Genomic DNA, 56679 nt, shown 5'->3' on the forward strand with positions numbered 1-56679 from the left:
CGAGGACAGCGACTGCGACTGGTTCGCGTCCGTCATGATGTGCAGCGCGGTGCCGACCGCCTCGCGGACGGCACCGAGGCGCTCCGCGTCCTCGGCGACGTGCGGCTTGCCGACCTTGATCTTGACGCCGGAGAACTGCGCCTTCTTCGCCGCGAGCGCGGACGTGACCAGGTCCTCGGTGCCGAGGTGGAGCCATCCGCCCTCGGTGTCGTAGACGGGGATCTCTTGGCGGTGGCCGCCGGCCAGCCGCCACAGCGGCTCGCCCGCGCGCCTGCAGCGCAGGTCCCACAGGGCCGTGTCGACGGCGGCGAGCGCCAGCGAGGTGATGGCTCCGGTGGTCGTGGCGCGCGTGTGGGCGAACAGGGACTTCCAGAGCCCCTCCACGTTGCGCGCGTCCTGGCCGGTGAGGAGCGGGAGCAGGTGGTCCCGCAGCAACGCCAGTACCGAACTCCCGCCGGTGCCGATCGTGTAGGCGTAGCCGGTTCCCACGAGCCCGTCGGCCGTGGTGAGCGTGACGAGAACGGTCTCCTGCTTGACGAACGACTGCACCGCGTCGGTGCGGTCGGTCTCCACATCGATGTCAGCGAGCAGGGCCGTTGCGTTGGTGATGATGGTCATGCGCGTGTGCCGCCTTCCGTGGTCCGTGCGGGGCGGTCAGCCGCAGGCGAGGAACTCGTCGGCGAACTGCTTCTTCAGCTCGACGGTCTTGGCCTTGCGTGCACTGTCGTAGTCGGTGACGTTCTCCTTCGTGACCACGAAAGAGCCCGAGTCGATGATCTGGCCGGGGCGCTTCATCGTGCACTGCTCGGTCTGCAGCAGGGACAGCGCCCAGATGCCGATCTCCGCCTGGCCGACCGGGTTCTGTACGACGGTCGCGGTCACGGAGCCGTTCTTGATCGAGGAGAGGATCTTGGCGTCGTCGTCGATGGCAACGACCTTGGCCTTCGAGCCGGACTCCTGCACGGCCTCGGCGGCGGCGACCGCCGGGTTGTAGGCGGTGGAGACGATGCCCTGGATCTGGTCGCCCTTGGCGGCGAGCAGGTCGGAGACGGCCTTCTGCGCGGTCTGGAGGTCCGTGTCGATGTCGGTGATCGTCTGCAGCAGCGTGACCTTGCCGCCGGTCTCCGCCACCGCCTTCTCCACCCCCTTCTTGCGCAACTGGGTGTTGGCGTCGACGTTGTTGCCTGTCAGGTGGACGAGCGTGCCCTTGCCGCCCATTGCCTTGATGGCGGCCTGCGCGGCCTTGTATGCGGCGAGTTCGACGTCGGTGGAGAGGCAGAAGTCCGCTTCGTTCGTGCCGCCTGCCGGACAGGAGGCCAGCGACGCGACGGCGAAGCCCTGGGACTTGAGGTCGGCGAAGGTGGTGTTGATGTCGGTCGGGGAGACTCCGAAGATGCCGAAGGCGTTGTAGCCACGGGCGGCGAGCGTCGAGAGCAGGTTGTTCTGCTTCTGCTGGTCCCACTCGGCGGTCTCGTCGAAGGTGACGCCCCCCAGCCCGAGCGTCTTCTTCGCGTTCGCGCCGGCCTGCTTCCAGGGCTGGAAGTAGGGGTGGGCGCCGCCCGGGACCAGCGCGACCTTCGTCCCGGATCCATCGGCCAGCTCGGCCGTCCCGCTGCCGGCCCGCGCGGTGGCGGCACCCGCGGCGCCCGGCTCATCCGAGTTCTTGATGGTGCAGGCCGTTGCGGCGGTGGCCAGAAGTACCAGCGTGACGGCGGCTGACGCGGCGGTTCTGCGACGACTCATGGCAGGTGCCCCACTCAAAATCAGATAGGATTTCGCTGCCGCGAGCCTGAGGGAGCCGTGCTCGTCACGTCAAGGTCTGCGCCGGGATTGAGCGGGCCGGATTTTGTGCTGCGAGTCGGTTTCGCCACGTCAGGCGCCAAGCAACACCCGGTACAAGCAGGATCGTTACCGGAATGCGTGGCGAGCTGACGGAGTGTGCACGGGCTCGGGATCATCAGCTTCGGCCATCCGGAACCCGAGCGCCTCCCGTCAGTGAACCCTTCAAAATCCTATAGATAAAGCTGCCCCGATCCGCGTCGATGCCGGTATGGACGGGGAGAGCGATGCGATGTCGGTGGACGCTGATGAGTTCCGGGGGTCCGATGCCTCGGCCGCCCGGCCGAAGGTCCCGGCGGACCGTGCCCACGAGGCCATCAAGGTCATGTCCATGGACCGTGCGACCCCGCTCGCCGCCCAGGTCTCCATCGAGTCGGCCTCACGATCCCTCGCGGTGCCGGGCGAATCCGGTCCGCGAGGCCCTGGCACGGCTCGAATCGGACGGACTCGTGGTCAAGCGCTCACTTTCGGGATACCGCGCCACCGAGTTGCTTACCCGCCAGGGCGTGGAGGAACTGTTCGAGATGCGGCTGCTGTTGGAGCCGCCGGCGGCCGCCCCGGCCGGCGAGTGCGCCGGTGATGCCGAGCTGGACAGGACCCACTTCCGACCACGGCGGCAGAGCACCCGCACGCCCGCCTGCACCACTTCCGGCCCAACGCCGCCACCGGCGACTCCGTCACCAGTTCGGCCAGCAACTGGGCATGCATATCCCCGCGCGGGAGTGCGGCCTGACCGGAAGCCACAACTGGCTTCCCTCACCGCTTACTTCACCTCTTGACGAAAGTGGTCCATACCTTTAGGTTCACGGGTCAGCCACGCACCGTGGGACGCACTCACCGTTCATGAGGTGAACGCAGCCTCGGTTGTCCATCCCCCCACGAAGGACCCGCTGCGCTCATGCCCAGAACTCTCCCCGCGGCTGCCTCCCTCCCCGCGCTCTCCCTCGCCACCGGCCTGCCCACCACCTCGCCCGCGCAGGCCGCCACCGACACCATCACGGGCCTCGCCGGCAAGTGTCTCGACGTCGCCGGCTCCGACTCCGACTCCGACTCCGACTCCGACTCCGACTCCGACTCCGACTCCGACTCCGACTCCGACTCCGACTCCGACTCCGACTCCGACGACGGTACGGCCGTCCAGCTCGGACTGGTTCCAGGGCGATGCCACCCAGAACTTCTGGCGCGGCGCCGAGAACCTCTCGGTCAATCCGTGGAGCGGCAGCGACCGTTGAGCGGCCTCACAGGCGGCGCCCTACCCTCGGATGCACCTACGCGGCGACCTCGCCCTGGACGACGGCGGCTGGCCCAGCGGCGGCTACCTCGCCGACAGAAAGGTCGACGGGCCGGTCAACTCCGACAGCCAGCAGCAGTGGCTGTCCAACTCCACGGCGACCAGCCGGGCGGGCGGCCCCTCCTGCAGCTCACTGTCGCTGGACACCTTCTAGGTCGTGAAGCCGGGCGAGACCGCGTCCCGGATCAATGCCCCGCTCGCCGTCGGCCGAACCTCCTGGTCACCCCGGGCGTCTACCACCTGGATCAGACCCCGCAATTCAACCGCGCCGACACCATCGTTCTCGGTCTGGGTCTCGCCCCCTTCGTCCCGGACAACGGCATCACCGCGATGCAGGTGGCCGACGTCGACGACGTGAAGGCCACGGGCCTGCTGTTCGGCGCGGGCACCACCAACTCGCCGAGCCTGATGGAGGTCGGGCCGCCCCACGCGTCCGCCTCGCACACGGCCGACCCGACCTCCCTGCACGACCTGTACTTCCCCGTCGGCGGCGCCGACGTCGACAAAGCGGCCACGGGCCTCGTCGTCAACAGCGACAACGTCACCATGTACGGCCTGTTCGTCGAGCACTTCCAGAAGTACCAGACCGTCTGGAACAGCAACGGCGGCCGCACGTACTTCTTCCAGAACGAGATGCCCTACGCCCCACCGAACCAGGCCGCCTGGATGAACGGCTCCACGCAGGGCTACACCGCCTACAAGGTCGCCGACGCCGTCATCGCCAACACCGGAGGCCCCTCCGACTCCTTCACCAGCGTCCCCAATCTGACGACCTATCCGTAGGGCGTCCGCCTCCCCCGAAGACGCAAGCTCCGTCGTCGGCCGTCCCGCCACGCCGCCTCGCGGTGGGTGACGGGACGCCCGTCCACCCCAACACACCAAGGAGCGTCCTCAGCCATGCCCCTCCTCTCCCACCACAGACGGTCCGCTACCGGACGCGGCCTCGTCGGCCGGTTCGCGGTTTTCGCCGTTCTCTCCGCGGTCCTCACCGCGCTGTTCACCGTGGCGCCGGCCCAGGCCGCCGACGGCTCGATCTCCGGGCTCGCCGGCAAGTGCGTCGACGTGGCGGGTGCCAACAGCGCCAACGGCACCGCCGTACAGCTCTACGACTGCAACGGAACCAACGCCCAGACCTGGTCCAACTCCGGTGACGGAACGCTGCGTGCGCTGGGCAAGTGTCTGGACGTCGTCGACCGCGGCACCGGCGACGGGGCCGCCGTACAACTGTGGGACTGCTCGGGCGGCGCCAACCAGCAATGGGTGGTCACCGCGGCGCACGACATCGTCAATCCGGCCGCGAACAAGTGCCTGGACGTCACCGGCAACAACTCCGCCAACGGCACCCGGCTGCAGATCTGGACCTGCACCGGCGCGGCGAACCAGAAGTGGAACGCGCCCGCGAGCGGAGGTGGCGGCGCGCCGTCCGGATTCGTCGTCAGCGAGGCGCAGTTCAACCAGATGTTCCCGAACCGGAATTCGTTCTACACCTACAGCGGCCTGACCGCCGCGCTGAGCGCCTACCCGGGCTTCGCGAACACCGGCAGCGACACGGTGAAGAAGCAGGAGGCTGCCGCCTTCCTCGCCAACGTCAGCCACGAGACCGGCGGCCTGGTCTACGTGGTCGAGCAGAACACCGCCAACTACCCCACGTACTGCGACTGGAGCCAGTCCTACGGCTGCCCGGCGGGCCAGGCCGCCTACTACGGGCGCGGCCCGATCCAGCTCAGCTGGAACTTCAACTACAAGGCCGCGGGCGACGCGCTCGGCATCGACCTCCTCAACAACCCCTGGCTGGTGCAGAACGATGCCGCCGTGGCCTGGAAGACCGGCCTGTGGTACTGGAACACCCAGTCCGGCCCCGGCACCATGACCCCGCACAACGCCATGGTCAACGGCGCCGGCTTCGGCCAGACCATCCGCTCCATCAACGGCTCCCTCGAGTGCGACGGCAAGAATCCGGCCCAGGTACAGAGCCGCGTCGACGCCTACAACCGGTTCACCTCGATCCTCGGCGTCAGCCCCGGCAGCAACCTCTATTGCTGACGCCCGCCACTCAACAAGGAGTCACCATGCGCAAGTTGAGATCCCTCACCAAGGTCCTCCTCGGCACATTCGGCGCGATGACGCTCGTCGTGGCGGTCCCGGCGAGTGCCCACGCAAACGTCCTGACCCTGCTGCCCCAGAACGCCGACGGCCTGGAGCAGACCTTCTCCCCCGCCTACGACTACGACGGCGACGGCTGCTACGCCACGGCCGCCATCGGAGCCGACGGCACCCTCAATCCCGGCCTGGCGCTCGGCGGCGACGTCAACGGTCACTGCCACGACTACGCCCAACTCGCCAATTCCAACACCTACTCGCGCGAGAAGTGCAACAACGACTGGTGCGCCGTGATGTACGCCAGCTACTTCGAGAAGGACCAGGCCACCCTGGGGCCCGCTGCGATCGGCCACAGGCACGACTGGGAACACGTCGTGGTGTGGATCAACAACAACCAGGTGCAGTACGTCTCGGTGTCCCAGCACTCCAGCTACCAGGTGGCAGCCGCCTCTGCCATCCGCTTCGACGGCACCCACCCGAAGATCGTCTATCACAAGGACGGCATCTCGACCCACGACTTCCGCTTCGCCAACACCAATGACGAGCCTCCGGAGAACGCCACGGGCGGCTGGTTCTACCCGCGCCTCGTCGGTTGGAACGGCTACCCGGCCGGTTACCGCGACAAGCTCATGAGCGCCGACTTCGGATCCGCCACGATCAAGATCGATGACGGCGACTTCCAGTACGCCCTCACCCAATCGAGGCCGTCTGGCATCCCGTTCGACCCCAACGCCTGACGAAGCGAACGAAGGGGCCCTCGCAGGCTCTCGCCTGCGGGGGCCCTCCACGCCCTCGGAACCACGGCGCTTCGACGCGTCTCGGCGTCACTCCTGGGCGCTGGAGGCGTGGAGGAACCTGCCGGGCTCGGCCACGCTCACCCGGACGCGCTTCTGCGCATTTGGTGCTTGTCACCAGGTACCGGCGACCCGTCGTCGACGACGAGATGCCGACGCGCCGCGAAGAGATCATGCGGAAGGTCTGCGAGGACTTCGAGGCCGACCTGATCGAGTTCAACGGCGAGGACCCCGGCTCAGGCGGGAGTTCCCTCCGAAGAAGAGGGACGGAATTCATGGCCGCCAAGCACGGCATGGTCGACGTACTCCGTGTGGTTCTGACCGACGACGGCGAGCGGCTGCGGACCCGCGCCGGCGTCGCCGAGACCATCGACCACCTCCTCGCCGCCGGTGCGGGGCAGGGGTCACCCGCGCGCAAGTAGGCGCCCACGACGTACTGATGACGCTCGGCGGCTTCAGCCTCATCGTCGACACCGAGCGCCGGCCCGATCTCGCGGCGGAACTCATCGACCCGCTGCTGCACGGCAACCTGACGGACTGACCGGTGACGCCGCCCCGGAGCCCACACAGAAGGCGACAGCGACGCCGCCTGGTTGCCATCGGAGCGGCGGCCTCCGACTCCCCCGTGGGATCAGCGCTCCGTACGCACCGGGTGCTTGCTCATGATCGAGACCCGGTTGAACGCGTTGATGGTGATCGCCACCCAGATCACCGCGGAGATCTGGTCGTCGGTGAGGACGTCACGGGCTCCCGCCCAGGCGGTTTCCTGCGCGTCGGCGTCGGTCGGCTCGGTCGTCGCCTCCGCCAGCGCGAGAGCCGCGCGTTCCGCGGGAGTGAACAGCTCGGTGTCCCGCCAGGCGGCCAGCACTCCGAGCCGCTGCACCGTCTCGCCCGCACGCAGGGCGGCCCGGGTGTGCACGTTGAGGCAGTAGGCGCAGCCGTTGATCTGCGACACGCGGAGGTTGATCAGCTCCACCACGGTCCGGTCGAGCCCGGCGTCGGCGGCAGTCGCGCGCACCGCTTCCGACGTCTGGACCAGTGCGTGGTAGGCCTTCGGGCTCTGCTTGTCGATGAAGATCCGCTGCGTCGCGGTTCCTGTCGCCTGGATGCTCAACCCCGGACTCCGTCCTACTATGCTGCGAGTATCATTGTTGAATCTGAAACTATCATGGTGACGGAAGGCGGTCCCCGGTGAGCGATGTCGAAGTCCTCTCCCCACGTGACGTACCCCTGGGCGGACCGCGCGCGATGACCGTGCGGCGCACGCTGCCGCAGCGCGCGCGGACCCTGATCGGAGCATGGTGCTTCGCCGACCACTACGGTCCCGACGACATCGCCGAGACGGGTGGCATGGACGTCGCCCCGCATCCGCACACCGGACTGCAGACGGTGAGCTGGCTGTTCAGCGGGGAGATCGAGCACCGCGACAGCCTCGGCAGCCACGCGTACGTACGGCCCGGCGAGCTGAACCTCATGACGGGCGGGCACGGCATCAGCCACTCGGAGGTGTCCACCCCAGGTACCACGGTCCTGCACGGCGTCCAGCTGTGGGTGGCGCTGCCCGAGGAACACCGGCACACCGAGCGGGATTTCCAGCACTACGTCCCCGAGCCCCTGCGGATCGACGGGGCCGAGATCAGGGTCTTCCTGGGTTCCCTCGCCGGTCAGGAGTCCCCGGTGCGCACCTTCACACCCCTGCTCGGCGCCGAGGTCGTCCTCGACCCGCGCGCGACCATCACGTTCGCCGTGGACCCCGGCTTCGAGCACGGGCTGCTCGTCGACCACGGAGACGTCCGCATGGCCGGCACCTTGCTGCGTCCGGCGGAGCTGGGCTATGCCCAGGCCGGAAGCACAGCTCTGACGTTGGTGAACGAGTCGGACGACCCGGCTCGCACCGTACTGCTCGGCGGAACCCCGTTCGAGGAGGAGATCGTCATGTGGTGGAACTTCATCGGCCGTAGCCACGAGGACATCGTCCGCGCCCGGGAGGACTGGGCGAACGCCTCCGATCGCTTCGGCGCCGTCGAGGGATATCCGGGGGACCGACTTCCCGCTCCCGTTCTTCCGCATGCCACCATCTCGCCGCGCGGCAACCCGCCGCGTCGCCGACCCGCATCCGAAAGGCACCTCATGACCGAGTCTCCCGCCGCTCCGACCGTCGAGCGGAACGACGCCAGGCATCGCTACGAAATCCTGGTCGACGGCAAGCGCGCCGGCCTCACCGCCTACCGCGACCGCGGTGAACAGCGCGTCTTCTTCCACACGGAAATCGACGACGCCTTCGCCGGGCAGGGCCTGGCCGCGCGGTTGGTCGAGTACGCGCTCAACGACGTGCGCGACGTCGGTATGCGGATCGTGCCCGTGTGCCCCTACGTCGCGAAGTTCCTGAAGAAGCACGACGAGTTCGCCGACATCACCGACCCCGTGACCCCCGAGGTCCTGGCGTGGCTGGACACGGAACTGGGCTGACCCACGCCCCCTGTGGTGCCCCGGCGGACAACGTCAACAGCACCGCTTCGACGAGCCACCGCTCCCCGGCCAAGCCACCGCCGCGCAGGCGTCGGCACGAGGCCGGGGCGGAAGCCGGCACGACCGGGGCGCAGCCGGTATCCGACGCGGCCACATCCAGCTCGTCTTCCAGAACCCGTACGCCTCCCTCGACCCGCGCCAGACGGTCGGCGACGGTGTCGTCCTGACCTCGCCGGAGCACCCGTACACCCACCGTCTGCTCGCGGCCGCCCCGCGAGGGCCGACGACCGAGCCGTTTACGGGTAGCCCACATGGGCTTGTCCGCCATTCCGGCAGCGCACTACCTTGCCGGTGTGGATCTCTTCTCACTCTCGTGGGCAGCATTGCGCACCGTCCGCGGGCGGTCCCGTCATGTCCGGGAGGTACGCGACCAGGTCGACGCCGCAACGCCTCCGGCCGGTGACGACCCGCTCGACGCACTGACCGTCCGCCTGGCCGCCACGTACGAGGAGCCGCGGCTGCTCCGGTTCCACTAACGTCCCAGTACGTCACCGCGTCGCGCGTGGGTGCCGTTTCCGCGGGGGTCACAAGGGTGATCAGGACGTCCTGTGCGTCGATGATCAGGTGGCACACCAGGTCTCGTACGAGCCAGCCGATACGGCCGCAGGACTGGGTGAAATCCTCGTCCGGGAGCTCGGCCACCGCCGTGCCCGGTCACGCGAAATGCTGGAGAAGATCGCCCGGGCCACGTTCCCCGCGTCGTTGTCCGACAAGGACGCGCTACTCGTCGGCACCGGACGGCGCACCCCGACGGACGCGGAGAAGGCCGAACTGGGCGACTTGGCCGCGAAACTCCCGCTCGTCATCGGATGATCGTCCGGCTGAACGGACCCGTTCCTGACCAAGGGTGATCGGTTTCGGCTTGGGACGCCTTCGAGCGGATCGGTTTCAGCTTGGGACGCCCTCGAGCGACGGTCGCCGCATCCCGAGAAGATGTCTCCGTGGCCTCCCTGGGTGGGGACTTCGTCCTGCTCGGGTCGGTCGGCGCTCCTCGACCGTGACGGCCCGCAGGCCCCGCCTGCCGCAGGACCGCTGGAGCGGCTGAAGTTCACCCGACGTGCTCGTGGTAGGTGAAGAGGCCGATGAGGCTGTGTGGGGCGTTGTCGTCGAAGCACAGTTCGTGGTTCTGGGCAGCCTCGGTGGCGGCAGCGGCGCTCCGTGGGAAGAGGGCTTCCTCGTACGCGGTGAGCGCGGTCTCGATGTTGTCCGGGTGCGCGGCGAGGGCCTTGCCGAGTTCGGCGCCGTCGTACATGGCGAGGTTCGCGCCCTCCCCGGCGAACGGTGACATCAGGTGGGCGGCGTCGCCGAGCAGGGTCACGCCGGGCACGCGGTCCCACCGGTGCCCGATCGGCAGGGCGTTGATGGTCCGCGGAACCGGTGCGGTCTCGCCGTCGGTGATCAACGCGGTGAGTTCCGGGGCCCAGCCGTCGAACTCCTCGGCGACCCGGGACGTAGCCGCGCCCGCGTGGGTGAAGTCGATGGCGGCGATCCACTCCTGCGGCTTGTTGAGCGCCACGTAGGTGTGCAGGACGCCGCCGGGCTCCCGGTGGGCGAGGATTCCCTTCCCGGGTGCGAGTGCGAAGAGCGCGCCGCCGCCGACCGCCTGTGCGCCGGCCGGGTGGCGGGTGTCGGCGTCGAACAGGTACGTCTCGATGAAGGATATGCCGACGTACTCGGGGGTGGCGTCGGACAGCAGCGGCCGGATCCGCGACCACGCGCCGTCCGCGCCGACCAGGAGACCGGTCTCCACGGTCGCCCCGTCCGCGAACGTCACTTCGTGCCGACCGCCCCCGAGAGACCGGACCGCAGTGACCTTGTGCCCCCACTTGATCGTGTCGGCCGGCAGCGAGTCGAGCAGCATCTGCCGTAGGGCGCCGCGGTGGACCTCCGGACGCCCGCCGGTGCCGTCGTCGGGTTCGTCGAGGAGCACGGTTCCATCCCGGTCGAGGACCCGCGACGCCTCACCGCCCTTGTGGATGAGGCCGCGGAACTCCTCGAGGAGGTCGGCCGCTTCGAGGGCGAGCTGCCCGTTGTAGTCGTGGATGTCGAGCATGCCGCCCTGTGTGCGGGCGGTCGGGGAGATCTCCGCCTCGTAGACCGTCGCGGGAATGCCGTGGACGTGGAGGACGCGGGCGAGGGTCAGTCCTCCGAGCCCGGCGCCGATGATCGTGACGTCAGTGGTCATGGTGGTTCCTTGCCTGTCGCGGCCCCCCGGGCGGGCACCCGGCAGACCATCTCTGGAACATTGTTCCAACGCAGCCTGGAACGGCGTTCCAGGCATGTGCCAGGATGTGCACATGGCAACCAGGACACGCCGCCCGGAACGACGCGAGGAACCACTCTCCCGTCGGCGCATCGTCGAGGCCGCGATCGAACTTCTCGACACCGCCGGCGAGGGCGCACTCACCTTCCGCGCACTGGCCGAACGCCTCGTTACCGGACCCGGCGCGATCTACTGGCACGTCACGGGCAAGGACGAACTCCTCAACGCCGCCACCGACGCCGTCATCGCCACCACCATGACCACCGAAACCACCAACATCACCGGTACCGCCGACGCAACGCCGCAGGAAGCGATCCGCACCCTCGCACTCGGCGTGTTCGACGCGATCGACGCCCACCCCTGGGTCGGCACACAACTCGCCCACGCCCCGTCCCAGTCACCCATGCTGCGCGTCTTCGAACACCTCGGACGCCACATCCAAACGCTCGGCGTGCCCCACCCCACCCAGTTCACCGCCGCCTCCGCCCTGCTGAACTACATCCTCGGAGTCGGCGGACAGAACGCGGCCAACGCCCGCGGACACCACCGGCACACCAGCCGGACCGAGTTCCTCAGCACCACCGCGACCGCATGGGCCGACCTCGACCCCGACGAGTACCCCTTCACCCGCACCGTCGCAGACCAACTACGCGACCACGACGACCGAACAGAGTTCCTCGCCGGTCTCGACCTCATCCTCACCGGAATCACCACACACCAGAACCCGACCGACCCGACACCGCCGTAACCCCCCCCGTCCAGCCCGGGTTCAGCCCCTCGGCGCGTGCTCGGGTGAGGGGGACGGCGCGCCGGTCCATCCGTGCAGGGCGGCTTCGAGGCCGGTGACGGCGGCGATGTCGGTGGCGTCGGAGGCCCAGGCGACCACCCCGTCCGGGCGTACCAACACCCCGGTCGGCGTCGTATGGTCGTCGGTCACGCTCCTCACTCGCCCGGCCCAGGCGGCGGCGAGGCGGGCGAGCGAGCCGTCCGGAGTGCGGTCGAGCAGCAGGAACCCGCCGCCGTGACCGTGGTCGGACAGACGGGAACCGTCCGTCAGCCACAGGTCGGGGACATGGCGACCGACCAGCGGATGGTCGCCGGGCAGGTCGATGCGCTGTGTGACGCCGGAGATCTTCTTGACCGCGTAGGTCGCACCGTCCCGCGTGCCCAGCAGATCGGCAACAACCTCCCGGAGCGCCGCCGACTTGGCGTCGCCGCGCAGCACACCGATCTGGGCCCGAGTCCAGTCCAGCACCCAGGCGCCCAGCGGACGGCGCTCGGCGTCGTAGGTGTCGAGCAGCCCTTCAGGTGCCCACCCGGCAACCACGGCACCGAGCTTCCAACCGAGGTTCATCGCGTCGCCGACCCCCAGATTGAGCCCCTGACCGCCGAACGGCGAGTGCACGTGCGCGGCGTCGCCGGCCAGAAACACCCGTCCCGACCGGTAGGTAGCGGCCTGGCGGGCGTTGTCCGTCCAGCGGGTCGCGGCGCCGCGCAGCGCGGTCAGCGTCACGTCGGTGCCCGAGACCCGGCGCAGGCCGGCCTGCAACTCCTCAAGCGTGACCGGCGCCATGAGGGTCCCCCCGCGCGAGCGAAGCCGAGCATGGAGGTCGGCGGGAGCGCCGAACTCCACGGTGACCACCCGCCCGGGTTGTGGCCCGTAGCGGTACGCCCCCCGAGTCGACCACACCCATCCATTCGCGAGCTTCTCCGGGTCGGCGATGTCGACGACCGCCAGGTGTCCGGTGAGTTCGGGGTCGGTGCCGGGGAAGTCGATGCCCGCGAGGCGGCGTACGGTGCTGCGCCCGCCGTCGCACCCGACCAGCCACCCGGTGCGCACCATGCCGGCCGTGGTGCCGACGAGCACGCCGTCGCCGGTGTGTTCGAGTGCGGTGACCTCCACTCCGCGACGCACCGGTACGCCGAGTCGCGCGACATGGTCGGCCAGCAGCTTCTCCAGCTCACGCTGCGGCACCATCCTCGCCCCGTCGACCGCGGCGTGCGCGGCGAGGTCGGCATCGGACCAGTCCACGAGGCCGGCATCGAGGACCATCCCCGCGAAATGCCCGGTGAACCGCGACTCGTGCGCCCGCCCGCCACCCCCGGGCCGCTGGTTGTGGGTCATGCGAGCGAACGACCCCACCCGCTCGAGCGTCTCTCGCTGCACGCTTTCGGCGGCAGACAGCAGGCCTCGGCGGTCGAGCGCCTCGGCCGTCGGCACGTTGATCGACCCCGCCTTCATCGCCTCGGACGGCTCGGCCAGTCGCTCGAGCACCTGCACCGTCGCCCCGGAGAGCGCCAGTTCGGCGGCGAGCACGAGGCCCACCGGCCCGGCTCCGACCACGGTTACGTCCACATCCTGGTTCACATCGATATTCACGAACGGTGTTCTATATACGAACGCTGTTCGTGTCAAGTTATAGTGGTCGGGTGAACCCGAGAGAACGACGCGCGGCGCGCCACCAACTGCCGAATCCCGAGCTCGAAGCCGCCCCCAGGCAGCGGCGCCGCAAGGCCCCGATCACCGTGCAGCAGGTCATCGACACCGCGCTGGGCGTCATCGCCACAGAGGGCTACGAGGCACTGACCATGCGCCGACTGGCGGGCGCCCTCGACACCGGACCTGCCTCGCTCTACGCCCATGTGGTCAACAAGGCCGACCTCGACGAACTGCTCATCGCGCGGCTGTGCGCCGAGCTCGTGCCACCCGAGCCCGACCCCGCAGCCTGGCGGGAGCAGATCCGCGGCGTGTGCACCCAGATGCGCGACCAGTACCTGAAATACCCCGGAATCTCCCGCGCCGCGCTCGCCATCGCCCCCACCGACCTCGAGACCCTGCGCGTCAGCGAAGCCATGCTGGCGATCCTGATCGCCGGCGGCGTCGCCCCGCAGACCGCCGCCTGGGCCATCGACGCCCTCTTGTTGTACGTAGCCGCCTACTGTCTGGAGATCTCCATCCTGAATCAGCGCAAGGTCCACAACGAGGCAGACTGGGTCGTCGACACCGACGAGCTCCAGCGCCGACTGACCGCGCTGCCTGCCGAGGCCTTCCCGCACACCACCCGCTACGCGGCCGAGCTCACCGCAGGCGGGGGCCACGACCGGTTCGACTTCACCCTCGCGCTGATGATCGACGGCCTCGCCCACCGCTAGCCAGACATCGCCGTAACGGGCCGGTCGCTGGTGCGTCTGGGCGTCCACCAGCTGGCGGGCCAGGACCCGCGGCAGCCGCTGCTGAGCCCCGCGGCGCACGCCGACCTCACCGGGCTGCCGCCGCTGCTATTGCAGGCCGGGTCGAACGAGGTGCTGCTCGACGACTCGACCCGGCCGGCGACCCGCGCGGCCGGAGTCGGTGTCGACGTGATCCTCGACATCACCGCCGACGTGCCTCACGCCTTCCAGTCGTTCACCGACTCACTCGACGAGACGGACGCGGCACTGGAACGGGCCGGCCGCTTCATCCTCGACCGGCTGGCGACCGCCCCAGCCGCGCCCTGACGGCCGCGCTCTCGGAGGCCTACTCGGGCAGTGGGCGGTCGTCGACGACGTGCTTCATGACAAGGGTGGAGGTCAGGCGCTGCACCCCCGGCAGGGTGGCCAGCCGCTGGTCGTACAGCTGCTGGAAGGCGGACAGGTCGGCGGTGGCGACCCGCAGAAGGTAGTCGGGCTCACCGAACAGGCGCTGGGCCTGGATCACATGCGGGACGGCGGCCACGGCCTCCTCGAACGCGGAGACGGTGTCACGGTCCTCCCAGCCCAGGGTGACGAAGACCAGGGCTTCGAAGTCGAGACCGACGGCGGCCGGGTCAACGACCGCGCGGTAGCCGCGAATCGCGCCCTCGCGTTCGAGGTCACGCAGGCGGCGATGGCAGGGCGAGATGCTCAGCTTCACGCGGGCGGCCAACTCGGTCACCGTCAGACGGCCATCCAGCTGCAGCTCGGTAAGAATCTTCCGGTCCAGGGCATCCATGAGAAAGATTCTCCCCCACTGGACGCGATCATGGAGCAAAGACAGAAACATTTGCGGGCATTATGCGCCTAATCTTCCCTCCCAGGGCAAGGAACGTGAGAGGGAAAGATCGATGGACACGACGACGGTGGCGGCTTTTCTGGCGGTGGATCTGCTGCTGGTGTTCACGCCGGGCGCGGACTGGGCCTACGCGATCACCGCGGGGCTGCGCGACCGGTCGGTCGTCCCGGCGGTCGCCGGACTGATAGCCGGATACGTGGGATACACGGTGCTCGCCGTGGCCGGCCTGGTGGTGATCGTGGCGAACTCGGCCACCGTTCTCACCACGCTGACCGTCGCGGGGGCCGCCTACCTGATGTGGCTGGGCTGGGGTGTCCTGTCGCGCCCGGCGGTACCGGGCGCGTCCACGGAGGCCATGCCCTCCTCGCGTCGGCAGATCATGCTCAAGGGAGCCGGGATCAGCGGCCTGAACCCGAAGGCGCTGCTTCTGTACTTCTCGCTGTTCCCCCAGTTCATCGACCCCGGGGCGGGCTGGCCGGTCGCCGCGCAGACCGGGCTGCTCGGCACGCTCCACATGACCGCCTGCGCCGTCGTCTACCTCGCCGTCGGCGTGCTGGCCCGCACCGTGCTGAAGACCCGGCCTTCGGCGGCCCGGGCAGTCACCCGCGCCTCCGGTGCCATGATGATCGTCATCGGAGGAGTCCTGTTGGTGGAACGCCTGGCCGGCTGACGGACCCGACCGACCCCGATCAACACCGTGATGTCCGCCGAAGGAGAGCACATGGAAGAGCAGGCGCAGCGGGAACAGGCGAGCCCCGAGATACAGGCGCGCGTCCGGACGAGTTTCGACCGGCAGGGGCTGATGGGCCTCCTCGGTGCACGGATCACGCGGATCGCGCCGGGCCGTGTGCACATCGTCCTCCCGAGCCGGCCCGAAGTGACGCAGCAGCATGGCTACTTCCACGCCGGCGCCACCAGCGCGATCGCGGACACCTCGGGCGGCTACGCGGCATTCACGCTCTTCCCGGAGAACACCGACGTACTCACGGTCGAGTACAAGATCAATCTCCTGGCGCCCGCCGTCGGCGACCACATCGAGGCGGTCGGAACGGTCCTGAAGTCCGGACGCACCCTGACCGTGTGTCAGCTGGAGGTGTTCGGTGTCCAGGACGGCCGGCGGTCGCTCGTCGCCAACGGCCAGCAGACGCTGATCCGCGTGAACAGGCCCGAAGGGTGACCCCGCAGCCGCTGCCGTCCTGGGTGACCTGGCAGCAAAGGCCGTTTCCCGACGCCAACCTGCTTCTGCTCCACGGAAGCCAACCGGCCCTGGTCGACAGCGGATTCGTCGGCCACGCCGAGGACACGGCCGCCTGGGCCCGCGCCCACGCCGGAGACGTCGGCCTGGTCGTAAACACCCACTGGCACTCCGACCACGTCGGTGGCAACGCCCTCCTGCAGGCGGGCGGCGCCGGCATCGCGGCCGGTGCCCCGGAGGCGGACGCCGTCGCCCGCCGGGACCCGGGCTGCTGCGCCGCGGAATACCTCGACCAGCCCGTAAGCCCGTACACCATCGACATGGCGCTCGACGACGGTCAGGTCCTCCGCCTCGGTGAAGCCGACTGGGAAGTGGTCCGCACCCCCGGACACACGCCCGGACACCTCGCGCTGTGGCAGCCGGAAGAGCGGCTCCTCGTGGTCGGGGACGCGCTGTCGGACTACGACGTCGGCTGGGTGAACCTGGCCCTCGACGGGCCCGACGCGGCCGCCACCGCTCTCGCCTCCCTGAAGCGGATGGCCGACCTCGCCCCGCGCGTGCTGCTCCCCTCGCACGGGCCGATCCCCGCCGACCCCGGTGCGGCCCTCGTCACCGCGCTGCGCCGCGCGCGGCGTCTCGTCGACGACCCCGACGGAGCCATCTGGTACGGAGCCCGGCGGATCTTCGCGTTCGCCCTCATGATCCGCGGCGGGATCCCCACCGACGAGGTCGAGCCGTACCTGCACGCGCGGGCCTGGCTGACCGACGCCGCGCACCTTCTGGGCCTCACCCCGGAAGCACTCGCCGCCGAGCTCATCGCCATCATGCTCCGCAGCGGCGCCGTCACCCTTCGGGACGGGCGCCTGCACGCCGCCGCCGAGCACACCCCGGTCGAGGCGGAGACGCTGCGCGTGCCCTACCCGCGCGCGTGGCCGACGCCGCAGCCACGGTGACTCCCGGGCGACCGCGTCACGTCGACCGGGTCGACCGGGTCGACCGCTGTATGAACCGGGCCTCTCGACAGTCGCCGCCCCAGCCCGGAAGCGCCGTCAGTGGAGGGCGTCGGAAAGGCGGGTGAAGCTGTGGCCGGTGGCCAGCAGTTGGGGGACGGCGGCGGTGATGCCTCGGGCAGTGCCGCCCTGGGGGTGGTTCATGTGGCAGATGACGATGGATCCGCCGGGGGCGGCGGCGACCGTCGTACGGACCTGTTCGGGGGTGAAGGTGGCGCCGCCGTCGCCGTTGACCGAGAAGCTGACGAAGCGTTCTCCCAGGGCGGTGACGATCCGTGCCGCGACGTCGTCGCAGTAGGCGGTGCCGGAGCGGAAGAAGCGTGGCGGCGTGCCCAGCAGTCGGGTGAGCTTGGTTTGGTTGCCGGAGATCTCGTCGTACACCTCGGCGGCACTGCGGGTGCCGGGGATGCCGTAGGCGGAGCGGCCGGTGACCGAAAGCGGGCGGTGGCGGGTGCCGTGGTTGGCGATCTCGAACAGCGGCTCGGCGGCCAGCCGACGGAAGACGGCGGGGTTGGCGTCGATCCAGCGGGAGTTGATGAACAAGGTCGCCGGTATCTCCCGTCGACGCAGGAAGTCGATCAACGCACGGTCGTAGCCGCTGCCGCCCGGGCCGCCGCAGGCGTCGAAGGTCAGCGCGATCACGCGTCGGGCGGTCGGCAGCGCGTGGACCACGGCGGGTGCGTCGAAGCCCCAGGTATGCGGCACCGCGTGCCCGTAGCGGGCCACGATGTCCGCGCGGGTGACGGCGCGGGACGCGGTGGGCGCGGTGGCCGACGGGCTGGCGCCCGGGGTGCTTGTGCCGCTTGCGATCGCCGCGGTTGTGGAGGGGGAACCGGTGGCGGAAGCGCTGCGGTCGACCGTGCTCTGGGGGCCCGCGCAGCCGGCGAGCACGCCTCCCGCCATGGCCGCCAGCAACGCCCGGCGACTGGGTGTCATCCGTTCCCCTTGTTCGAAGATCCTCGACGGGACACCCCGCTACGGGAACCGTACGCGGCGGAAGGGGCATGATCAGTAAGAGGGCGGCAAGGGTTCGCCAACAATCCCTTGTGGATCATTTGCCGCGCCGACCACGGGACCCGGCGTACTCACGCGGCGGCGGGACTGCGCCGGCCAAACTCTCAGGTGGTCCTCTCGGCCTTGGCCGCCGCCGCGTTCGTCTCGGCGCGGCGCAACTCCTGGTAGCGATTCCACAGGTCGGGCCGGGAATCGTCCATGTACCAGGCACGCAGGAAGAGTTCGAGGAAGGCGCTCTCCGTCTCGTCGCCGCCGCGGCGGTACAGCTCCGGGTCCGACTCGACCAGCGCGGCGACCGGCCGCCGGCCGGCCGGGCCCTCGGCCACGGTCACCCGGAAGATGGCACGACCGGTCCCACTGCGATGCAGCGTCAGCTGGTCGCCCTCCAGGTACGCGTCCCACTTCTCGTCCATGCTCAGCGCCCGCACACCGTGCCGGACACGCTGCCACTGCCCCGGAGTCCACACCAGCTCCGGCACAGGAACCGCCTCGGGACGGCGCAGCGGCGTCACGTCGCGACCCAGCCCGGCGCGGTTGAGGTCCTCGCCCGGTTCGCCCTCGCGCACCCACTCCGGTAGCGCCTCCGACGCAGCCCGCCACGCGGCAGGTATCCCCGCCGTGCCCACCCGAGCGGCGACGATTCCGCCGACGATCGCGCAGGTGGTGTCGACGTCCCCGCCCACCGACGCGCACGCCCACAACGCCTCCGCGAAGTCCTCCAGGTGCCGGGCCGCGCACCACAGGGCGAAGGGCACCGTGTCCGCCGCGCTCACCCGCCGGCCGTTGCCCAACCGGTGCGCCGCGTACTCGGCATGCGGCTGGCCCAGCAACTCCCGCGCCTCGGCCACCCCCGAACGGACCCGTCCCTCCGGTGTCAGCTCCTCCACCGCCGCCAGCAACTGGGCTCCGGACACCGGCCGAACGCGCCCGCGGGCAGCGCACGCGGCTCCCACCGCCACGGCGACCGCCCCGGCCACCGCCTCCGGATGGGTGTGCGTCACCCGCGCCGACCGCCCGGCCTGCGCGGCTGCCTCGGCCAGATCCACGGCGAACCAGGCGCCCAAAGGCGCCACCCGCATCGCGGCCCCATTGCCCCACGACCCCTGGCCGTCGAACAGTTCCGCGGCCAGTTCCTGCCACCTGCCGCCCTCGCGTACCAGGCGCAGCAGCCGGTTCATCGCCGGACCGTAGCCTCGGTCGAAGTCGTGCCTGTGGGCGAAGCCGTGCGCCAGTTCATGCTGGTCCACGCTGCCGCGTCGGCGCAGCACGTCGAAGACCGAGCAGGCCATCTCCGTGTCGTCCGTCCACGGCCATTCCGCGGGAGGCAATCGCCGCTCCCGCAGGCGGGGGAGATTGTCCGGTACGAAGAACTGGGCGCCGAAGGCGTCACCCACCGTCAAGCCGCGCAGGGCGTCGCGGGCGGCGGAGCGGTGATCGAAGGAAGGGCAGGCGGAAGGATCGAGGAAGGGGATTTCAGCGGGCATCTCTCCCATCCTGCCAAGCCGACCTGCCGCAGCGCCACGGCAATTGCCGGGCGTTGGCTGCTTCGCGGGCCTGGTGCTGAGTCATCCCATGTGAGGCGTCCAGGCTGTCCTGCCGGCCGGGCACCCGGTCGGCGAGCAGCCGGGAGTGGCGGATGGGACTTCTGGGCATGGTGCGTTGGGGGAACAGACCCGGTGCGCGGAGAGTCAGACGTGCCTCGATCTCTGGTCCTAGGCTGGGTTTCCCACTCCGCCCAGGAGAGTTCCTCCGGTCCGGACAACCGTGTTCCCGTCAGATCCCTGGCAGGGAGCACCCAACAATGGAGCGCGCATGGCCTACGAGGCGATGGGTGATGACGTCTACCAGCCGGACGGGTCGGAGGTACAGGACGACGCCGGACTGCTGGACGTCTCGGACACCCTCGACGACCGCGGTGTCGACGAGGCTCTCGACGAGGGCTACTCGCCCCCGGAGAAGCCCTGGGGCGTGGAGCACACCGGTGTCACGGCGGCGGAGCGGCAACGAGGGGAGAGCTTGGACGAGCGGCTTGCCGAGGAGGTCCCCGATATCGCCGACCAGGACGGCGACGGTATCGGGGACCTTTGGGACGGCGACGGGGAAGTCATCGACGACGAGGTGGGGGACCTGCGGGCGGGCCGCCTCATCGCGCCGGACGAGGGCGCTCACGAGGACACCGAAAAGGACCTGATTGCTTACGACGTCGGCGTCGACGGGGCGGGCGCATCGGCCGAGGAGGCCGCGATGCACGTGATCCCCGACTCCGAGTCCTTCTAACCTGCCCGGTCCGTCGACCTCCTGGCCCGCCTGATGTGTCTCCACCGACAGAGACAGGCGCGCGGACGTCGGTACGCCGCGAAGCGGCCGTCAGCGGTGGAAGGCGGCACCGAAGTGCGCGCCGGACACGGGCGCGGCCAGGGTGCGCGGTCCGAAGCTCACCGACCTGGTCGCGGTGACACCGGAGGCGGTGCCGGGGAAGACCCACACGGCTCCCGAGCCGCTGTTCTCCTCGGGTGCCGAGACGGCGACGTGCCCGCCGACGACGGCGGTGCGGCTGCCGAATCGGTCGCCCTTCTCAGCCGTACCGGGCACCCCGGCCGTGTTCTGGCTGAAGACCTGGACCCTGGTGCCGGAAAGACCCGTCGGACCGCCCCTGAGAACGGCGAAGGTGCCGGCGTCGGTCCGGCCGGCGAGGTCCTCACCGGGGACACCGGTGACGACGTCGGCGTAACCGTCGCCGGTGACGTCGCCGACGGAGACGTCGGTGCCGAAGCGGTCGCCGCTCTCCCCCGCCCCGGGAACTCCGGAGGTGTTCTGGCCGATCAGCGTGGCGCGCGCCGCGAACCCGTTCGCCGTGCCGCGCACCACGCCCACGAGACCGCCCCCTGCCGCCGTGCTGCGGCCGAAGACGACGTCCGTCCGGCCGTCGGCGTCGATGTCACCGAGGGCGATGCTGTCCGCGGACACGGTGTCGGGGTAGGCGATGAACGGCCCTGCCACCAGACCGTTCTCAGTCCCCTTCAGCAGTCGCAGACGGGGCGGCGCGATCGCCCCTCCGTCGTCCGAGTCCCACGGACCGCTGCTGACCACCAGGTCGGTGGTGCCGTCGCCGTCCACATCGCCCGCTTCCATGGCGTAGACACGGACGTCGAGGTCGACGAGGGGGCCGGTGCGGGCCGCTGAACCGCTTCGGCTGAAGGGCCCGTACCGCATCTGATAGGCCGTCGCCAGGTCCAGGTGTCCATCGCCGTCGAAGTCACCGGCCCGGGTCTCCGCCCGGCCGTGGCCGACCGTGGTGGCGGTAGCGAGCCCGCCCACCCCTCCCCACACGACGGTCTGCAGCCCGACGTCACGCGCACTGCCGATGTCCTCGCCCGGGGCTCCGACCACCAGGTCGGTGAAACCGTCGCCGTCCAGGTCGGCGGCCGTGAGCGGGCCGCCGAAGTGGTCACCCGCCTCCGCCGTGCCGGGTATCCCGTAACGGTCCTGGCTGATCACCTGGCGCTTGACACCGTTCGGGCCCTCGGCCATGCCGTAGACGACAGCGACGTATCCGGCGCCCGCCTTGCCGTTGACAGTGCCGCCAGGGGCGGCGATCGCGACGTCGGTGTATCCGTCACCGTCGAAGTCGGCACGCACGGACGCCGCGGCATCGGCGGCGAGGGCGCCCGCGGGGGCGTCCTCGGCGTAGGACACCGCTGTCGCCGTCCCCGTCACGGTCATGACGGCGGCGGCGACAGCGACGGCGGACACGTGGAATCTTCGGGAGGACATGGCAAACCCCTAGGAATGGAGGGCAGTGGGCCGCACTTCTCACGCGCACGGCAACCACCAAGACCCGCACGGGGCGCCAACGGTTGTACGCCGCCCCTTCACCTGGGATTCATCCCGAACAGTCCGCGCGTATCCCGGGCCGTTCCATCTCCACGATCTCCAGCGGAAATAGACTCGAGAGGACTGTCAGGAGATCCTCATGGACTACTTCGACCTCGGGACTTTGACCCGGCCCGTGTCGACCCGTGCGCCGGAAGCACAGTGCTGGTTCGACCGCGGTCTGGTGTGGAGCTACGCGTTCAACCACGAAGAGGCGGTCACCTGCTTCGAATCGGCGGCCGCCGCGGATCCCGACTGCGCCATGGCGTACTGGGGTGTCGCATACGCGCTGGGCCCCAACTACAACAAGCCCTGGGAGTTCTTCGACGACGTCGATCTGCGGCACACGGTGGAACGGACGCACACCGCCGTCGAACGGGCGCACGCGCTGTGCGGCACGGCCACACCGACCGAGCGCGCGCTCATCGAGGCACTGCGCGAGCGCTATCCCGCCTCGCGCGCCGTCGAGGACTGCTCCGTCTGGAACGAGCCGTACGCCGAGGCCATGCGTGCCGTGTACGAACTCGCGCCCGACGACCCTGATGTCGCCACGCTCTACGCGGACGCGCTGATGAACCTCACCCCGTGGCAGCTGTGGAACCCGCGCACCGGCGAGCCCGCCCCCGGTGCGCGCACGCTGGAGGCGAAGGCCGTCCTCGACCGCGCGTTGCTGACCGAGACGGGCGCCGGTCACCCGGGCATCCTGCACATGTACATCCATCTGATGGAGATGTCGCCGACGCCGGAGGAGGCCCTCACTGTCGCCGACCGGCTGCCGGGACTGGTACCGGACGCGGGGCACCTGCAGCACATGCCCTCCCACCTCGACGTGCTGTGCGGCGACTACCGGCGGGTCGTGTCGGCCAACAGTGCCGCGATCAAGGCCGACGAGAAGTACCTGCGACGGGCCGGCGCGATGAATTTCTACACGCTGTACCGCTCGCACGACTATCACTTCAAGATCTACGGCGCGATGTTCCTCGGCCGGTCCAGGACGGCACTGGAGACGGTCGCGCAGCTGGAGGCGTCCATCCCCGAGGATCTGCTCCGTGTGGAGAGCCCGCCCATGGCCGACTGGCTGGAGGGGTTCCTCGCCATGCGGGTGCACGTACTGATCCGGTTCGGCCGGTGGGAGGAGATCCTCGCGCTGCCGATGCCCTCCGACCCACTGTTGTACTGCGTCACCACGGCGATGCTGCACTACGCGCGCACAGTGGCGTACTCCGCCACCGGGGCGACCGCCGAGGCCGAGGCCGAACGCGAGCTGTTCCGCCGCGCGGTCGCACGGGTTCCCGAGACGCGGACGCTGTTCAACAACACCTGCCGGGACATCCTGGCCATCGCCGCCGCCATGCTCGACGGCGAACTCGAGTACCGCAGGGGCGAGTACGACCTCGCGTTCGCCTCCCTGCGGCGCTCCATCGAACTCGACGACCACCTGCCCTATGACGAACCATGGGGCTGGATGCAGCCGACCCGTCACGCCTACGGGGCGCTCCTGCTCGAACAGGGCCGAGTCGAGGAGGCCGAGGCCGTCTACCGGGCCGACCTCGGACTCGACGACACGCTGCCCAGGTCCTCACAACATCCGGGAAACGTCTGGGCACTCCACGGCTTCCACGAATGCCTAGTGCGGCTCGGCAAGACGGGGGAAGCCGGCATCATCGCCCAGCAACTCACCCTGGCCACCGCACTCGCGGACGTCCCCATCGAGGCGTCGTGCTTCTGCCGACTCGACACCGCGGGCCCTACGAGTCTTTGCTGCTCCGAACAGCCGACTGAGATTGGCTCAGTGACCAGCCACGGGAACCAGACTCTTCGATTCCGTTCCCCGCGCTGAGGAAACAGCGCGGTGGTCGGTTCAGCACCCGCCACGAAGGCCCGCGTGTCCCGGAGATCCATGATTCCCAGCTGACCGGCGCCGGGGACCGCCGGGTGACGCAGCGCCTGGTCGACCTGGAGATGCCGTTCGTCACCGCCGTCATCGGCCCGGCCTTCGTACGCAGCGAGTACGCGCTGCTCGCCGACCTCGTCGTGGCCGCGGACACCACCGTCTTCTCCGACTTTCCCCCTGACCATCGGCATCGTGCCCGGCGACGGCATCCAGATCGCCTGGGCGGAGGCCATCGGCGTCAACCGCACCCGCTACCTCACCCTCACCCAGGGCTCGTTCACCGCCGAACGGGCCGAACGGTGGGACACCGTCGCCGAGGTGCTGCCGCCGGAACGGGTGCCGCCCGTGCCCAGGACCTCGGGGAGCGGCGCGCCGCCGACCTCGCGTACGGAAGCGTCGACGAAGCGTGACCGTCGCCCACCGCTGGATCGGTGCACTGCACGAGTCGTCCCAGCGGCTGGGGCACGCTGTCGTCCCGTACTTCGCCGGCCTGGTCGATCTGGCGTCCTACGTCGGCTACCGACTTTCCGAACCGACCCCCGCCAAACGCTGCTCCTCGACACCGACACCGAACTCCACCTCTACCCGCCCCCTCCCTCCTGCCCCGCCTCCGCGGAGTCGGCACTGCGGCTCGTCCACGGCCGCCATCGCTCCCAGGAACCCTGACCGCCACCGGCTCGATCTCCCTCGAGCCGTCACCGCCCACAGGGGAGCTTGCGATCCGCCACGCCCCGCCGGCCGTGAGCCGAGCGGATCACCGCGTCCCGAGGAACGATGGAATCATGAACACTTCACCCGAAACCATTCCAGAAGCCGCCGTGAGCGACACCGCGGAAGACACCTATGACGTGATCGTGCTCGGGGCGGGCCCAGTCGGCCAGAACGTCGCCGACCGGGCCCGCGCGGCCGGGCTGACCGTCGCCGTGGTCGAGCGTGAACTGGTCGGCGGTGAGTGCTCGTACTGGGCCTGCGTGCCCAGCAAGGCACTGCTGCGGCCGGTCATCGCCATCTCGGACGCACGCCGGGTCGACGGTGCCCGCCAGGCGGTCACCGGACGGCTCGACACCGCCAGGGCCTTCGCGCGGCGCGATCACCACGTCACCGACTGGGACGATTCCGGGCAGGCCGGCTGGGTCAAGTCCATCGGCGCCGATCTGTTCCGCGGGCAGGGCCGGATCGACGGACCGCGCCGGGTGACCGTCACCGCCTCCGACGGCGGGCGCCGCACCCTCGACGCCCGCCACGCGGTCGCCATCGCCACCGGCAGCCGCCCTGTACTGCCCGAGGTACCAGGCATCGAGGAAGCCCGTCCGTGGACCAACCGCGAGGGCACCGACTCCAGCCACGTGCCGGGCCGGCTCGCCATCGTCGGCGGTGGAGGGGTGGGCGTGGAGATGGCCACCCTGTGGCAGGGCCTCGGCGCCCAGGTCAGCCTGCTGGCCCGCCGCCCGCTGCTGCCCCGGATGGAGCCCTTCGTCGGCGACGTGGTCACCCAGGGGCTCACCGAGGCGGGCGCGGACGTACGCATCGGCGTCTCGGTGACCGGGCTGAGCCGCCCCGATCCGGCGGGCCCGGTCACCCTGAGCCTCGACGACGGGAGCCGGCTGGAGGCCGATGAGGTCATGTTCGCCACCGGTCGGGCGCCGGGCACCGACGACATTGGCCTGGAGACCGTGGGCCTGGCCCCCGGATCCTGGCTCGACGTCGACGAGACCTGTCTGGTCAGAGGAATGGAGGGCACCTGGCTCTACGCCCTCGGCGACGTCAACCACCGCGCCCTGCTCACCCATCAGGGCAAGTACCAGGCACGGACGGCGGGCGACGCGATCGGCGCCCGCGCCAAGGGGCTGCCGCTCGACAACGGCCCCTGGGGCGACCATGCCACCACCGCCGACCAGCACGCCGTGCCGCAGGTCTTCTTCTCCGACCCCGAGGCCGCTGCCGTGGGCCTGTCCGCCGAACAGGCCACCGCAGCCGGCCACCGCGTCTCCGTGGTCGACGTGGACTTCGCCCAGGCCAAGGGGGCGGTCCTGTACGCCGACGGCTACCCGGGCCAAGCCCGCATGGTCGTCGACCTCGACCGTGAGGTCCTCCTCGGGGTGACCTTCGTCGGCCCCGGCGTCAGTGAACTCCTGCACTCCGCAACCGTCGCCGTCGCCGGCGAGATCCCCCTCAAGCGACTGCGGCACGCCGTCGCCTGCTTCCCCACCATCAGCGAAATCTGGCTGCTCATGCTCAAGGCCTACGAGAGCTGACGCGCACCACCAACGGCCTGTCGGCGGTGGCGCGCACGACCACGAGCGTGTGAGCCACCTGCGCCGAAGCAGGAAGTCATCCGGGCATAGAGGTCAGGCAGAACATGCGCGGCGCGAACCAGGCGCCGGACATCTTCTTCAACCGGGGCCGCGGCGCGCTGGACGACTGTCCGACGGCCACCAAGGCCAACCCGTGTCGGCAGGGGCCCGGCACGCCGCCGCTCAGCGCCCCGCGCTCTGGCCCCCGTCGACGTGCAGGATCTCTCCCGTGACGAACGAGGCGCTCTCGAGGTACAGGATCGCGTCGACCACGTCGTCGATCTCGCCCACCCGGCCGATCGGCTGCAACGCGGCGAGAGCCTCGTACTCCGCGGTCGGGTGCATCGGGGTGCGGATGGTGCCGAGCGCGACGGTGTTGACCCGGATACCGCGGGACGCGTACTCGATCGCCAGTGCCTTGGCGACCGCGTTCAGCCCGCCTTTGGTCAGCGACGCGAGCGCCGCGGGTACCCGCGAGTCGGCGTGGTCGACCAGAGTGGTCGAGATGTTCACCAGGTGGCCCCCGCCGGCCCGGGAGAGCATGGCGGCGACGGCGCTGCGGGAGACCTCGAAGAAGCCGCGCAGATTCACCCCGGCCACGGCGTCGTAGTCCTCGTCGGTGTATTCGGTGAACGGCTTGGCGATGAAGACTCCGGCGTTGTTGATCAGCGTGTCGATCCGGCCGAACCGCCCGAGAGCCGCGTCGACGATGCGAGCGCCGACACCCGGCTCGGCCACATCGGCCCGCACGGCCAGTGCCTCGGGGTCGCTGAAATCGCCGATGGAGCGGGAGATCGCCACGACCCCGTAGCCGAGCTCGCGGTAGGCGGTGACAAGGGCGGCGCCGATGCCTTGCGAAGCGCCGGTGATGAGGGCGACCTTCTGCACGGTGTTCACGATGCGAGGAGCACTTTCTTCATCGCGTTCTTCATCGCGCGGACGTAGCCGGCGAGGCCGAGAGCTGGGTGGCGACGGAAGGAAGGCACGACGTCATAGCTGCTCACCTTCGGAGGACGGCGGGATGTACGTCAGCCTGCCCCGGCTGCGCCGCACGCGCGCTCGAGGAAAAGCAGACGAGTGATGCGCCTGGCCCACTCGGGCGCCGTCGACGTGCAGGACACGGCGTCCAGGTCCTCGGCGCCCTGGTCCACAACGGACACCATCCCGTCCACGCCTCCGATACAAATCCTGCGGTCACGGCGCCGACGAGTCCGCATAAACCATGGCCGATATCACCAATAACCACATTCTCGGTATTCTCTTGCATAGCAGGTGATTTTCGGCGAATGGACTGTCGAAGGCGCGAGTGAGGCGAAGCGTGGTTCTGGCCGGCAGAGAACCGATGCCGACGGGGCACGCGACAGGCGGCACAGGGCCTGCCCGTTCCCGTGAGCGGTTTCTTCAGGGTGAGCCCGTCGAGGCGGGCGTGCGCACATCGATCCTGAGTTCGTGGCAGCGCAGCCGCTCCCTCGGCCTCTCGCCGGACCAGGCCGACCTGCCCTTCCGCGATGATTTCGAACGGGACGCCCGGATCGTCCGCGCGGCCGTCCCCGTGCTCGACCGGCTGCAGGCCAGGTTCGCCGGCAGCAAGATGAACATCTCCGTAGCCGATGCGAGCGGCACGGTCCTGCTGCGCCGTTTCGGAGAGGTGTCACTGGCCAGGAGCCTTCCGGCGTTTCAGCGCGTTCCGGGATTCGTGTTCGCCGAGCGGGTCGCGGGTACCAACGGCATCGGTCTCGCACTGGCGGAGCGGCAACTCATCCGGGTTCACGGTGCCGAGCACTTCGCCGAGCGCTCCCAGCGAAGCGCCTGCCGCGCGCTTCCCGTCCGCGATCCGCTCAGCGGTCGTATCGAGGGCGTCCTGTGCTTCGGCTATCCGAGCAGCGCCGAAGACCCCACGCTGGCGATCACGATACGCAGGGCGGCCCAGGCCATCGAGCGGCGGCTGCTGGGGCAGAGTTCCGCGCGTGAGCGCGCTCTGTTGCGGGCATACCTGGACACCGGAGCCACGGCCTCCACCGGCCTTCACCACACCATCGGCGTGGACGAACTGGCCCTCGAACTGCATCCCCGCGACCGAGCGGTCCTCACGGAGAAGGCCGCCGAGCTGATCTCTCGCGGGCAGCGGGCCGCCGCCGTCGTGTCCCTGTCCGACGGTCGGCGGGTCACTCTCGTGAGCCGTCCGATGAGAAGCGGCTCAGGGGTGGAAGGCGTTGCCATCGAGGCCGTCCTGCCCGGCCCCGTACTGCGCGAGCCCCTCGCCGTCCCGGCTCAGGTCGACGTACCGCCTGACTTCTCCGGCCGGCTCGCCGTGGTCACCGCCGTCCGGCCGCCCCGGCTCGTTCCGGCTGCGGCGGCCCCCGGGCGTCTGCCCGTCGCCGCGCTGTCCAGGCATCTTCCCGACATCGCCTACGGCCCGTTCGGCACCGTCGGCATGGGTGACGTGGCGGACGATCGTCTTGGCGCCCCGCCCCGGACACGAGGGCTCGTGATGGTGGGGGAACCGGGCGTGGGGACGTACGCCCTGGCCGCGCGCCGCCGTCTGGAGCTGCTGTCCGAGGCCAGCGCCCGCATAGGTACCACCCTGGACGTGCGTCGCACCGCCCAGGAACTCGCCGAGACGGCGGTGCCACGACTGGCCGACTTCGTCACCATCGACCTGCCCGAGGCCGTACTGCGTGGCGAGGAGTCCGCCGACCCCCGCACCGACCTGCACCGCACGGTGGTGCACGGGATCCGCGACGACCTTCCCTTCAGCCCGGTCGGCAAGCAGGTCGACTTCGGCCCGACCACACCGCAGATACGCTGTCTGACCAGCGGGGAGGCAGTGCTGGAACCGGACCTGAAGGCCGCTGCGGGCTGGCTCGCCCAGGACCCCGAGCACACCGAACGGCTGCTCACCGAGGTCCACTCCCTCATCGCGGTCCCCCTGGTGGCCCGCGGCGTGATCCTGGGCATCGCCAGCTTCTACCGTGCGCGGGACCCCGCCCCCTTCGGTGACGACGACCGCTCGCTGGGCCTGGAACTCGCCAGCCGTGCCGCCCTGTCCATCGACAACGCTCGGCGCTACACGCGCGAACGCACCATGGTCCTGACCCTCCAGCGCAGCCTGCTGCCGCACGATCTGCCCGACCAGGACGCCGTGGAGATCGCTCATCGCTATCTGCCCGCCGAATCCGACGTGGGCGGAGACTGGTACGACGTCATCCCTCTCTCCGGCACCCGTATCGGCCTCTTCGTCGGGGACGTCGTCGGACACGGGATGCTCTCCGCCGCCACCATGGGCCAGCTGCGCACCGCCGCGCGCAGCTTCGCCGAACTCGACTTCCCCCCGGACGAAGTCCTCACCCACCTCGACAACCTCGTGGGACGCCTGGACCGTGAGGAACCCGCCGCCGGTGCCGGTGTCGTCGGCGCGACCTGCCTGTACGCCATCTACGACCCGACCTCGCAGCAGTGCACCATGGCCCGGGCCGGCCACCCTCCGCCCGCGCTGGTGCGGCCCGACGGCACGGTGTCGTTCCCCGACCTGCCCGCCGGGCCCCCTCTCGGCCTGGGCGGCCTGCCCTTCGAATCCGCCGAGATCCACCTCCCCGTGGGCAGTCGGCTGCTCCTCTACACGGACGGACTCATCGAGGACCGGCACCGCGACGTCGACGTGGTCCTCGATCAGCTGCGCGGCGCCCTGGCCCACCCCGGGCACACACCGGAGCAGACCTGTCAGGCGGTCCTGGAGACCGTCGCGCCCGCCCACCCCTGCGACGACATCGCCCTGCTCGTCGCCCGTACCCACGCGCTGGATCCTCACCGGATCGCCGCCTGGGACCTGCCCGCCGATCCGGCCCGGGTCAGTGACGTCCGCGCCGCCGCCCTGCGGCAACTGGCCGACTGGGGACTCGACGAGGCCGCGTTCGCCGCCGAGCTGATGCTCAGCGAGCTGGTGACCAACGCCATCCGCCACGGTGCCGGGCCCATCCGGGTACGGCTGCTCCACGGCCGCACCCTGATCTGCGAGGTTTCCGACGCCAGCAACACCGCCCCGCACCTGCGCCGGGCGGCCAGCACCGACGAGGGCGGCCGCGGCCTGTTTCTCGTGGCGCAGCTGTCACAGAGCTGGGGAACGCGCTATCTGCCCGAGGGCAAGGTCATCTGGGCCGAATGCGGCCTCGACGGCGTCTGAAGAACCGCGTGCGCGGTCCAGCGGACGCGACCGTCGGACAGGGGAGAGGCGAGCGCGGGACACGCGGATCGCCCGGGCGGCCCACTGACCCGCTGGAGTCACAGCAGCGCGCAGGATGTCTGAAATACTCAGATTCGCCCCACTGATGACGACGATGAAGGTCGGGAAGAACTCGCCAGACGACCCTCGGAGATGTCCGTGCATGACGCTCCCGACACTTCCCCGAAGGACGTCCCGCCCTTGGGGGCGACGCCTCTGGTCCGCATCCGCGGGCTCGGCAAGCGGTTCGGCGGGACCCTCGCACTGGCCGGGGTCGACCTCGATGTCCACGCCGGCAGCATCCTCGCCCTTCTGGGGCCCAACGGTGCGGGAAAGTCCACGCTCATCAAGGTGCTCGCCGGCGTCCACCAGGCCGATGCGGGACAGATCACGGTGGACGGGCACCCACTCGGAAGTCATGGCGCGTCCCACAGCATGTCCTTCATCCACCAGGACCTCGGACTCGTGGAGTGGATGACGGTCTCCGAGAGCATCGCTCTGAGCATCGGGTATCCCCGACGCGGCGGCCTGATTTCCTGGCGGCGGACCCGGGAGCGCTGTGCCGACGCCCTGAACATCGTCGCCGGACATCTCGACCCCGACGCGCCGATCGCCCGGCTCTCCCCCGCCGAGCGCTCGCTGGTCGCCATCGCCCGTGCCCTGGCGGCACACGCGAAGCTCATCGTCCTGGACGAGCCCACCGCCCGACTCCCCGCCACGGACTGCGCCCGGCTCTTCCGCGTGCTCCACGCCCTGCGCGACCAGGGGCACGGCATTCTCTACGTCAGCCACCGGCTGGACGAGGTGTACAAGGTCGCCGACACCTTCGCCGTACTGCGCGACGGCCGCCTCGTCAGCCACGGCCCGCTGGCGGGCCGGGGCCCCGCCCGTCTGGTGCACGACATCGTCGGCGAGGAACAGGCCGGCTACCGGCCCGCCACGGTTCCGGCCGACGGCCCGGCCGTCCTGAGCCTCGACGGCGTACGGACCGCCGGCGCGGGACCCGTCAGCCTGGACCTCGGGCCCGGAGAAGTCCTGGGCCTGGTCGGACTCTCGGGCGCGGGGCACATGGACCTGGGCCGAGCCCTCGCCGGTTCCCGGGCCGTCCTCGACGGGCGCGTCCTGCTCGGCGGTCAGCCGTACAGCCCGCGCACGGTCGCCGACGCCGTCCGCCTCGGGGTGGGCTTCGTGAGCGGCGACAGGCAGCGGGAGGGCTGCGCCGCCGAGCTGACGGTACGCGAGAACCTCCTGGCCAACCCCGCCGCGGGCGGCCTGTCGGCGCTGAGCTGGATCAGCCCCCGCCGCGAACGTGCCGAGGCAGCCGACTTGATCGAACGGCTCTCAGTGCGGCCCCAAAACAGCGAGGCCCCCCTCGCCACCCTGTCCGGCGGAAACCAGCAGAAGGTCGTGATCGGCCGGTGGCTGCGGGTCGGCCTGCGCCTGCTGATCCTCGAGGAGCCGACCGCGAGCGTGGACATCGGCGCCAAGGCCGCGGTCTACCGCCTGCTCGACGACGGGCTGGCCGCCGGCCTCACGGTCCTGCTGATCTCCACCGACTTCGAGGAGGTCGCGGGCGTGTGCCGACGCGCCCTGGTCTTCGTCCGCGGGTCCGTGACGGCCGAGCTGAGCGGTCCGGACCTCACCGTCGCCGGGCTCACCCGGGCGGCGTCGGCCATGCCCTGCTCCGGAACCGCGACCCACCCATGACGGACTCCTTCCCACCCCGACCCCGGCCGCAGCGACCGAGGCCGCCGCGCCACCTCGGCCGACCGGGCGGGCCACGGCGACCGCGCGGACCGGGCGGGCACCTCATCGGCAGGTACGGGCTCCTGGCGCTCACCGCCTTGCTCTTCCTGGTCTTCTCCCTCGCCCTGCCGCGCACGTTCCCCACGCTGGGCACCGTCGACTCGATCCTGTCCACCCAGTCGATCCCGGCCGTCCTCGCGCTCGCCGCCATGGTCCCCATCGTGACGGGCAGCTTCGACCTCTCCCTCGGCTACGGCCTCGGCCTGGCGCACGTCATGGTGATGCAGCTCGTCGTCAACAACGGCTGGCCCTGGCCACTCGCCTGCCTCGCGGTGATCTTGGGTGGAGCGGTCGTGGGCGTCCTCAACGGTGTCATCGTCGAGTTCGGCCGGATCAGCTCCTTCATCGCCACGCTCGGGACCGGCAGCATGCTGTACGCCGTGACCGGCTGGGTCACCGACGGTGGCCGGATCGTCCCAGGCCCGCAGGGCCTCCCCCTCGCCTTCACCGACCTCTACGACTCGATGTTCCTCGGCCTTCCCGTCCCCGCCTTCTACGTGCTCGGTCTCGCCGTCGCGCTCTGGCTGGTGCTGGAACGGCTGCCGCTCGGCCGCTACCTGTACGTCATCGGTGCGAACCGGCGCGCCGCGGACCTCATCGGCATCCCGACGCGCAGGTACTCCGTCTACGCGTTCACCGCGTCGGGACTGATCGTCGGCCTCGCCGGCGTCCTGCTCGCGGCCCAGCAGCAGATCGGCAACCCCAGCGTCGGCCTCGACTACCTGCTGCCCGCCTTCGCCGCCGCCCTCCTCGGCTCCACCGCGATCAGACCCGGCCGCCCCAACGCCATGGGCACCGTCGTCGCCGTCGCCGTCCTGGCCGTCGGCCTCACGGGCATCGGTCAGATGGGCGCGGGCTTCTGGACGATTCCGCTGTTCTACGGCGGCACCCTGCTCGTGGCTGTCGGTCTGTCCGGCTACTCCGCCCGCCGCCTTCGCACCGGCGCGGCGGCGGCCCGCGACTCGCCCGGCGCGCCGCCGCCCCCACCCTCCTCCCCAACGCGGAACGGTGGTGCGGCGGGCACCGCTCCATGACCCGCGCCACGGGGACCACCTGTGTGTTCTCGGCCGCATCGTCCCGCCCCTTCCTCCGCGAGGAGCTCTCGTGCACGGCAACCGCAAGGCCACTCCCGCCGTCATGAGGGTGCGGTCCGTCGCCACCACAGTGGTCATCGCGGCCATGGCCCTCGCGGGCTGCGAACGCGGCTCGTCGCACGGCCCAGGAGACTCCCCCACGGGCCCTGGTGGCTGCCCCGCGATCCAGGACCGTGCCGAGACCGCCGTCAGGCAGGCGGAAAAGACCGACATCCCCTGGAGCGGGCCGACCAGCGGCCCCACGGCAGTCCCCGGCAAGACCCTCGTCTACGTCGCCCAGAGCATGACCAATCCCGGCGTCGCGGGCGCCGCGAACGGGGTGCGGGACGCCGCACGGGTCATCGGCTGGAACGTCAGGGTGATCGACGGCGGGGGCACACCCGTAGGCGTCCAGGCGGCGATGAGCGCGGCCTTGGCGCTCAGACCCTCGGGCATCGTCATCGGCGGCTTCGACCCCAACTCGACGTCACGGCAGGTCTCCCAGGCCGACAAGGCAGGCATCCCGCTCATCGGCTGGCACGCGGTCGCCGCCCCCGGACCCAGCCGAAGGCCCCGGCTCTTCACCAACGTCACCACCCGGGTCGAGGACGTGGCCGGAATCAGCGCCCAGTGGATCATCGCGCACTCCGACGGCCACGCCGGGGTCGTGCTCATCACCGATGCCTCGATCCCCTTCGCCAGGAACAAGTCCGAGCTGATCAGGAGAGACCTCTCCACCTGCTCGGGCGTGCGGCTCCTGTCGTACGAGAACATCCCGATCTCGGACGCGAGCAGCCGCATCCCCCGGGAGATCTCCTCTCTCCTCTCCCGCTTCGGGAGTACGTGGACCCACTCCGTCGCCATCAACGATCTGTACTTCGCCGACGCCGCCCCGGCCTTCCGTGCCGCCGGCAAGAACGGCGCCGGCCCGCCCTTCAACATCGGCGCGGGTGACGGCGACCCCTCCGCCTTCCAGCGCATCAACAGCGAGCAGTACCAGGCCGCCACCGTCCCCGAGCCGCTGTCCCTGCAGGGCTGGCAGATCGTCGACGAGTTCAACCGCGCCTTCTCCGGCCGGCCCGCCGGCGGATATGTGCCCCCCGTCCACATCACCACGGCCGACAACAGCCACGGGGCCACGACCTGGGATCCGTCGGGCTATCGGGAGGCGTACCGGAAGATCTGGGGCAAGTAGCCCCGCGTCCGCGTCACGGGGAACGTACCGCGCGGGCGATCAGCAGAGCGACGTCGTCGCGGTCGCGCGGATGTCGAAGCCCCTCGATAAGGCGGTCGCACGTCTCCTCCAACGGGCAGTCGGCCACCTCCAGGGCGTGGACCAGGACGGCGAGGCGTTCGTCGATGGAGTCATGGCGGGTCTCGACCAGACCGTCCGTGTACAGGACCAGCTTGTCGCCCAGGCCGAATTCGACGGCGGTCGCTTCGAACGGGACACCGCCGACTCCGAGCGGGATACCCGCGGGCAGGTCGAGCAGCCGGGGGCGCTCGCCACTGCGCACCAGGACAGGAGGAAGGTGGCCGGCGTTGGCGATGAGGCACTCGCCGCGGTGCGGATCGTAGGCCGCGTAGAGGCAGGTGGCGATGTACTGCTCCAGCCCGGATGTGATCGAGTCGAGCTGCTCGAGGACCCGGGCCGGCTCCAGGTCGAGGCTGGCGAAGGCGGCCGTGGCGGTGCGAAGGCGCCCCATGGCCGCGGCGGCGTCGATGCCGCTGCCCATGACGTCGCCCACGACGAGGGCCGTCTTGTCGCCGCCGAGCGGGAGGACGTCGTACCAGTCGCCGCCGATCTCGTAGGCAGCCTGTGCCGGGACATAGCGGGAAGAGACCTGGAGGCCGGGAAGGCGGGACGGGTGGTCGGGGAGCAGACTGCGCTGGAGGGTCTCGGCGGCGGTGCGCACGCTTTGGTGCGTGCGGGCGTTGTCGATGCACACCGCGGCGCGGAATGCGAGCTCCGTGGCGATGGCGAGGTCGTCCTCGTCGAAGGGCCGCGAATCCCGGGCGCGGGAAAGCCCCAGGAAGCCGAGGACGGCACCCCGTGCGGTCAACGGGATGGCCATATAGGAGTGCACCCCGGCCCGGGCCAGCAACGTGGCGGCGCGGTCGTCGCGGGCGATGCGGCTCAGGTCGTTCCCGTCGGCGTGTGCGATCAGGATTGGCCGGCCGGTGCGCACACATCGGGTGGCCACGCGATCGGCCTCGTAGGTGGTGAGGTGGCCCGGCGGATCGGCGGCCAGGACGGCATCGGTGGGGTAGGCGGCCTTCACGGCGAGGGCGCGGAACACCGCGGGGCCGTTGTCGGAGGCGGAGCGGTGCTCGTCGAGGACGGAGTCGAGCACGTCGACGGCGACCATGTCGGCGAAATCGGGAACGGTCACCTCGGCCAGCTCCCGGGCTGTCTCCTCGACGTCCAGAGTGGTGCCGATACGAGCGGAGCCATCCGCGATCAGGGCCAGGCGCCGCCGGGTCTCGGTGGCCTCCATGGCCGACCGGTACCGCTCACTGACGTCCACCACGAGTTCGGCCACCCCGAGAACACGCCCCTGGGTGTCCTCCAGCCGGTACACCGAGATCGACCACGCGTGCCGTTGTTCCGGGTCGGCCGGGGTGAAGCCGACGACGGTGGACTCGTCGACCAGGGGGACTCCGCTCTCGAGGACCCTCCTCATCGCGACCTCGATCACCTCGAACTTGTCGGGACTCATGATCTCGCGGTAGGAGCGGCCGAGGTGCTCTTTCGCCGGGAGGCCGTGCATCCGCTCCAGCGCCGGGTTGACGGCCAGGTATCTGAGGTCGGTGTCGAGGATCGCCAGCCCGAAGGGCGACTGGGAGATCAACCGGGTGGACAGGGCGACATCCCGCTCCACCTCGCGAAGCGTGGGTGAGTCGGTGCCGAGCCCAAGGGCGTAGAAGTCGCCGTGGTCGTCCAGAAGCCGGGTGTTGCGCAGCTCCACCAGCCGGGTGCTCCCGTCCTTGCAGCGGATGGGAAACGTGCCGCCCCAGCCCTGGCCGGTCTCCATGACCTCGGCGAACTTCTTGATCACCCAGTCCCAGTCCTCTTCACGGACGAGCAGCACCGCGGCGTACTGCCCGAGCGCCTCCTCCGCGGTGTACCCGTACAGCTCCTCCGCCTGGGGACTCCACAGGACGATCCGTCCTTCCGCGTCCAGCAGTATCGCCGCGACGCCGAGGAGGTCCATCAGCCCGCTCGGCTGCGCCGGCTCGCTGTCCCGGCGGGGGCGAGCCCAGTCGATGCCCGACTGACGCCATTCGGCTTCGCTCATCACAGGCACTCCTTCCGCGGTCGGCGGCACGCGAGGCCATCCGCCGGCCTGGAGCACGGCCTGCCCGTCTCCACAGGCGCGTCGCCTTCCATGGTCCCCCACGACCCCCGGACTACACACCCCGACGGCACGACACGGCCCGCCAGGGATGATCGGGACAGCGGGTCGGCACCTGCTTCAGGCTGCCAGGTCGGACATGTCGAGGACGAAGCGGTAGCGCACGTCGTTGCGGCCGAGGCGTTCGAGGGCCTGGTTCACGCGCGCCGAGGGGAGGATCTCGATGTCGGCGGTGATGCCGTGCTCGGCGCAGAAAACGAGCATGGCGGTGGTCGCGGGCCTCCCACCGCTGCCTGCGGAGCTGAGCTTCTTGCGTCCCACGAGGAGGTCGATGGTCTCCACGGTGACGGGTCCGAGGTGCCCGAGGTGGCTGAGCGTCCCGTCCATGGCGACCAGGCGCAGGTAGGGGCCCAGGTCGTGCGGGGCGGAGACGGTGTCGATGACGGCGTCGAACCTGTCACGGGCGTCGGCCATCCGTTCCTGGTCCGTCGAGACGATGAGAGCGTGGGCGCCGAGACGACGAGCGTCGTCGGCCTTGTCGGGTGAGCGGCTGATGACCGAGGTGTCGGCCCCGAGCGCCACGGCGATCTTGACCGCGAGATGGCCCAGGCCACCCAGTCCCGCCACGGCGACGCGACTGTGCGGCCCCACGCCCAAGGTGTGCAGCGGTTTCCAGACGGTGATCCCGGCGCAGAGCAGAGGAGCGGCAGCGGCCGGATCCAGACCGGCGGGAAGAGGGTGGTCGATCCGTCGTGACGGTCGACGCCGCCGTAGGTCAGGGTCGGGAAGGCGTGGCAGAAGTTCTCCTGGCCGGCCCGGCACATCGCGCACTCCCCGCAGGAATCGACGATGTTGCCGACCGCGACAGGGTCACCGACGGAGAAGCGGGTGACGGCGGGCCCGGTTCCGGCCACCACGCCCGTGAACTCGTGTCCCGGTACCAGGGGGCGGCCACCTGCGCCGTCGTGGCTGCGGACGGCGTGCAGATCGGTGTGGCAGACACCGCAGTAGTCCACTCGGATCGCGAGGTCGTCCGGGCGCAGGTCGCGCCGCTTCAGCGACGTCCGTCGCAGCGTCGCCGTCGGCCCGTCCGCCTGCCAGCCGGTTGTTGTGCGCATCGCGCGCATCCTCGATGTGGCGACCCAGGAGTTCGCCGAGCACGGGATCGCCGGCGCACGCATCGAGCGGATCGTGGCCGCCGCGCGCACGAACAAGGCACAGCTCTATGCCTACTTCGGCAACAAGGAGGGGCTCTTCGACGCCATCTTCTTCGGCTCGCTGGAGCGGATCGTGAATGTCGTCCCGATCGACGCCACCGACCTCGCGGACTGGGCCGTACGGCTCTACGACGAGTACCTCCGCCGTCCCGACCTGATCCGGCTGGCCACCTGGGCTCGCCTGGAGCGCCGCCCGACCGGGCACCTGGTGGACGACCCCGACCGCCTCGACGACCGCAAGTTGCGGGCCATCGCCGAAGCCCAGGCCGCCGGATCGGAGCGCCAGGGAGACCCGTTCGACGTGATGGCGATGGTCATCGCGATGTCCATGGCCTGGTCACCGGCCAGCAACGTCTACGCGGCAACCGCCCAGGAGCCCCCCGAAGTTCACGAGCAGCGTCGCTCCCTGCTCCGCGAGAGCGTCCACCGCGCCGTGGCAGCCGACCGCAAGGAGGGCTAAGCGCTCCGCTGGAAGTGCCGGGATGTGCCGTCGATCGTCTGCGGCGCCCTCGTGGCTGGTCGCGCAGTTCCCCGCGCCCCTTCAGGGCGCTGCCGAACCGCAGCGGACTTCACCCGACCCGCTGAGAACACCGGCGCGGCCATGCGACCGCAGCCCGTCGACAACTGCTCGGCCAGGAACGGCAGCAGCACCACATCGGCCGCCTGTCCAGCTTCTTCTGATACCGGAAGTTCGAGGGACCGGTCGGGAACCCCTCGCGCTCGCCCGCGCGTTGGGCACTGCGCAGGTACATCGCGCGAGAGCCCTACGGGTGCCAGGGGATACGACATGACGGAGATCATTGTCATCGGAGGCGGTATCGCCGGTACGGCGACGGCCCTGGCCCTGCACAAGGCAGGGTTCGACGTCACCGTGTACGAGGCGCACCCCGAGTCGGCCGAGGACATCGGTGCCTTCCTCACCCTCGCGAGCAACGGCATGCGTGCCCTCGCCCAGATCGACGCCTCCGCCGCGGTCACCGAGGTCGGCTTCCCGCTTCATGCCATGAGCGTGCTCGACGCAGCGGGCACCGACGTGGCACAGGTGCCGCTGGGAGAGGCCCACGACCCGCTTCTCGCTTACCGCTGCCTCCGCCGTGGCGAGTTCAACGCCGCCTTGCAGGCGGAGACGGCACGCCGGGGCATCGGCCTCCGGCGCGGCACCCGGCTCACCTCCGTCGAGAACGGTCGGGACGGCGTCACCGCCCGTTTCGCCGACGGCTCCACCGCGACCGGTGACCTGCTGATCGGCGCCGACGGGCTGAACTCGACCGTCCGGGAGTCGATCGCCCCTCGGACGCGGCCCTGCTTCGCGGGTGAGAGCGTCTTCTACGGCTATGCCGGTGAGGCGCCCCTGGTCGCGGAGACCGGGCGTATCACCATGGTGAGGGGTGGCGCGGCCGCCTTCGGCTGTGCGGTCTCGCCCGGCGGAGAGACGTACTGGTTCGCGCGTGTGGCCGGTGAGCCGCTGTCCACCGACGACATCGCGCACGGCACGCCCGGCCACTGGCGTGAGCTGCTCCTGCCGTTGCTGCGCGGGGACGCCACCCCCGCCGCGGACGTGGTCGCGGCCACCACCGACCGCATCATGGTCACCAACGCGACCGAGATCCCGACCGGCACACCCTGGCGCCACGGACGGACCCTGATCATTGGCGACGCCGCCCACGCGGCCTCCCCCGCGACCGGGCAAGGAGCGTCGATGGCGCTCGAGGACGCCGTCGTCCTCGCGAAGGCACTGCGGGACGCGCCCGACACCGAGTCCGCGCTCATCCTTTACGAGGCCCTCCGCCGCCCGCGCGTGGAGCACAACATCACGACCAGCGGCAAGATCTCCCGCGGCTTCCACACACCGTCACGCACCGGTCGAGGAGCGCCCGCTCCCCGCCCCGGAGACAGCGACCTCCTCCAGCACCTGGAGTGGGACACCGACCTCTCGACCGTGACCGAGGGCAGCAGTTCGGGCGCAGCAGCAGGTGATGGCGGTAGGGACTCCGGTTGACGGACTGCAAGGACCCTCGCGAACAAGAGTCCTCGCAGGCAGAGGTTGCGGGCAAGGGCCGTTGCGGCAACAGCCCTTGTCCGGATCCGCTCGGATCACGCACGTGGCGTCAGGCGCTCAATGCCGCCGAGACCACGCCCTTCGCCTCCTCCTGCACCTGGCGCAGGTGATCGGCTCCGAGGAACGACTCGGCGTAGATCTTGTAGACGTCCTCGGTGCCCGACGGACGGGCCGCGAACCAGGCGTTGGCGGTGGTCACCTTGATGCCGCCGATGGGCGCGTCGTTGCCCGGAGCATGGGTGAGCACCGCGGTGACCGCTTCCCCGGCGAGGGTGTCCGTGCTGACCTGTGCGGGCGAGAGCTTCGCGAGGAGGGCCTTCTCCTCGCGGGAGGCCGGGGCGTCGATGCGCTCGTACGCGGGGGCGCCGAAGCGTGCGGTCAGCGCGGTGTAGTGCTCCGAGGGGGTCTTCCCTGTCACCGCCGTGATCTCGGAGGCGAGGAGGGCCATGATGATGCCGTCCTTGTCGGTGGTCCACACCGAACCGTCGCGGCGCAGGAAGGACGCGCCGGCCGACTCCTCCCCGCCGAAGCCGAGCGAGCCGCCGACGAGCCCGTCCACGAACCACTTGAATCCCACGGGCACTTCGACGAGTTGACGGCCCAGGTCGGCGGCGACCCGGTCGATCATGCCGGACGACACCAGCGTCTTGCCGATCCCCGTGTCCGCGGGCCACTGGTCCCGGTGGGAGTACAGGTAGGAGATGGCGGCGCTGAGGTAGTGGTTGGGGTTCATGAGCCCGGCGTCCGGTGTGACGATCCCGTGGCGGTCGGCGTCGGCGTCGTTGCCCGTGGCGATCCGGAAACGGTCGCGCTGCTCGATGAGCGAGGCCATGGCGTAGGGCGACGAACAGTCCATCCGAATCTTGCCGTCCCAGTCCAGCGTCATGAATCGCCAGGTCGGGTCGGTGAGGGGGTTGACCACCGTCAGGTCGAGCGCGTGCTGTTCGGCGATGCGTCCCCAGTAGGCGACGGATGCCCCGCCCAGGGGGTCCGCGCCGATGTGCACGCCGGCCGTGCGGATCGCGTCCAGGTCCAGCACGTGCGGCAGGTCGGCCACGTAGGTGCCGAGGAAGTCGTAGCGGCCGGTGCCGGGGGCGGCCAGCGCCCTCGTACAGGGGATGCGCCGTACGCCCTTGAGCCCGCCCTCGATGAGTTCGTTGGCCCGGTCCTGGATCCAGGATGTCGCCTCGGAGCCGGCGGGTCCGCCGTTCGGCGGGTTGTACTTGAAGCCGCCGTCTGCGGGCGGGTTGTGGGAGGGGGTGACGACGACCCCGTCCGCGAGACCCGAGGACCGTCCGCGGTTGTGGGTCAGAATGGCGTGCGAGACCGCCGGAGTGGGCGTGTAGCCGTCCGCACTGTCAAGGAGCACCGACACTCCGTTGGCCGCGAACACCTCCAGCGCGGTGACCTTCGCGGGCTCCGACAGGGCGTGGGTGTCGGCGCCCAGGAAGAGGGGACCGTCGATGCCCTGGCCCTCGCGGTACTCGCAGATGGCCTGGCTCGTCGCGGCGATGTGGTCCTCGTTGAACGCGGTCGCCAGTGACGACCCGCGATGTCCGGACGTACCGAAGGCCACGCGCTGGCCGGGTTCCGCCGGGTCGGGGTGCAGCGCGAAATACGCCGTGACCAGCCGGGCTACGTCGACGAGGTCCTCGGGACCGGCCGGAGTGCCCGCTCGTTCGTGCTGCATGTACCCGCACCTCCACCTCGGTTTTTCATCGCTTGCGGTCCCATGTTTCCTCACCGGGCGGCACGGCCGCACGGTGCCACGGCGAGGACTGGACACGCGCCGAGCCAGAGGGTCTCGCGGGTGCCGTCCCGGAGATCCTCGGTCAACGGGCTGGTGTCCCCAATTGCCCACTGCCTAGGATGTATTGTCTGTCAAGCCAAGCCACTAGAAGCAGCTTGGAGCTGGGGGAACGATGCAGGCTGGAAAGCAGTTGTCCACGAAGATCGACGCCACCGTACCCACGGCCGCTCGCATGTACGACCACTACCTGGGCGGCAAGGACAACTACGCAGCCGATCGGGCAGCCTGCGCCGAGCTGGACAAGGTCGTACCCAGCACGCGCGCCTTGGCGCTGAACAACCGGCGCTTCCTGCAGCGGGTCGTCGGGACGCTCGCAGCCGAGTACGGCATCCGGCAGTTCCTCGACCACGGGTCAGGCCTGCCCACCCAGGAGAACGTCCACCAGGTCGCGCAACGCGTCGACCCCTCGTCGCGCGTGGTGTACGTCGACAACGATCCGATGGTGCTGGTGCACGGACGGGCGCTGTTGGACCAGAATGACCGCACCACGGTCATCCACGCCGATCTGCGTGACACGGAGAAGATCTTCTCCCACCCGGACACCCAGCGTCTGCTCGACTTCTCGCAGCCGGTGGCCGTGCTGTTCAACTCGGTCTTCCACTGCATTCCGGACGGGGAGACCGACGGTCCGCTCGCCGTGGCCCACCGGGTGGCCGCACGGCTCGTGCCCGGCAGCTTCATGGTGATGTGCCAGCTGGTCAGCGAGGACGAGAAGGTCCGGGAGTTCGTCACCGACTTCATGAATCAGGCGACCCAGGGGCATTGGGGCAGGGTCCGCCAGGAGAAGGACGTGGCGGAGTGGTTCGAGGATCTCGACGCCCTGGAGCCCGGTCTGGTGGAGGTGTCCACCTGGCGGCCCGACAGCGAGGTCGCACCCCGTCAGCTCACCCAGGAATGGGTCGAGTTCGGCGGCGTAGGCCGAATCCGGTAAGGCCGGAAGACCACGGGACTGCTCTCGTCGGCTCCACCGGGATACGGCCGGTGGAGCCGGAGGCAGTCACGAGGCCGGATAGCGCCCCGCGTTCGTGTCCCGCAACAGCGTCAGGGAATCGCGCGGGGTGAGTGCTTCGTCTCCCAGACGGTCCAGGGCCAGTCGGTACTCTTCGGTCTCGTCCCGGTCCTCCAGGAAGTTCGCGCTCCTGATGTGCTCCAGGTAGACGATGTCCGGTAGATCGAGGCCGCCGAAGCGCAGGTAGGTGATGGGGATGGCGGGCGCGGAGGCGTGCGTCACGTCCAGGGGCACGATCTGCAACGTCACCTGGGGACGCTGGGCCATTTCCACGAGGTACTCGAGCTGCTCGCGCATCACCTCACGGCTGCCGAGTACGCGCAACAGGACCGACTCATCGATGATCGCCCACAGTTGAGGGCCGTCCTCACGGTGCAGCAGTTCCCGTCGGCGCATGCGCAGTTCGACACGGCGCTGCACCTCACCCGCCGGTGCCGTGGGCAGGCCGCGCTCCACGACCGCCCTGGTGTAGGCCGGAGTCTGCAGCAGACCGGGAACGTACTGGATCTCGAAGGTGCGGATGGCGGCAGCGGCCTCCTGAAGCCCTACCAGCCGATCGAACCACTCGGGCATCAGCCGCTTGTCGTAGCGCTGCCACCATCCCGGCTCACCGGCACGCCGCAGCAACTGGAGCAGAACCGACGACTCGTGGTCATCGGTTTTGTAGAGCTCCAACAGCGCGCGGACGTCGCCTTCCGTGGGCGGCCGACGACCCTTGCCGGCTTCGATGCGCGACAGCTTCGCCGGACTGAACCCGATGGAGCGAGCAGCCTGTTCCTGCGCGAGGCCGGCGTCTTCGCGGATGCCCGCGAGCTGGACACCGACCAGCATCTTCAGCAAGGTCGGAGCGGGCTCGGTCCGCGTCAGATACGGTTCGAGACGGGAGACACGAGGTGACTCGGCGGACATCCTGACTCCCTGTAGAACGGCAGACGACGGAGTCCATCCTCGCATCCCGCGGCCTTCCGTCGCACGCGTCGGCAGAAGTGGAATCGCGCGACTCCGCTTCACACCAGATGGTCGAACTCCCCGTCCTTCGCCCCGGCCAGGAAAGCGGCCACTTCAGCCGCTGTGTAGATGAGGGCCGGCCCGTCGGGGTCGCGCGAGTTGCGCAGCGCCACGCCCCCCTCGGCCAGGGTCGCCACCTCGACGCAGTTGCCCTCGGCGTTGCTGTGCCGACTCTTCACCCAGCGAACACCCAGTGAACTGGCCCGCATTCCGTTTCGCACTGACGGCACCGCACTCTCCTTGTTCACGTTCCACCACGGTGTACAGGTCGGCCGCCCACTGGAGCGGACCGAACCCGTGCGGCCTGCCCCAGTCACCCACTCGTGCAATTTCCCGTGAAATTGCACGCAGGGCGCTGACAGGATGGATAATAGCTCGGGAGTCAACCGCACCGTTGTCGCACCGCACCTGACGTCGCATCAGGGAGATGTCGTGTCCTTACCTGCACGCGAAGCACCGAGCCTTGCAAGCGGCAGGGCTGCGCCATCGTCGGGTCGAGCCGCTCCGACCGGCTCACTCATGGAAGAAGCGCGCTTCTCCGTCGCGGGGCAAGAACGGCCCGGGGGGAGCGATCCCGTGTGCAACTCACCCAGATTCGCCAGCCTGCGCATCACCGACACCCGCCAGGGGCTCGCCGAGGCGCGCGCCTTCACCCGCCGCACCCTTGGCCACTGGGAGTTGGACCACCGCAGTGACGACGCCGTCCTCATCGTCAACGAACTGGCCACGAACGCGGTAGTTCACGCGGCACCGCACTCCGCCGGCGGGCAGAACGGCGTGCGACTGAATCTGACGCTTCGACGCACCCATCTCGTGTGCGCCGTCACCGATCAGTTCGAGAGCCCGCCCGTCTACCCGGGCACGGACGCCCCGCTGGAAGTCCACGGCCGCGGCCTGCGCATCGTCGAAGAGCTGTCCGAGCACTGGGGCTGGACTCGCTCGCGTGCAGGCAAGACCGTCTGGGCGATGCTGCCCACTCCTCCGTCCCGGCCGACATCGCCGCCCTGGCAGGGTCCGACATGACGGCCGCCGCATCGGCAGAGCCGCCCGGCGCACGGCATCACGCGACGCCTCTCGTGGGAGCGGACATGGAGACAACCCTGAAGAACCTGAGAGACGTCCCGTGGCGCGAGCTCCAGGATTCCACCGGGTCCGCCACGGGCATCCCCTTCCTGCTCGCGGCCATCACCACGGGTGACGAAGCCACCGCCGTCGCCGCGCTCGCGCGTCTACGGCAACGCATCTGCCAGTACGGCTTCGTCGTGGACCAGGCCACCGCCGCCACGGTCCCCTTCCTGTGGGAACTCGCCCAGCTCCCTCAAGTGCCCTGCCGTGTGCAGGTCCTTCAGCTGCTGAAAAGCATCGCCGACGCCCGGCAGTGGGAGAGTACGGCCGTCGCCTACCCCAAGCTGCTCAATCGCCGTGAGAACTACGTGGGCTGGGAACGCGAGGCACGCCGAGCCGTGCGCGCCCACCGCGAGACGATCCAGCGCCTGCTCGACGAACCGGACAAGGAACTCGTGCAAGCCGCGCGGGACCTGGCCTCCGCGCTGGGCGACTGACCCAGCGTCGGTCCTTCCGCGTTAGCCCCTACGAATGATTCACGGCGCCACAGGGTGAAAAGGGAGAGCGTGTGCCGCGCCAACGACAGTCGGCCGCTCGCGACCGTTAGCGTTGCGTCTCGTGCCGCTGAGCTATGCCTTTGTGAATCTGAAACCCGGAGTGGGAAAGACGACCAGTGCAGTGTGGTTGGCCCACGCCCTGCACGAGTCGGGCCTCTCCCCCCTGCTGGTGGACAGTGACCCCGCCTCCTCCGCCTTGCGCTGGAGCGAATTGGCAGGAGGCTTCCCGTTTCCTGTGATCGCCTTTCCGGTGGGTGACGTGCACCGGCGAGTGAACGACTTTCTCGGCAGCCGACAGGCCGTGGTGTTCGACGCCCCGCAGCTGGAGGACCATGCCCACATCGCCCGGAGCATCATGAGATACGCGAGCGAGTGGATCGTGCCGCTGACCCCGGCCCCCATCGAGCTGGATCGCATGGCACCCATCGGCAGCGAGATGAGCGACGTGCAGTCGCTGCGGGCGCAGCCGGCCCGTGCCGCTGTCCTGCTGAACCGCACCAATCGTCCCGATGCCACGCGCACCGGCCCCGATGCCGACGCTCGCGAAGCCCTCACCGAGCGGGGCTTCGACGTGCTGGCCACCCACATTCCCCGACTCGACCTGTACGCCCAGTCGTTCGGCAGCCCGGTCGAGGCCAAGGGCTCGGCGTACATGGACCTCGCAGACGAACTCATCAAGCGTCAGGACAAGGCGTGAACCAGCGCAAGGACACCTACCGAGCGGCATTGAAGCGCGAACCGGACGTCGCCGCACCCCGTCCCGCCAAGGTCACTCACCTGCACACCCGATACATCCGGGTGACCATCGAGCTCGACCCCGACCTGCAGCGCGAACTGACCCGATGGGTCGAGCCTCCCCTGTCCGCGCTCCTGCGGGTCGGCGCCGCCGTACTGCACCCCCTGAGAAGCACCCCGTAGGCCGGGACGGGGACGCGCGGGCGCAGTTTCTTCGCGTCGCACCGTCGACAGGACCAGGTCTCGCGACCTGCGGGTTAGTGTCGTCGACATGACCGAAAACATCCTGCGCTCCGTCACCGTCGAGCGGACCGGCACCGGCCACTTCACCGCGACGAACCCTCGCGGCGGCACGATCAGCTTCGGCACCAGCTCCGATCCCCACGGCGGCACCGACTTCACCCCGGTCGAGCTGTTGCTCGCCGCGATCGGGGGCTGCACCGCGGCCGACGTCGATGTCGCCACCGCCCGCCACGCGGAGCCCACCGGGTTCACCGTCTCCGTCACGGGCGACAAGATCAATGACGAGTTCGGAAACCGGATGACCGACCTCGTGGTCACCTTCTCCGTCACCTTCCCGGACGGCGAACTCGGCGACCGCGCCCGCGCGATCCTCCCCCGGGCGGTCAAGACCTCCCACGACCGGCTCTGCACGGTCAGCCGCACGGTAGAGATCGGCACGCCCATCACGGCGACGGTCGCGGACGCCTGACCTCGGAGGCTTTCTTGATCGCCTCGCGGATCCGGGAGTACGTGCCGCAGCGGCAGACGTTCTCGATACGGTCGATGTCGTCGTCGGTGGGCCGGGACGTCTTTTTGAGCAGGGCCGCGGCGGCCATGATCTGGCCCGGCTGGCAGAAGCCGCACTGAGCGACATCGCAGTCGAGCCACGCCTGTTGTACGGGGTGCAGGGTGTCACCGTCGGCCAGGCCCTCGATAGTGGTGACCCCGCGGTCCACGCAGTCGGCGACCGGGACGACGCAGGGCTGGATCTCCGCCCCGTCCAGGTGGCTGGTGCAGGCACGGCAAACGCCCACGCCACAGCCGTACTTGGGCCCGGTGACGTGCAGCAGGTCGCGCAGTACCCACAGGAGCGGCATGTCGGCGGGGGCCTCGACGGTCACCGGCTTTCCGTTGAGAACGAAGGAATAGGAGGGCATCAGCACCTTCTCGGACAGCGATCAGAAGTTGATCGGGAAGCGGCGGGGCTTGGTACGGGTCGCACGGGCGTAGGCGTTCGCCACGGCACCGGCCGCCGCCGGCACGCCGAGTTCGCCGGCCCCGCCGGGCTCGCGCCGTGACGGCATGATGTGCGCCTCGAAGCGCAACGGGGAATGCTGCTGGCGGGCGTAGCGGAAGTCGGCGAAGCTGCCCTCGCGCACCGCACCCCGGTCGATGTGCAGTCCGGCCCGCAGCACGGTGGAGATGCCGTCGACGGCGGTGCCCATGAGCTGGGCCTGGAGTCCACGCGGGTTGACGGCCGTTCCGACATCGGCCGCCATCACCACCTTGGTCACCCGGGGGTTCTTCGGGTCGGTGGCGTCGATCTCGACCAGGCAGGCCACGCAGGAACCGTATTCCTCGTGGACGGCCACACCCTGCGCCTGGCCGGACGGCAGGGGCCGACCCCAGTTTCCGGCCGCAGCGACCTTGTCGAGTACGGCTTTGACGGCCTTGTTCCTGAGCGTGCCGCGCCGGAAGGCCACCGGGTCCTTGCCCAGCGCGGCGGCGACCTCGTCGACGACGATCTCCTCCGCGGTGCGCATGGTCCCGGAGTCCACCGACCGCCAGGCTCCGAGCGGCATCGCCAGCTCGACCGAGCCCGAACTCTCCGAAACGCGACCGAAGTTGTAGAGGCCGCTGTCGCTGGGCAGCGGGCCCGCGGCCACCGTGGTCGCATCGCCCCGAACGGCCAAGCCGCCCTGCGCGGCCAGGCCCTGCCGCTCGTACGACTCGCTCACCGAGGCCATCGCATGGCTGAAGGCCACCACCCTGCCCCGCGCATGGCTGGCCCGGATCCGGTGATGCGAGGCCCCGCGCATCCGGCCGTGCCGGATGTCGTCCCCGCGGCTCCACATCAGCTTGACCGGTCGCCGGGCCGCCTTCGAGATCAGGGCGGCCTCGATCGCGGCATCGTAGTTCAGCCGCCGTCCGAAGGAGCCGCCGCCACGCACGACATGGACGCGGACCTTCGACTTCGGCAGTCCGATCGCCGAGGCGATGCTCTCGCGCGCGTCCATCGGTGTCTGGGAGGAGAACCAGATCTCGGCCCGGTCGGCGCGCACGTCCGCCACCGCGGTCAGCACTTCCATCGGGGCATGGCTGACGAAGGCGAACTCGAACTCGCCCTCGACCTGGGCCGATCCGCGCGGCGGCGCCCCGACCGAGGGAACGGCGGCCCGTAACCGGGACCGGATGCCGACGTCGGACAACGACGCCAGTGGCCCCGGCCTCCAGGTGATGCGCAAGGCGTCGCGGGCTTTGAAAGCGTGGTGGAAGGACTCCGCCACCACGGCGACACCGCCGGCGACCTTGACCACCGCGTGGACGCCGGGCATCGAGCGGGCCGCGCGGTCGTCGACCGAGACGAGTCGCCCACCGAGTGTCGGCGGCCGGGCCACCACGGTCGGCTTCGCCCCGGCCACGTCCAGGTCCCCGGCGTACTTCGCCTTGCCCGTGACGATGTCCCGCGCGTCGATCCGGCCCGTCGGCCGTCCGATCACCTTGTGCTCGGACGCGGGCTTGGGCTTGTCCGACACGTCGGGCCGGTGGATCCGGGCGGCGGCCGCCGTCAGCGATCCGAAGGTGGCCGTACGGCCGTCGGGGGCGACCACCATCGTGTCCCGCGTGCGCAGGCTTCGGGCGGGCAGGTGCCAGCGCCGGGCGGCCGCGGTCACCAGCCGGGCCCGGGCGGTGGCGGCGAGCGCGCGGGCGGGACCGTACAGGGAACGGACGGAACTCGAGCCGCCGGTGTACTGGTTCCCCTTGGTGCGGGCCTCGGCGAGCGGGATGTCGACGTCGACGAGCCGGGCGTCGAGTTCCTCGGCGATCATCATGGCGACCGCGGTCGTGATGCCCTGCCCGACCTCGACGCGCGGCAGTCGCACGACCACCTTGTTGGCCGCGGTGACCTCCAGGACCAGCATCTCCTCGTCCGAGCCGGTCACCAGGACACGGGAGGGCCCGTGCGCCTCCGCCGCGGTGGGCTCGACACCCTCCGCCGACGACGTGTCGCAGCCGATGGGCGCCGCGAGGGTCAGTGTGGACGCCGCGAGCGAGTAGACCATGAACTTCCGGCGGGACAACTGACGGGCCAACAGGTGCTCCTCTCCGAGTACCCGGGTGGGTTCCCCTGGTATGAGGGGACAGCGCTCTTCGAGGTTGCGTGGGCGGCCGTCGCGGTCACCGGGGCCGGTCGGCGACCCTGTCGTCGAGCGCCGTGGCCGTCTCGTGCAGGAGGTCGAGTACGGCCCTCAGGTCGGGGTGTTTGCCGGTGCCCGCGCGGCTGACCGTGAAGACGGTCCGGGACACGGGACGGACCAGGGGGTGGAGGCTGAGGGGCGCGGTGTGGTCCGGCAGAGCCATGCGGGGCACCAGGACGGCACCGGCGTCGGCGGCGGCCAGAGCCGTCAGCACGGAGAAGTCACTGCTGGCGGCCCGGATGTCCGGGACGAAGCCGGCCGCGCCGCAGGCACGCTGGATCATCTCGTAGCAGGAAGTCTCCGGGCCGGGGGTCAGCCACGGCAGATGCGCCAGACGGGACAGGTCCGCGGGCTGTCCGGCGGTGAGGCCCTCCCGACCGGCCCGGTCGGGGTGCAGGGCGAGGAGTACTGGCTCTTCCATCAGGACTGTCTGCTCCCACGCCGCGGGGACACTGCGCGGCAGCACGGTGTAGCTGTGCACCAGGGCGAGGTCGGTCGAGCGTTTGTGGAGTTCGTCGAGGGCTTCGTCGGGCTCCTGGACGGACAGCCGTAGCGAGAGATCCCGATCGCCACCGGTGCCGTTGTCGGGAGCGGGATCGGTGCCGGTGCCGTTGAGACGTTCGAACAAGGGCGGAACGAGGGTGCGGGCGGCGGAGGCGAAGGCGCTGATCCGTACCGTGCCGTGGCGGCCGCCTTTCATCGCGGCCAGGCCGGACTCGGCTGCCGCGAGCTCTGCCAGGATGACCTCGGTGTGGGCCACCAGCAGTTCCCCGGCGGCGGTCAGACGCAGCGTGCGGCCGTGTTTCTCGACGACGGGCGTGCCGGCCTCTTTCTGCAGGGCGGCGAGGTGCTGGGAGACGGCCGGTGCGGTCAGGTGCAGCGCGTCCGCCGTGGCCGCGACGGTTCCGTAGGCGGCCAGGTGCTGGAGGATGCGCAGGCGGCGTACGTCAAGCACAAGTGGCTCCCTGCGGCTCGGACGCGTCCACGGCGGGGACGGTGGTGGGGTGGGGGTTCCGCTTGTGCCGGCTGATCAGGACCACTCCCGCGACGCTGATCGCTCCACCGGCCAGCGCGACGGGGCGGGGCACCTCCGCCAGCCAGACGAAGGAGACGATCAGGGCCACCGGCGGCACCAGGTACAGGGCGGCGGTGGAGACGGCGAGCGGCAGCCGGGCAACGGCGTAGGCCCAGATGACGAAGCCGAGGGCGGAGGGCAGGAGGCCCAGGTAGGCGGCGGAAGCGAGTGCGGCGGCCGGGGCGTGGACGGTCGCGTGCCAGGTGGCGGGGATCAGGGGCAGTGCGAAGACCGTACCCGCGACCATCGCGTAGGTGGCGACCTCCAGACCGGTGTAGTGGCGCAGCAGGGGCTTGCTCGCGAAGTGGTAGACCCCTTGGACCACGGCCGCCGCCAGGATGACGAGGGCCGAGACGGAGAACCCACTGGTGCCCTGGGCCAGGCTGACGACGGCCGCGCCCGCGAGCGCGACGACGCTGCCGACGACGATGTCGCGGGTGAGCCGCTCTCCGAGGAACAGGCTTCCCAGCAGCACACTGAAGACGGGGGCGATCGCGATGAGCAGGCTCGCGGTCCCGGCCTCCACGTGCACTTCACCCCAGTTGAGCAGGACCTGGTACGCGGTCATGCCGGTGGCCCCGCACAGGGTGATCAGCGGCAGGTCGCCGCGTCGCGGCAGCCGTACCTTCGCCAAGGGCGCCACGGCCAGCAGCGCGACGGCGGCGATCAGGAGCCGCAGGAACGACAGCGCCGCCACTCCCAGGCCGTCGATGCCGACCCTGATGGCGGGAAAGGCCGACGCCCACAGCACAACGGTGCCGACCAGAGCGAGGAAGCGGGGAGAGGCGATGCGTGCGGACATGACTCCACCATCGCCGACCAGAATAAGAAGTTCCAGTTAGCTTTTGTTTCAGAAAGCTTCAGTTCTACTTACTGGTCGCCACCGGGCGGAACACGGCCGCGGGAGAACTTGGGGGCGCTCAGCCCAGGAGGGCCAGGAGCTGTTTGGCGTGGCCGGGCAGCTCCACTTCCGCGAGGCCGGTGATGAGGTCTCTCAGCGGCATGGGCTGATCGACCAGGACGATGTCCTTGGACAGGAGACGGGTCGGCACCGGTGTGTCGAGTTCGGCGTCGCTCAGCATCGGTCCGCCGAGTGCGCAGAGGGCGTCCCCTTGAAGGCGGATGCGGTCCCGAAGCCCCGTGTTGCCGCCGGCGACCGCGATGAGGCGTTCGATGGTCCAGGTGTCGAGCGCCATGCGGTTGTCGTACGTCGTGTTCGATCCCGCGGCGACACAGGAGACCGCGGCGAGGGTGGCGGCGTTGACGAGGGCGACATGCGCCAGGATCTGCTCGGCGTTCCATTCGCCGGGCGGCGGGGCGGGGCGCGTGTCGCCGGAGTCGGCCACGGCGGCAGCGGCGTCCAGCAGCGCGCCGTAGGCGTCCCGCAGCGGTGCGGTGTCCAACATGTCGACTTCTTTCTGCGGTCGTGCGTGGGTTTCTGCGGACGTGCGCGAGGGCGAGTACGGACAGGGTGGTGGCGGGTGCCGTCTCAGGCGTGCCCGGGAGACATCTCCCATGGCGCCTGCGGGAGGACATCGCCGGTCTCGAGCAGCGACTTGAGGTTCGCCAGCACGGCCGGCCATCCGCGCGAGATGCCGTTGAGCATCTCCTGGTTGGGGAGATTCTCGTGGGTCACGGTGAGGCGGACGATGTCCTCGTGCGGTTCGACGAGGAAGGTGACGACCGACGGTTCCCTCGGCGTTTCGGCGTCGGGGGTGTCCTCGAAGGTGATGACCAAGCACGTCGGAGGCTCGGTCTTGATCACTTGACCGACGACATCGACGGCACCTGAGCCGTCGACGCGCCGATGCTCCCAGGTCGAACCGGGTTGCCAGTCCGAGATGTTGGCGTGTCCCCAGTAGCGCGCTGTCAGGTCCGCGTCCGTCAGTGCTTGCCACACCTGCTCCGCGCTCGCACGGATGTAGGTGACATAGACGTAGGTCGGCACGGACGTGGGTCCGTCGGTCATGGCGTACTCCTCTGCCTGGTTCTTGATGGCACTGAGCGCTTGCAGACGGGGCTTGTCGAACCCCGATATCCAGCGCTCCTCCATCTCGTGGATCGGTGTCGGGTTGAGGTAGTGAAGCCGCTCCCGTCCCCGTCGCACGACGGTCACGAGGTTGGCCTGCCCAAGGATGTCGAGATGCTGTGTCGCCGACTGGCGCGTCATGTCCAACCGCTCGCACAGCTCGCTCAGCGTCTGGCCGTTCTGCTCGCGCAGACGGTCGAGCAGGAGTCGCCGGGTGGGGTCGGCCAGCGCTTTGAAGACCAGGTCCATCGCTCTACCTTCGAGGCTCACACCGACATTATGCAGGTACTTACCTGCATAATGTCAATGGCGGATCTTCGCCGGCCTTGATTCACCCGGGGGAACCATGAGCTCGGCGCGCCGTCGGACGTGATCGCCAATATCATCGGTCGTACGACAACTACCGCGTAGTCGGTCCATGGGTGACCCGGAGCCGGTGCTCGGGTTCCCGCCGGTGGGGGGCCCATCAGGGGCCACAGCCGAACCGGGCGGCCGTCATGGGAGATCGCCATGAGCACCCAGCAGAGAGAGCAGGACGGCGCAACGGACGTCGTCAAGGAGCCGACCATGACCATGAGGCTCGAGGTCGCCGTCATCCCGGTCACCGACGTCAGTCGCGCCCTGGACTTCTATCAAAGCCTCGGGTGGCGGCTCGACGCGGACTTCGAGGCCAGTCCGAGATTCCGGCTCGTACAGCTCACGCCACCAGGGTCGGAATGCTCGATTCACTTCGGCCGCGGGATCACGCCCGCGGCGCCGGGCTCCGCCCACAACTACCTTGTGGTCGCCGACTTGGAGCAGGCCTGTGCCGACCTGGTCAGCAGAGGCGTCGAGGTGAGCGAGATCTACCACAACGTCTACGACGCGGGCGTGCAGGATCAGGCGGACGGCCCCGATCCAGAGGGCCGCAGCTACGCCTCATTTGCCTCGTTCAGCGATCCGGACGGCAACGGGTGGGTGCTGCAAGAGGTCCAGGTGCGACTACCGGGGCGGTGACAAGCGACGTCATCGTACGGTGAGACGTAGGGACAGATTCGCTCTCACTCGGAGTCGTCGATGGCCGTTCGCCGTGTCGTGCCCCATGTCCAGTCGGAAGTCATGCGGGAGAGCCGGGAGTTCTACGGCCTGCTGGGCTTCGAGGAGGTCATGAACCACGGCTGGATCGTCACCCTCGCCTCGCCGTCCCACCCGGCGGCACAGGTCAGCCTGATGACCTGTGACAAGACAGCACCGGTCACGCCCGACATGAGCGTGGAAGTGGATGACGTGGACGCGGCTTACGAGGTCATGCGCGTGAGCGGCGCGGAGATCGTGCACCCCTTGCAGGACGAGGAGTGGGGAGTGCGCCGGTTCTTCGTTCGTGATCCCAATGGGCAGGTGGTCAACGTACTGGGCCACCGATAACCCGCTCCGGCAGCCGCGTCGGCTGCGTGCTCGTGGGCCTCGCGGAATCAGCCGGCCCCGTCATGGAGGGGCATGTCGCGCTTGAGCCTTCGGCACGCCAGCCGCCGGGGCCCGTCACGGTCACGTGCGTCGTTGAGGTGTCGGCGTCCTGTGTCTCGACGAGGCGGGCGTCGGCGGCTGTGCAGATCAGCTGGGCGAGTGCTGTCCCGGTCAGTGGCGCAGTCCGGTCCGGCAGTTCGATCGACAGCCGTCCGCCGTCCGTCCGGACCGTTGGGGCGCCCCTCATCGGCGGAAGCTCGGTGGTCATGCCCTCACGGCGTTCCTGGACTTCGGGGCCCCGGAACAGCATCGTCACGGCCGTCTCGATGCCGCCCGGGCCGAAGACATGGCGGCGGACGCCAAGCAGGGTGCCCTCACCGACGAAGTAGAGGACGTAGCCCGGCCGGATGCCGGTGGCGGGCTCTCCGACCTCGACGACGCCGGTCTCGGGGATCCCGCACGAGGAGAGCAGGAAAGCGGTCGTGAAGAGCAGCGCGGTCCGCGACGGCCGGCGCGTGCGGCTCATGAACCCTCCCGTTCCAGAGGCCGTCCAAGAGGCCTTTGGAACGGAGACTGTGCCGAAGGCCCTTCCGCAGGCTCTTCCAGAAGCTGATTCCTGGGCCCTTGCGGGGGTCGTGTCAGGGGGATCCCGACCGTGAACACGGCGCCGCCCTCCGCGCGGTTCGCCGCCCGGACCGTGCCACCGTGCAGATGGACGTTCTCGGCCGTGATCGAGAGCCCGAGTCCACTGCCCTCCGTTCTGGTCCGGGCGGTGTCCGACTTGTAGAAGCGGTCGAAGACGTGCGGCAGGACGTCGGCGGGGATGCCGGGCCCGCTGTCCCGCACCTCGATGACCGCCCACCCCGTGTCGTCCGCATCCGGCGACTCCTGTGCGTTCAGGAGCAGTTGTACGGGGCGTGCGCCGTGGCGGAGCGCGTTGCCGACCAGGTTCGCGACGATCACGTCGAGGCGGCGCGGGTCGACCCGGGCGCGCAGTTCGCCGGGCTCGGGGAGCAGGGTGTCCACCGAGTCCAGCCAGGCGCGGGCGGCGAGGGTACGGCGGAGGGACTCGGCGAGGTCGATGTCGTCCAGTTGCAGGGCCGCCGCGCCCGCGTCGAAGCGGGAGATCTCCATCAGGTCGTCCACCAGGCGGGCCAGCTTCACGGTTTCCTCGCTGATGAGCCGTACGGCCGTGGCGGTGTCCGGGGTCAGCCCGGCCGCGTCCTCGTCGAGGACGTCGGTGACCGCCGACATCGCGGCCAGCGGGGTGCGCAGCTCGTGCGACACATCCGCGACGAAACGGCGGGCTCGGGCTTCCATGCGGCGCAGTTCGGCCACGGACCCCTCCAACGCGGCCGCGGTCTCGTTGAAGGTGTGGGAAAGGTCGGCGAGTTCGTCGGAGCCGTTGATGGCGAGCCGGGTGTCCAGGTGCCCCTCGGCGATCCTGCGAGTGGCGCGGCGCAATTCCCGTACCGGACGCAGCACACCCCGGGCGGCCAGCAGGGCGAGCAGGACGGCCAGGCCCAGGGCGGGCAGGACGGCGCGACCGACGGCGGCGACCAGGGCGTCGACGTATCCCTGTTCACCGGTCTGCGGCACTGTCAGGAAGACCGCTACCCCGGAGGCCGGGTGTTCGCTGGGGGTTTCGAAGGTGACCGGCAGGCCGACAACGAGCGAGGAGCCGCCGTGCGTCGACACCCGCTGGAAGACGGCGGCCCGGCGGGAGCTCACGGCCGACCGCATGGCAGGTGTCAGCTCGGTGAACCTGTCCTGTGGGGTGGAAGTGGCCCGCAGTTCGCGGTAGGTGGCCAGTACGCGCCAGTTCTGCGCGGGTTCCGCGCGGGCCACCTCGGCGGCGATCCACTCCAGGTCGGGCCGGGTCGGGGGGTAACTGACTCCTGCCGCCAGGGCGTTGACGTGATACCGCAGGCGTTTGATCACGTTGTCCTGGCTCTGCTGAAGCACCCCGGTGCGGGCCTCCCGGAAGGTCAGGGCGCCTGTGGTCAGGGTGGCGACGGCGGCGACGAGCACGAACGCCACGAGCAGTCGGCCGCGCAGGCCACGCAGCGGTGGTTTCACCGGGACTGGAACCGATAGCCGAAACCGCGCACGGTCTGGATGTAGCGCGGTTGCCCCGCCGGCTCGCCCATCTTGGTGCGCAGCCGCTTGACGCAGGCGTCCACCAGCCGCGAGTCGCCGTGGTAGCTGTGCTCCCAGACCGCCTCCAGTAACTGCTGCCGGGAGAACACCTGGCCGGGCGAGGCCGAGAGCGTGAGCAGGAGCCGTAGTTCGGAAGGGGCGAGGGGGACCGGCACACCCTGCCGGGTGACGGCCAACCCGGAGCGGTCGATGGCCAGTTCGCCGTTCTCCCCGTGGGCCTCGATCTTCGGTATGCCACCGTCGGTGGGCGCTCCGCCGACCCGGCGCAGGACGGCACGTATACGGGCCTCCAGGACGCGTGCCTGCACCGGCTTCACGACGTAGTCGTCCGCTCCGGCTTCGAGACCGACCACGATGTCCGTGTCGTCGCCCCGGGCGGTCGCCATGATGATCGGCACCTGGTCCTCGGTACGGATCCGGCGGCACACCTCGAGACCGCTCAGGCCGGGCAGCATGAGATCGAGCACGACGACGTCCGGCCGGAAGGACCGCAGTCGGGCCAGCCCGTCC

Annotated in this window: 51 protein-coding genes and 4 pseudogenes (2 of these 55 running past the window's edge); 30 read left to right on the forward strand and 25 right to left on the reverse strand. The window is 70.0% G+C overall.

Annotated elements, in window-relative coordinates; translation table 11 throughout:
* Together ACZ7M2_RS33290 and ACZ7M2_RS33295 are read right to left on the reverse strand one after the other, a co-directional pair.
* Positions 1 to 618, reverse strand: the 5' portion of a protein-coding gene (locus ACZ7M2_RS33290) for a mandelate racemase/muconate lactonizing enzyme family protein (RefSeq protein WP_470053279.1). 471 nt of this gene lie to the left of the window's left edge; the window shows 618 of its 1089 coding nt (coding positions 1-618); its start codon is at positions 616 to 618; its stop codon lies off the left edge, out of view.
* Between the two features lie 36 nt (positions 619 to 654).
* On the reverse strand, positions 655 to 1743 hold the full coding sequence (locus tag ACZ7M2_RS33295) for a sugar ABC transporter substrate-binding protein (RefSeq protein ID WP_471598453.1): 1089 nt from the start codon (positions 1741 to 1743) through the stop codon (positions 655 to 657).
* A 1232-nt stretch (positions 1744 to 2975) separates the two neighbouring features.
* On the opposite strand from ACZ7M2_RS33295, the pseudogene ACZ7M2_RS33300 reads away from it, so the two are divergent.
* The 4 genes and pseudogenes from ACZ7M2_RS33300 to ACZ7M2_RS33315 all read left to right on the forward strand — a co-directional run.
* A pseudogene (locus ACZ7M2_RS33300) lies at positions 2976 to 3913 on the forward strand (coagulation factor 5/8 type domain-containing protein); the annotation flags it as partial.
* A 114-nt stretch (positions 3914 to 4027) separates the two neighbouring features.
* On the forward strand, positions 4028 to 5173 hold the full coding sequence (locus ACZ7M2_RS33305) for a glycoside hydrolase family 19 protein (protein WP_471598454.1): 1146 nt from the start codon (positions 4028 to 4030) through the stop codon (positions 5171 to 5173).
* A 26-nt stretch (positions 5174 to 5199) separates the two neighbouring features.
* Positions 5200 to 5967, forward strand: a complete 768-nt coding sequence (locus ACZ7M2_RS33310; RefSeq protein WP_471598455.1) for an NPP1 family protein — start codon at positions 5200 to 5202, stop codon at positions 5965 to 5967.
* Positions 5968 to 6128: 161 nt separating this feature from the next.
* Positions 6129 to 6254, forward strand: a pseudogene (locus tag ACZ7M2_RS33315) (transposase); the annotation flags it as partial.
* A 401-nt stretch (positions 6255 to 6655) separates the two neighbouring features.
* On the opposite strand, the gene ACZ7M2_RS33320 reads toward ACZ7M2_RS33315, so the two are convergent.
* Positions 6656 to 7138, reverse strand: coding sequence for a carboxymuconolactone decarboxylase family protein (locus tag ACZ7M2_RS33320; protein WP_471598456.1), 483 nt, complete (start codon positions 7136 to 7138; stop codon positions 6656 to 6658).
* 77 nt (positions 7139 to 7215) lie between these two features.
* On the opposite strand from ACZ7M2_RS33320, the gene ACZ7M2_RS33325 reads away from it, so the two are divergent.
* Complete coding sequence (locus ACZ7M2_RS33325) at positions 7216 to 8493, forward strand: pirin family protein (protein WP_471598457.1); 1278 nt, start codon at positions 7216 to 7218, stop codon at positions 8491 to 8493.
* Between the two features lie 33 nt (positions 8494 to 8526).
* Here the strand turns inward: ACZ7M2_RS33325 and ACZ7M2_RS33330 are convergent, their stop codons facing one another.
* Complete coding sequence (locus tag ACZ7M2_RS33330) at positions 8527 to 9195, reverse strand: maleylpyruvate isomerase N-terminal domain-containing protein (protein WP_471598458.1); 669 nt, start codon at positions 9193 to 9195, stop codon at positions 8527 to 8529.
* Here ACZ7M2_RS33330 and ACZ7M2_RS33335 point away from each other — a divergent pair.
* Positions 9118 to 9366 carry a hypothetical protein gene (locus tag ACZ7M2_RS33335; RefSeq protein ID WP_471598656.1) on the forward strand — a complete coding sequence of 83 codons (249 nt, stop codon included), beginning with the start codon at positions 9118 to 9120 and terminating at the stop codon, positions 9364 to 9366. The two genes, ACZ7M2_RS33330 and ACZ7M2_RS33335, sit on opposite strands and share 78 nt — an antisense overlap.
* A 235-nt stretch (positions 9367 to 9601) precedes the next feature.
* On the opposite strand, the gene ACZ7M2_RS33340 is transcribed toward ACZ7M2_RS33335, so the two are convergent.
* Complete coding sequence (locus ACZ7M2_RS33340) at positions 9602 to 10738, reverse strand: FAD-dependent oxidoreductase (RefSeq protein WP_471598459.1); 1137 nt, start codon at positions 10736 to 10738, stop codon at positions 9602 to 9604.
* A gap of 112 nt (positions 10739 to 10850) precedes the next feature.
* Here ACZ7M2_RS33340 and ACZ7M2_RS33345 point away from each other — a divergent pair, with 112 nt between their 5' ends.
* Positions 10851 to 11564 (forward strand): TetR/AcrR family transcriptional regulator, encoded by a 714-nt coding sequence (locus ACZ7M2_RS33345; RefSeq protein WP_471598460.1) that lies wholly within the window; start codon positions 10851 to 10853, stop codon positions 11562 to 11564.
* Between the two features lie 21 nt (positions 11565 to 11585).
* Here ACZ7M2_RS33345 and ACZ7M2_RS33350 read toward each other — a convergent pair whose 3' ends face one another.
* On the reverse strand, positions 11586 to 13196 hold the full coding sequence (locus ACZ7M2_RS33350) for an FAD-dependent monooxygenase (protein ID WP_471598461.1): 1611 nt from the start codon (positions 13194 to 13196) through the stop codon (positions 11586 to 11588).
* 50 nt (positions 13197 to 13246) lie between these two features.
* Here ACZ7M2_RS33350 and ACZ7M2_RS33355 point away from each other — a divergent pair, with 50 nt between their 5' ends.
* Together ACZ7M2_RS33355 and ACZ7M2_RS33360 are read left to right on the forward strand one after the other, a co-directional pair.
* Complete coding sequence (locus ACZ7M2_RS33355; RefSeq protein WP_471598462.1) at positions 13247 to 13969, forward strand: TetR/AcrR family transcriptional regulator; 723 nt, start codon at positions 13247 to 13249, stop codon at positions 13967 to 13969.
* A gap of 30 nt (positions 13970 to 13999) precedes the next feature.
* Positions 14000 to 14314, forward strand: a complete 315-nt coding sequence (locus ACZ7M2_RS33360) for an alpha/beta hydrolase (protein WP_471598463.1) — start codon at positions 14000 to 14002, stop codon at positions 14312 to 14314.
* A 19-nt stretch (positions 14315 to 14333) separates the two neighbouring features.
* On the opposite strand, the gene ACZ7M2_RS33365 is transcribed toward ACZ7M2_RS33360, so the two are convergent.
* Positions 14334 to 14786: an Lrp/AsnC family transcriptional regulator gene (locus ACZ7M2_RS33365; protein WP_054233896.1), complete on the reverse strand. Its 453-nt coding sequence runs from the start codon at positions 14784 to 14786 to the stop codon at positions 14334 to 14336.
* A gap of 112 nt (positions 14787 to 14898) precedes the next feature.
* On the opposite strand from ACZ7M2_RS33365, the gene ACZ7M2_RS33370 reads away from it, so the two are divergent.
* The 3 genes from ACZ7M2_RS33370 to ACZ7M2_RS33380 are packed head-to-tail and all read left to right on the forward strand — an operon-like array spanning position 14899 to position 16994.
* A complete protein-coding gene (locus ACZ7M2_RS33370) occupies positions 14899 to 15516 on the forward strand; it encodes a LysE family translocator (RefSeq protein ID WP_471598464.1) in 618 nt (205 codons plus the stop codon).
* 51 nt (positions 15517 to 15567) lie between these two features.
* On the forward strand, positions 15568 to 16023 hold the full coding sequence (locus tag ACZ7M2_RS33375; protein ID WP_471598465.1) for a PaaI family thioesterase: 456 nt from the start codon (positions 15568 to 15570) through the stop codon (positions 16021 to 16023).
* On the forward strand, positions 16020 to 16994 hold the full coding sequence (locus ACZ7M2_RS33380) for an MBL fold metallo-hydrolase (RefSeq protein WP_471598466.1): 975 nt from the start codon (positions 16020 to 16022) through the stop codon (positions 16992 to 16994). Before ACZ7M2_RS33375 ends, ACZ7M2_RS33380 begins: the two co-directional genes overlap by 4 nt.
* A 96-nt stretch (positions 16995 to 17090) precedes the next feature.
* Here the strand turns inward: ACZ7M2_RS33380 and ACZ7M2_RS33385 are convergent, their stop codons facing one another.
* Together ACZ7M2_RS33385 and ACZ7M2_RS33390 are read right to left on the reverse strand one after the other, a co-directional pair.
* Positions 17091 to 17987, reverse strand: a complete 897-nt coding sequence (locus tag ACZ7M2_RS33385) for a polysaccharide deacetylase family protein (protein WP_471598467.1) — start codon at positions 17985 to 17987, stop codon at positions 17091 to 17093.
* Between the two features lie 641 nt (positions 17988 to 18628).
* Positions 18629 to 19549 (reverse strand): annotated as a pseudogene (locus tag ACZ7M2_RS33390) (ADP-ribosylglycohydrolase family protein); the annotation flags it as partial.
* A gap of 328 nt (positions 19550 to 19877) precedes the next feature.
* Here ACZ7M2_RS33390 and ACZ7M2_RS33395 point away from each other — a divergent pair.
* Entirely contained in the window at positions 19878 to 20342 is a 465-nt protein-coding gene (locus ACZ7M2_RS33395) for a DUF5709 domain-containing protein (RefSeq protein WP_471598468.1), read from the forward strand.
* A gap of 90 nt (positions 20343 to 20432) precedes the next feature.
* Here ACZ7M2_RS33395 and ACZ7M2_RS33400 read toward each other — a convergent pair whose 3' ends face one another.
* Positions 20433 to 21839, reverse strand: coding sequence for a VCBS repeat-containing protein (locus ACZ7M2_RS33400; RefSeq protein WP_471598469.1), 1407 nt, complete (start codon positions 21837 to 21839; stop codon positions 20433 to 20435).
* Positions 21840 to 22038: 199 nt separating this feature from the next.
* On the opposite strand from ACZ7M2_RS33400, the gene ACZ7M2_RS33405 reads away from it, so the two are divergent.
* The 3 genes from ACZ7M2_RS33405 to ACZ7M2_RS33415 all read left to right on the forward strand — a co-directional run bounded on the left by ACZ7M2_RS33405 (position 22039) and on the right by ACZ7M2_RS33415 (position 26087).
* On the forward strand, positions 22039 to 23778 hold the full coding sequence (locus tag ACZ7M2_RS33405; protein WP_471598470.1) for a hypothetical protein: 1740 nt from the start codon (positions 22039 to 22041) through the stop codon (positions 23776 to 23778).
* Between the two features lie 95 nt (positions 23779 to 23873).
* Complete coding sequence (locus ACZ7M2_RS33410) at positions 23874 to 24242, forward strand: hypothetical protein (RefSeq protein WP_471598471.1); 369 nt, start codon at positions 23874 to 23876, stop codon at positions 24240 to 24242.
* A gap of 372 nt (positions 24243 to 24614) precedes the next feature.
* Positions 24615 to 26087, forward strand: coding sequence for a dihydrolipoyl dehydrogenase family protein (locus ACZ7M2_RS33415; RefSeq protein WP_471598472.1), 1473 nt, complete (start codon positions 24615 to 24617; stop codon positions 26085 to 26087).
* A 222-nt stretch (positions 26088 to 26309) separates the two neighbouring features.
* Here the strand turns inward: ACZ7M2_RS33415 and ACZ7M2_RS33420 are convergent, their stop codons facing one another.
* The gene (locus ACZ7M2_RS33420) at positions 26310 to 27023 is read right to left on the reverse strand and encodes an SDR family NAD(P)-dependent oxidoreductase (protein WP_471598473.1); all 714 of its coding nucleotides are present in this window, start codon (positions 27021 to 27023) and stop codon (positions 26310 to 26312) included.
* Positions 27024 to 27468: 445 nt separating this feature from the next.
* On the opposite strand from ACZ7M2_RS33420, the gene ACZ7M2_RS33425 reads away from it, so the two are divergent.
* From ACZ7M2_RS33425 to ACZ7M2_RS33440, 4 genes are all read left to right on the forward strand, one after another.
* The gene (locus ACZ7M2_RS33425) at positions 27469 to 30306 is read left to right on the forward strand and encodes a SpoIIE family protein phosphatase (RefSeq protein ID WP_471598474.1); all 2838 of its coding nucleotides are present in this window, start codon (positions 27469 to 27471) and stop codon (positions 30304 to 30306) included.
* Between the two features lie 198 nt (positions 30307 to 30504).
* Positions 30505 to 32052 (forward strand): sugar ABC transporter ATP-binding protein, encoded by a 1548-nt coding sequence (locus ACZ7M2_RS33430; RefSeq protein WP_471598475.1) that lies wholly within the window; start codon positions 30505 to 30507, stop codon positions 32050 to 32052.
* A complete protein-coding gene (locus ACZ7M2_RS33435; RefSeq protein WP_471598476.1) occupies positions 32049 to 33185 on the forward strand; it encodes an ABC transporter permease in 1137 nt (378 codons plus the stop codon). Before ACZ7M2_RS33430 ends, ACZ7M2_RS33435 begins: the two co-directional genes overlap by 4 nt.
* 70 nt (positions 33186 to 33255) lie before the next feature.
* A complete protein-coding gene (locus ACZ7M2_RS33440) occupies positions 33256 to 34419 on the forward strand; it encodes a substrate-binding domain-containing protein (RefSeq protein WP_471598477.1) in 1164 nt (387 codons plus the stop codon).
* Between the two features lie 13 nt (positions 34420 to 34432).
* Here the strand turns inward: ACZ7M2_RS33440 and ACZ7M2_RS33445 are convergent, their stop codons facing one another.
* Both ACZ7M2_RS33445 and ACZ7M2_RS33450 read right to left on the reverse strand, forming a co-directional pair.
* Positions 34433 to 36523, reverse strand: coding sequence for a SpoIIE family protein phosphatase (locus ACZ7M2_RS33445; RefSeq protein ID WP_471598478.1), 2091 nt, complete (start codon positions 36521 to 36523; stop codon positions 34433 to 34435).
* A gap of 177 nt (positions 36524 to 36700) precedes the next feature.
* Positions 36701 to 37698 (reverse strand): annotated as a pseudogene (locus tag ACZ7M2_RS33450) (NAD(P)-dependent alcohol dehydrogenase).
* Here ACZ7M2_RS33450 and ACZ7M2_RS33455 point away from each other — a divergent pair.
* Positions 37691 to 38257, forward strand: a complete 567-nt coding sequence (locus ACZ7M2_RS33455; protein ID WP_471598479.1) for a TetR/AcrR family transcriptional regulator — start codon at positions 37691 to 37693, stop codon at positions 38255 to 38257. The pseudogene ACZ7M2_RS33450 and the gene ACZ7M2_RS33455 sit on opposite strands and share 8 nt — an antisense overlap.
* A 327-nt stretch (positions 38258 to 38584) precedes the next feature.
* On the forward strand, positions 38585 to 39796 hold the full coding sequence (locus ACZ7M2_RS33460) for an FAD-dependent oxidoreductase (RefSeq protein WP_471598480.1): 1212 nt from the start codon (positions 38585 to 38587) through the stop codon (positions 39794 to 39796).
* A gap of 109 nt (positions 39797 to 39905) precedes the next feature.
* Here ACZ7M2_RS33460 and pgm read toward each other — a convergent pair whose 3' ends face one another.
* Complete coding sequence (gene pgm, locus ACZ7M2_RS33465; RefSeq protein WP_471598481.1) at positions 39906 to 41546, reverse strand: phosphoglucomutase (alpha-D-glucose-1,6-bisphosphate-dependent); 1641 nt, start codon at positions 41544 to 41546, stop codon at positions 39906 to 39908.
* A 232-nt stretch (positions 41547 to 41778) separates the two neighbouring features.
* On the opposite strand from pgm, the gene ACZ7M2_RS33470 reads away from it, so the two are divergent.
* Entirely contained in the window at positions 41779 to 42597 is an 819-nt protein-coding gene (locus tag ACZ7M2_RS33470; protein ID WP_471598482.1) for an SAM-dependent methyltransferase, read from the forward strand.
* A 66-nt stretch (positions 42598 to 42663) separates the two neighbouring features.
* On the opposite strand, the gene ACZ7M2_RS33475 is transcribed toward ACZ7M2_RS33470, so the two are convergent.
* Together ACZ7M2_RS33475 and ACZ7M2_RS33480 are read right to left on the reverse strand one after the other, a co-directional pair.
* Positions 42664 to 43584: a helix-turn-helix domain-containing protein gene (locus ACZ7M2_RS33475; RefSeq protein WP_471598483.1), complete on the reverse strand. Its 921-nt coding sequence runs from the start codon at positions 43582 to 43584 to the stop codon at positions 42664 to 42666.
* 98 nt (positions 43585 to 43682) lie between these two features.
* Positions 43683 to 43913, reverse strand: coding sequence for a DUF397 domain-containing protein (locus ACZ7M2_RS33480; protein WP_352048863.1), 231 nt, complete (start codon positions 43911 to 43913; stop codon positions 43683 to 43685).
* 346 nt (positions 43914 to 44259) lie between these two features.
* Here ACZ7M2_RS33480 and ACZ7M2_RS33485 point away from each other — a divergent pair, with 346 nt between their 5' ends.
* The 5 genes from ACZ7M2_RS33485 (at position 44260) to ACZ7M2_RS33505 (ending at position 46752) form a co-directional block, all read left to right on the forward strand.
* Positions 44260 to 44706: an ATP-binding protein gene (locus ACZ7M2_RS33485; RefSeq protein ID WP_471598484.1), complete on the forward strand. Its 447-nt coding sequence runs from the start codon at positions 44260 to 44262 to the stop codon at positions 44704 to 44706.
* Positions 44703 to 45245 (forward strand): hypothetical protein, encoded by a 543-nt coding sequence (locus ACZ7M2_RS33490; protein WP_471598485.1) that lies wholly within the window; start codon positions 44703 to 44705, stop codon positions 45243 to 45245. Before ACZ7M2_RS33485 ends, ACZ7M2_RS33490 begins: the two co-directional genes overlap by 4 nt.
* A gap of 121 nt (positions 45246 to 45366) precedes the next feature.
* Positions 45367 to 46002, forward strand: a complete 636-nt coding sequence (locus ACZ7M2_RS33495; RefSeq protein ID WP_352048860.1) for a ParA family protein — start codon at positions 45367 to 45369, stop codon at positions 46000 to 46002.
* Positions 45999 to 46223, forward strand: coding sequence for a hypothetical protein (locus tag ACZ7M2_RS33500; RefSeq protein WP_471598486.1), 225 nt, complete (start codon positions 45999 to 46001; stop codon positions 46221 to 46223). The genes ACZ7M2_RS33495 and ACZ7M2_RS33500 overlap by 4 nt, the downstream gene beginning before the upstream one ends.
* An 88-nt stretch (positions 46224 to 46311) precedes the next feature.
* Positions 46312 to 46752, forward strand: a complete 441-nt coding sequence (locus tag ACZ7M2_RS33505) for an OsmC family protein (protein ID WP_471598487.1) — start codon at positions 46312 to 46314, stop codon at positions 46750 to 46752.
* Here ACZ7M2_RS33505 and ACZ7M2_RS33510 read toward each other — a convergent pair.
* The 6 genes from ACZ7M2_RS33510 to ACZ7M2_RS33535 form a co-directional block, all read right to left on the reverse strand.
* A complete protein-coding gene (locus ACZ7M2_RS33510; RefSeq protein ID WP_471598488.1) occupies positions 46727 to 47200 on the reverse strand; it encodes a (2Fe-2S)-binding protein in 474 nt (157 codons plus the stop codon). The genes ACZ7M2_RS33505 and ACZ7M2_RS33510 overlap by 26 nt on opposite strands.
* A 21-nt stretch (positions 47201 to 47221) precedes the next feature.
* Positions 47222 to 49327 carry a xanthine dehydrogenase family protein molybdopterin-binding subunit gene (locus ACZ7M2_RS33515; protein WP_471598646.1) on the reverse strand — a complete coding sequence of 702 codons (2106 nt, stop codon included), beginning with the start codon at positions 49325 to 49327 and terminating at the stop codon, positions 47222 to 47224.
* Between the two features lie 115 nt (positions 49328 to 49442).
* Positions 49443 to 50417 (reverse strand): LysR family transcriptional regulator, encoded by a 975-nt coding sequence (locus ACZ7M2_RS33520; protein WP_471598489.1) that lies wholly within the window; start codon positions 50415 to 50417, stop codon positions 49443 to 49445.
* Positions 50410 to 51339 (reverse strand): DMT family transporter, encoded by a 930-nt coding sequence (locus ACZ7M2_RS33525; RefSeq protein ID WP_471598490.1) that lies wholly within the window; start codon positions 51337 to 51339, stop codon positions 50410 to 50412. Before ACZ7M2_RS33525 ends, ACZ7M2_RS33520 begins: the two co-directional genes overlap by 8 nt.
* A gap of 118 nt (positions 51340 to 51457) precedes the next feature.
* Positions 51458 to 51943, reverse strand: coding sequence for a hypothetical protein (locus ACZ7M2_RS33530; protein ID WP_471598491.1), 486 nt, complete (start codon positions 51941 to 51943; stop codon positions 51458 to 51460).
* Positions 51944 to 52026: 83 nt separating this feature from the next.
* Positions 52027 to 52815 (reverse strand): ArsR/SmtB family transcription factor, encoded by a 789-nt coding sequence (locus tag ACZ7M2_RS33535; protein WP_471598647.1) that lies wholly within the window; start codon positions 52813 to 52815, stop codon positions 52027 to 52029.
* A 261-nt stretch (positions 52816 to 53076) separates the two neighbouring features.
* Between ACZ7M2_RS33535 and ACZ7M2_RS33540 the strand changes: the two genes are divergently transcribed.
* Together ACZ7M2_RS33540 and ACZ7M2_RS33545 are read left to right on the forward strand one after the other, a co-directional pair.
* A complete protein-coding gene (locus tag ACZ7M2_RS33540; protein ID WP_471598492.1) occupies positions 53077 to 53562 on the forward strand; it encodes a VOC family protein in 486 nt (161 codons plus the stop codon).
* Between the two features lie 60 nt (positions 53563 to 53622).
* The gene (locus ACZ7M2_RS33545) at positions 53623 to 53970 is read left to right on the forward strand and encodes a VOC family protein (RefSeq protein ID WP_471598493.1); all 348 of its coding nucleotides are present in this window, start codon (positions 53623 to 53625) and stop codon (positions 53968 to 53970) included.
* Here the strand turns inward: ACZ7M2_RS33545 and ACZ7M2_RS33550 are convergent.
* The 3 genes in view from ACZ7M2_RS33550 to ACZ7M2_RS33560 are tightly spaced (each overlapping or abutting the next) and all read right to left on the reverse strand, a layout consistent with a single transcriptional unit that may run on beyond the window.
* A complete protein-coding gene (locus tag ACZ7M2_RS33550) occupies positions 53948 to 54535 on the reverse strand; it encodes a hypothetical protein (RefSeq protein WP_471598494.1) in 588 nt (195 codons plus the stop codon). The two genes, ACZ7M2_RS33545 and ACZ7M2_RS33550, sit on opposite strands and share 23 nt — an antisense overlap.
* On the reverse strand, positions 54532 to 56088 hold the full coding sequence (locus ACZ7M2_RS33555; RefSeq protein WP_471598495.1) for a sensor histidine kinase: 1557 nt from the start codon (positions 56086 to 56088) through the stop codon (positions 54532 to 54534). The genes ACZ7M2_RS33550 and ACZ7M2_RS33555 overlap by 4 nt, the downstream gene beginning before the upstream one ends.
* Positions 56085 to 56679, reverse strand: the 3' portion of a protein-coding gene (locus tag ACZ7M2_RS33560; protein WP_471598496.1) for a response regulator. The gene runs 104 nt beyond the window's last position; the window shows 595 of its 699 coding nt (coding positions 105-699); the start codon falls outside the window, past its right edge; its stop codon occupies positions 56085 to 56087. Before ACZ7M2_RS33560 ends, ACZ7M2_RS33555 begins: the two co-directional genes overlap by 4 nt.

The sequence above is a fragment of the Streptomyces sp. NPDC111507 genome (assembly GCF_055638955.1).

Coding starts and splice junctions, on each gene's coding strand:
- ACZ7M2_RS33295 (WP_471598453.1), bottom strand. CDS start 1,743: ATGAGTCGTCGCAGAACCGCCGCGTCAGCCGCCGTCACGCTGGTACTT.
- ACZ7M2_RS33305 (WP_471598454.1), top strand. CDS start 4,028: ATGCCCCTCCTCTCCCACCACAGACGGTCCGCTACCGGACGCGGCCTC.
- ACZ7M2_RS33310 (WP_471598455.1), top strand. CDS start 5,200: ATGCGCAAGTTGAGATCCCTCACCAAGGTCCTCCTCGGCACATTCGGC.
- ACZ7M2_RS33340 (WP_471598459.1), bottom strand. CDS start 10,738: ATGACCACTGACGTCACGATCATCGGCGCCGGGCTCGGAGGACTGACC.
- ACZ7M2_RS33345 (WP_471598460.1), top strand. CDS start 10,851: ATGGCAACCAGGACACGCCGCCCGGAACGACGCGAGGAACCACTCTCC.
- ACZ7M2_RS33365 (WP_054233896.1), bottom strand. CDS start 14,786: ATGGATGCCCTGGACCGGAAGATTCTTACCGAGCTGCAGCTGGATGGC.
- ACZ7M2_RS33370 (WP_471598464.1), top strand. CDS start 14,899: ATGGACACGACGACGGTGGCGGCTTTTCTGGCGGTGGATCTGCTGCTG.
- ACZ7M2_RS33375 (WP_471598465.1), top strand. CDS start 15,568: ATGGAAGAGCAGGCGCAGCGGGAACAGGCGAGCCCCGAGATACAGGCG.
- ACZ7M2_RS33385 (WP_471598467.1), bottom strand. CDS start 17,987: ATGACACCCAGTCGCCGGGCGTTGCTGGCGGCCATGGCGGGAGGCGTG.
- ACZ7M2_RS33395 (WP_471598468.1), top strand. CDS start 19,878: ATGGCCTACGAGGCGATGGGTGATGACGTCTACCAGCCGGACGGGTCG.
- ACZ7M2_RS33400 (WP_471598469.1), bottom strand. CDS start 21,839: ATGTCCTCCCGAAGATTCCACGTGTCCGCCGTCGCTGTCGCCGCCGCC.
- ACZ7M2_RS33405 (WP_471598470.1), top strand. CDS start 22,039: ATGGACTACTTCGACCTCGGGACTTTGACCCGGCCCGTGTCGACCCGT.
- ACZ7M2_RS33415 (WP_471598472.1), top strand. CDS start 24,615: ATGAACACTTCACCCGAAACCATTCCAGAAGCCGCCGTGAGCGACACC.
- ACZ7M2_RS33425 (WP_471598474.1), top strand. CDS start 27,469: ATGCCGACGGGGCACGCGACAGGCGGCACAGGGCCTGCCCGTTCCCGT.
- ACZ7M2_RS33435 (WP_471598476.1), top strand. CDS start 32,049: ATGACGGACTCCTTCCCACCCCGACCCCGGCCGCAGCGACCGAGGCCG.
- ACZ7M2_RS33445 (WP_471598478.1), bottom strand. CDS start 36,523: ATGAGCGAAGCCGAATGGCGTCAGTCGGGCATCGACTGGGCTCGCCCC.
- ACZ7M2_RS33460 (WP_471598480.1), top strand. CDS start 38,585: ATGACGGAGATCATTGTCATCGGAGGCGGTATCGCCGGTACGGCGACG.
- pgm (WP_471598481.1), bottom strand. CDS start 41,546: ATGCAGCACGAACGAGCGGGCACTCCGGCCGGTCCCGAGGACCTCGTC.
- ACZ7M2_RS33470 (WP_471598482.1), top strand. CDS start 41,779: ATGCAGGCTGGAAAGCAGTTGTCCACGAAGATCGACGCCACCGTACCC.
- ACZ7M2_RS33475 (WP_471598483.1), bottom strand. CDS start 43,584: ATGTCCGCCGAGTCACCTCGTGTCTCCCGTCTCGAACCGTATCTGACG.
- ACZ7M2_RS33490 (WP_471598485.1), top strand. CDS start 44,703: ATGACGGCCGCCGCATCGGCAGAGCCGCCCGGCGCACGGCATCACGCG.
- ACZ7M2_RS33505 (WP_471598487.1), top strand. CDS start 46,312: ATGACCGAAAACATCCTGCGCTCCGTCACCGTCGAGCGGACCGGCACC.
- ACZ7M2_RS33510 (WP_471598488.1), bottom strand. CDS start 47,200: ATGCCCTCCTATTCCTTCGTTCTCAACGGAAAGCCGGTGACCGTCGAG.
- ACZ7M2_RS33515 (WP_471598646.1), bottom strand. CDS start 49,327: ATGGTCTACTCGCTCGCGGCGTCCACACTGACCCTCGCGGCGCCCATC.
- ACZ7M2_RS33525 (WP_471598490.1), bottom strand. CDS start 51,339: ATGTCCGCACGCATCGCCTCTCCCCGCTTCCTCGCTCTGGTCGGCACC.
- ACZ7M2_RS33530 (WP_471598491.1), bottom strand. CDS start 51,943: ATGTTGGACACCGCACCGCTGCGGGACGCCTACGGCGCGCTGCTGGAC.
- ACZ7M2_RS33535 (WP_471598647.1), bottom strand. CDS start 52,815: ATGGACCTGGTCTTCAAAGCGCTGGCCGACCCCACCCGGCGACTCCTG.
- ACZ7M2_RS33540 (WP_471598492.1), top strand. CDS start 53,077: ATGAGCACCCAGCAGAGAGAGCAGGACGGCGCAACGGACGTCGTCAAG.
- ACZ7M2_RS33545 (WP_471598493.1), top strand. CDS start 53,623: ATGGCCGTTCGCCGTGTCGTGCCCCATGTCCAGTCGGAAGTCATGCGG.
- ACZ7M2_RS33550 (WP_471598494.1), bottom strand. CDS start 54,535: ATGAGCCGCACGCGCCGGCCGTCGCGGACCGCGCTGCTCTTCACGACC.